The following is a 57,671-nucleotide window of genomic DNA, read 5'->3' on the forward strand; positions in this document are numbered from 1 at the left end:
CAGCTACCCGCACGAGTTCTCCGGCGGTATGCGCCAGCGCGCGATGATCGCGATGTCGCTGGTCAACAACCCCGAGCTGCTCATCGCGGACGAGCCGACCACCGCCCTGGACGTCACCGTCCAGGCGCAGATCCTCGACCTCATCCGGGACCTGCAGAAGGAGTTCGGCTCCGCGGTCATCGTCATCACCCACGACCTCGGCGTCGTCGCCGAACTCGCCGACGACATCCTGGTGATGTACGGCGGCCGGTGCGTCGAGCGCGGCCCGGCGGACAAGGTGTTCTACGAGCCCCGCCACCCCTACACCTGGGGTCTGCTCGGCTCGATGCCGCGCCTGGACCGCGAGCAGCAGGACCGGCTCATCCCGGTCAAGGGATCGCCGCCCTCCCTGATCAACGTCCCGTCCGGCTGCGCCTTCAACCCGCGCTGCCCGTACGCCGACGTCCCGAAGGACAACGTCACCCGCACGGTGCGCCCCGAGCTGACCGAGGTCGGCAGCCAGCACTGGGCCGCCTGCCACATGTCGCAGGAGCAGCGGGAGCGGATCTGGACCGAAGAGATTGCGCCGAAGCTGTGAGTGAGAACGCAGAGGACAAGGCAGTGAGCATCCCTGCCCAGAGCGACGGCGCCGAGGCCGAGGCGGCCGGCACGGCCACCCTCACCAAGGAGGTCGCGCCCGGCGAGGTCCTGCTGAAGGTCACCGGGCTGCAGAAGCACTTCCCGATCAAGAAGGGCCTGCTCCAGCGCCAGGTCGGCGCCGTGCGCGCCGTGGACGGCCTTGACTTCGAGGTGCGCTCCGGCGAGACCCTCGGCGTCGTGGGCGAGTCCGGCTGCGGCAAGTCGACGATGGGCCGGCTGATCACCCGGCTGCTCGAACCCACGGGCGGGCAGATCGAGTTCGAGGGCAAGGACATCACGCACCTCGGTGTGAGCGGCATGCGCCCCATGCGCCGCGATGTGCAGATGATCTTCCAGGACCCGTACTCGTCGCTGAACCCGCGCCACACCATCGGCACGATCGTCGGCGCTCCCTTCAAGCTCCAGGGCGTCGAGCCCGAGGGCGGCATCAAGAAGGAAGTGCAGCGGCTGCTGTCGGTGGTCGGCCTCAACCCCGAGCACTACAACCGCTATCCGCACGAGTTCTCCGGCGGCCAGCGCCAGCGCATCGGCATCGCGCGCGCGCTCGCGCTCAAGCCGAAGCTGGTGGTGGCGGACGAGCCGGTCTCGGCGCTGGACGTGTCGATCCAGGCGCAGGTCGTCAACCTGCTCGACGACCTCCAGCAGGAGCTGGGCCTGACGTACGTGATCATCGCGCACGACCTGTCGGTCGTCCGGCACGTCTCGGACCGGATCGCGGTGATGTACCTCGGCAAGATCGTCGAGCTGGCCGACCGGGACTCGCTGTACAAGGCGCCGATGCACCCGTACACCAAGGCGCTGATGTCGGCCGTCCCGATCCCGGACCCCAGGCGGAAGAACGCCAAGAGCGAGCGCATCCTGCTCAAGGGCGACGTTCCCTCGCCGATCTCCCCGCCGAGCGGCTGCCGCTTCCACACCCGGTGCTGGAAGGCGACGGAGATCTGCCGGACGACCGAGCCGGCGCTGAAGGAGCTGAGGCCGGGTCAGCGGGTGGCCTGCCACCACCCGGAGAACTTCGAGGACCAGGCGCCGCAGGACACGGTGCTGCTGACGGCCGCGAAGGAGGCGGCGGAGCTGGTCTCCGAGGAGGCCCTGGCCGAGTCGGCAGAGACCTCGGCGGCGGTCGCGGCGGCCGCCGGCGAGGTCGCGGAGGCGGAGTCGGAGGCCGGCACACCGTCCTCCGACGACACGGAGGAGCCTGCCGAGGCTTCGGCGGAGCCGGAGTCGGGCGCGGAGTCGGAGTCCGAGACGGCATCGGAGCCGGAGTCGGGCGCGGAGCCGGAGTCCGAGACGGCATCGGAGCCGGAGTCGGGCGCGGAGCCGGAGTCCGAGACGGGCTCGGAAGCGGAGGCGGACGCCGACGCCGAGACGGCCGCCCCCGAAGCATCGAGCAGCGCCAGTGACAGCAGTGGCGACAGCGACAACGACAGTCAGGAGTCAAGCGACGACTGACGCATGACGGCTTGGCAAAGTCATGCACATGACCAGACGGGAGAGTGCAGAGTCGTCCCTGTCCGTGCGATCCGCTGATCGACGCACGCGCGAAGGGATGACTCATGGCACTCTCCCGTTCGGCACGTCTGGCGGCCGTCACCACCGCGGCGGCCTCCTTCCTCGCCATCGCCGCCTCCTCGGCCCCCACCCACGGCGCCCCGGGCATCGGCGACTCCTACTTCCCGCAAGCGGGCAACGGCGGCTTCGACGCCCGCCACTACGCCCTCGACATCGCGTACGACCCGGACACCGACCGCCTCGACGGCCGTACCACGCTCACCGCCCGCGCCACCGAGAACCTGTCCTCCTTCGACCTGGACCTGCAGCAGCTCCAGGTCACCCGCGTCGAAGTCAACGGCAGACGCGCCGGGTTCACCCGGGACGGAGACGAGGTGCGCATCACCCCGCGCGGGGTCCTGCCCAGGAACCGCACCTTCACCGTCACCGTGACCTACGGCGGCGTACCCGAGCCGCTCGGCGGACCCATCGTCTTCGGCTCCGAGTACGGCTGGATGAAGACCCCGGACGGCGTCTTCGTCGCCTGTGAGCCCAACGCCGCCTCCACCTGGTTCCCCTCCAGCGACCACCCCTCCGACAAGGCCACCTACGACATCCGGATCAAGGCCCCCAAGGGCCTGACCGCCGTCTCCAACGGCCGGCTGGTGTCGACGTACGACCGGGGCGGCTCGACGTACACCCACTGGCGCGAGGACCGGCCCATGGCCACCTACCTCGCCACCGCCACCATCGGGAAGTTCGACGTGCGCACCGGGCGGACACCCTCTGGCATCCCGGTCTACGTCGCCATCGACCCGACGCTGAAGAACAGCAACAGCGTCGACGTCTACGCCGTCACGGCCGCCGCCACCGACTACTGGTCGCAGGTCTTCGGGCCGTACCCGTTCGAGGAGACCGGCGCGATCGTCGACGACATGCCCGAGGCCGGGTTCTCGCTGGAGGTGCAGTCCAAGCCCGCCTACTCGGCCGTCCGCAACGAGTCGACGATCGTGCACGAGCTGGCCCACCAGTGGTTCGGCGACTCGGTGTCGGTGGAGCGCTGGAAGGACATCTGGCTCAACGAGGGCTTCGCCACCTACGCCCAGTGGCTGTGGGCCGAGCACCAGGGCACCCGCTCGGCGCACGACTCGTTCCTGGCCGCCTACGACGCCCGCCCGGCCGACAGCTCCTTCTGGCAGGTCGAGGTCGCCGGCCCGCAGCGCGACACCATGTTCGCCTCCGCCGTCTACCAGCGCGGCGCCATGGCGCTCCAGGCGCTGCGCGAACGCATCGGCGACCGGGCCTTCTTCAGGCTGCTGCCCGCCTGGACGACGCTGCACCGCTACGGCAACGCGAAGACCGCCGACTTCGTCCGCCTCGCCGAGCAGGTCTCCGGGCAGCATCTGGACGATCTCTTCCAGAAGTGGCTCTACACGACCGGCAAACCCGCCCTGTAAGCCGGACCGTCCTTGCATTGCAAGGCCCGCACCGCGCCCTGAGTAAGAATGTGGGGTGCTTCAACAACTGTTCAGCCCCTCCGTCCAGCACACGGTCGACCTGGTCGGCATCTTCGTGTTCGCCATCTCCGGCGCGCTGCTGGCCGTCCGCAAGAACTTCGACGTGTTCGGCATCGGCGTGCTCGCCGAGGTCACCGCGCTGGGCGGGGGGCTGTTCCGCGATGTCATGATCGGGGCCGTGCCCCCGGCCGCCTTCACCGACCTCGGGTACTTCCTCACCCCGCTGCTCGCCACGGTCGTGGTCTTCTTCCTGCACCCGCACGTGGAGCGCATCCAGGCGGCGGTCCTGGTCTTCGACGCGGCCGGCCTCGGCCTGTTCTGCGTCTCCGGCACGACCAAGGCGTACGACTACGGGCTGGGCCTCACCGCGTCGGCGACCCTCGGCATGGCCACCGCCGTGGGCGGCGGAGTGCTGCGGGACGTGCTCGCCAACGAGGTGCCCTCGCTGCTGCGCTGGGACCGCGACCTCTACGCGGTCCCGGCGATCGTCGGCGCCACCATGGTGGTGCTGTGCATCCGCTACGACGCGCTGACCCCGCTCACCACCGGGCTGGCCGTCGTCACCGCCTTCGTGCTCCGCCTGCTCGCGATGCGGTACCACTGGCGAGCTCCGCGGGCCTGGAACCGGCGCTCGACGGTCCGGGAGGAGTAGCGGACTTCGCGGGGCCCTCGCCACGGTGCCGGCCCAGCTCCATGGTCAGCCAGCGGAACACCGTCGGCACCTGCGGCCGCCACAGCCCCATGGTGTGCCCGCCCGCGCTGCGCGGCAGGAAGACCACATGGACGGTGGTCGGGGGCTTCGCCACCTGCTCCAGGGCCACTCCGGCCTCGTAGCCGTCGCCGGCCTCGCCGGACATGTAGAGCGCGATCCGGGGCGGGGTGCGGTACTTGCGGAGCAGGACGTAGGGGTTGTTCGCCCGGCGCAGCTCGATGTTCTGCGCGGCCAGCGAGGCGCGCTCGCCGATCGGGTCGTTGTAGCCGGACAGGCTCACCGCGGCCCGGTAGCGGTCCGGGTGGGCGACGGCCAGCTTGGCCGCGCAGTGCGCGCCGGCCGAGTAGCCGGCGGCCGCCCAGCCGTCGGGCGCGGCCTCGGCGCGGAAGTGGTCCGTGATCATCTTCGGCACGTCGATGCTCAGCCAGCTGTCCGCGTTGACGGTGCCCGGTATGTTGGCGCAGCCCGTGTCCGTCTTGGCGATCAGGTTGGTGCGCGGGGACACCAGGATGAAGGGGGCGACCTGACCGCTCCTCATCAGCGGCTCCAGCTGCTCGTGCACCTTCATCGACCCGAACCAGGCCTTCGCGGAGCCCGGATAGCCGGACAGCAGCTCGACCACCGGGAACTTCCTGTTCCGGTAGGCGGGCTCGTCGTACTGCGGTGGCAGCCAGACGTAGACCTCGGCGTTCACCCCCGAGACCCGCCCCTTGAGCTGGGTGACCTTGACCCCGCCGGCCGCGTGCATCCCGGGTCCGTCGGCCTGGGTGAAGCTCTGGTGGACCTTGGGCAGCCTGCGGTAGGCGATGCCTCCGGTGCCGTCGGCGCCCAGGTCGGCGGCCTTCTGTACATGGTTGCCGGTGCCGAGCAGGTCCGCCCAGTTGTCGTACAGGTTGTTGGCGTTGTTCACCAGCACGAACACCAGGGTGACGGCGGTGGCCTGGGTGAACAGCAGCATCAGTGCGCGCAGCGCGGTGCGCAGCGCCCTGGGGCCCCTCAGCCGCGTCCACAGGACGAACGGCAGGACGAGGGCGACCACGGCCAGCGCGACGGTGGTGTACAGGAACGGAGTCCCGGTGAGGCTCATGTCCGGATAGAGGGGAATCCGGGGCCGCGCGTCACGGACGAGTGCGGACACTTACCAAGAAATTGCCGAAGACTCGCGCGAGGGCGCCGGGGACCGTCCGGCTCGACCAGGGAAAAGCTACCGCTTAGTAGTTTCCTGTTGTATCGTTCATGCATGCCAGAAGCAGCTTCCGCCCCGGCCGCGCGGGCCACGACCGGCGACAGCGAGTTCGACCGGGACACCGCGGTGACCCGCCGCGCCCCGGGCGTCTACGACATCGACCTCTCGGCCGGCTGGACCATCATCAACGCCGTCAACGGCGGCTATCTGCTGGCCGTCCTCGGCCGCGCGCTCGCGGACGCCCTGCCGCACCCGGACCCGTTCACCGTCTCGGCACACTATCTGACGGCCTCACAGCCCGGCCCCGCCGTCGTGCGCACGGACGTGGTCCGCACCGGCCGCACCCTGTCCACCGGCCAGGCCTCCCTCTTCCAGTACGACGCGGACGGCCGCGAGGTGGAGCGCATCCGCGTCCTGGCCTCCTACGGCGACCTGGGCGCCCTTCCCGACGACGTGCGCACCACGGCGAAGCCGCCCGCCATCCCGCCGATGGAGCAGTGCTTCGGGCCGCAGGACGGGCCGGCCCCGGTCCCCGGCAGCTCCGCCATCACCGACCGCCTGATGCTGAAGCTGGACCCGGCCACCCTCGGCTGGGCGCTCGGCTCGCCCTCCGGCAAGGGCGAGATGCGAGCCTGGTTCGGGCTCGCCGACGGCCGCGACGCCGACCCGCTCTCCCTCCTGCTGGCGGTGGACGCCCTCCCGCCCACCGCCTTCGAACTCGGCCTGAAGGGCTGGGTCCCCACGGTCGAGCTGACCGTGCACGTCCGCTGCCGCCCGGCGCCGGGCCCGCTGCGCGTCTCCATCACCACCCGCAACCTCGCCAGCGGCTTCCTGGAGGAGGACGCAGAGGTCTGGGACAGCGCCGACCGGCTGGTGGCGCAGTCCCGGCAACTGGCCCGCGTCAGGCTCGGCTGAGCGGCGTTCGGACCGGCGCGCGCTGTTCATCCTCGCCGCGCAGGGCGCGCACGCCGCGCTCGGGCCGGACGCGGCGCTCGGCTCTGCGCCGCGCAAGGTGATGGCGGCGCTGCCGGCCCCGCACCGGCCCGCCGCCGAGGTGACCAGCCGCCGGATCCTGGTGGACGCCACCCGCTGGAAGAGCGGCCCGCAGCAGGCCGTCGACCTGGACGTCCTCCAGGACGCGGTGTTCGCCGACCGGCGCCTGCGGCTGCGCTACCGGCACAGCGGCGAGCGCGAGCCGCGCACCTGCACCGTCGATCCCTACGGCCTGGTCTCCGAGGCGGGCGTCTGGTACCTGGTCGCCGACCGGCGGGGCAGGCCGCGGCTGTTCCGGGCCGACCGGGTGCGCTCCGCCCGGCTCCTGGACGATCCCGTACGGTGCCGGCCGGGCGTGGAACTCGCCGACGCCCGGGAGGTGCTGCGCCGCCAGGTGGAGGAGCGCCCGGCGGGATCGACGTCACCGTCCGGGTGCGCCGCGCACACCTGGACATGTTCCTGCGCCTGCACGGCTCCTCGCCGGCCGCCCTGCCCGAGACGACGGCGAGAGCGAACGGGTCACCGCCCGGATGTCGTACGGCGTCCTGTGCGCGGTGCGCCAACTGCTCGGGTTCTCCGACCGGGTGGAGGTGCTCCCGGCGCCCGAGGCGCGTGAGGTGCCGCGGGCCGCGGTCGCCGTAGTCGCGGAGCTCTACGAGGGAGGAACGGTCAGGCCGGCCAGTGCCGGCGGCCCACGCTGATCAGCCGCAGCTGCCGGGTGGCGAGCCGGGTGACGCGCTCGCGTTCCTCCGGTGGGGCGTCCAGTGCCTCCAGGAAGAGCGAGGCGGTGATCAGCATCTGGTCGACGTAGAGGTGGGCGAGCATGAGCAGGTCGTCCTCGCTCCAGCCCTCGGCCTGCGGGTCCTTGGCCAGCTCGTCCTTCACCTCGCGGGCGAACCGGACCAGTTGCTCCCGGATCGCCTCCCGCACCGGCTGCACGCCGCCGTGCCGCTCCCGGGCGACGAACCGGACATGAGCCGGATACTCCTCCACATGACGGGAGATCAGCTCGGTGGCCCGCGCGATGCGTTCCTCGCTGTCGTCCGCCGTGGACACCGTCGTACGGATCATCGGGTGCAGGCTGCCCAGGGCCTCCTCCACCAGGGCCACCCCGAGGTCCGCGGTGGAGCGGAAGTGCCGGTAGAAGGCGGTCGGGGCCACACCGACGGCGCGCGTGACCTCGCGCAGGCCCAGGCTGCTCAGGCTCTGCTCCTCCAGCAGGCCGAGCGCCGCGTCCAGGAGGGCCTGCCGGGTCTTCTGCTTCTGGGCCTGGCGGACGCCGAGAGTGTGACTCATGCCATGCAGTTAACAACTGTTCTCCGGAATGTCAAAGCGGTGGGACGCGCTAGACTCCATAGTCAGTGAACAACTGTTACTCATAAGCGTTCACGAGAGAACGCCGGAGGGGGATCCGATCCCATGCTGTTCCTCGTCGCCGCACTGCTGCTGCTCGGCGTGACCCTGGGCACCGTGGCCCACGCGCCGCTCGGCGTCACCGTGGCCGCCGCCGTCGTGATCGCCGCCTGGCTCGGCGTCTTCGCGCTCCGCGAGCGCCACGCCCGCCGTCGCGGCACGTCCCACTGACCCCGCGCCCACCCCATCCCTCGGGAGCCATCGCCATGCAACTCACCGCACCGGCCACGCGCCGCACCGCCCTGCGCGACGCCGACGGCATGGCCGTCGCGTCCTTCATCCTCGGCCTGCTCGGCCTCCTCGTCCTCAACCTCTTCCTCGGCCCCATCGCCGTCACCCTCGCGGCAGTGGCCCTCTGGCGCGGCACCACCCGCCGCGGCCGAGCCCTCCTCGGCCTCACCCTGGGCATCGCCGACCTGATCGTCCTCATCACCCTCATGCAGCTGGACCACACGGTGTCCTGGAGCTTCTGACCGCCGCATGCGGCCCGGCGCTGTGGGCGGTCGTTCCGCAAGGCGAAGGGGGCACCTCCCATGCCGTTCAGGCAATGGGGGAGGGTGGGCACAGCCGGCAAGCGACGGTGCCTGGCCAACTCGGTCCGGGTGGAGTCACGGCAAGCGTTCCCCAGGTCGCCGCACCTGATCCTCAGGCCCGCTGCGAGCGCCCGTAGAATCAAGCACACCATGGCTTACCTCGACCACGCCGCGACCACCCCCATGCTCCCGGAGGCGGCAGAGGCACTGACCGCCGCGCTGGGCGTCACCGGCAACGCCTCCTCCCTCCACGCATCCGGCCGCCGGGCCCGCCGCACGGTCGAGGAGTCCCGCGAAACCCTCGCCGAAGCCCTCGGCGCCCGCCCCAGCGAGGTCGTCTTCACCTCCGGCGGCACCGAGGCCGACAACCTCGCCGTGAAGGGCCTGTACTGGTCGCGCCGTGCCGCGGACCCGGCCCGCACCCGGGTCCTCGCCAGCCCCGTCGAGCACCACGCCGTCCTCGACGCCGTCCACTGGCTCGGCGAACACGAGGGCGCCACCGTCGAGTACCTCCCGGTCGACCCCTACGGCCGCGTCCACCCCGAGGCCCTGCGCGAGGCGATCGCCCGCAACCCCGACGACGTGGCCCTCGCCACCGTCATGTGGGCGAACAACGAGATCGGCACGGTGCTGCCGGTCCGGGAACTCGCCGAGACGGCCGCCGAGTTCGGCGTGCCGCTGCACTCCGACGCGGTGCAGGCCTTCGGCCAGGTCCCGGTCGACTTCGCCGCCTCCGGTCTCGCCGCGATGACCGTCTCCGGCCACAAGATCGGCGGGCCGTACGGCATCGGCGCCCTGATCCTCGGCCGCGAGCACAGCCCCGTACCCGTCCTGCACGGCGGCGGCCAGGAACGCCATGTCCGCTCCGGCACCCTCGACGTGCCCGCGATCGCCTCCTTCGCGGTGGCCGGCCGGCTCGCCGCCGAGCAGCGCGAGTGGTTCGCCCGCGAGATCGGCGACCTGCGGGACCAGCTGGTCACAGCCGTCCGCACGGCCGTCCCCGACGCGATCCTCGGCGGCGACCCCGCGCCCGAGGGGCGTCTTCCGGCCAACGCCCACTTCACCTTCCCCGGCTGCGAGGGCGACTCCCTGCTGCTCCTGCTGGACGCCCAGGGCATCGAGTGCTCGACCGGCTCGGCCTGCACGGCGGGCGTCGCCCAGCCCAGCCATGTGCTGCTGGCCACCGGTGTCGACCCGGACCTGGCCCGCGGCACCCTCCGCTTCTCCCTCGGCCACACCTCCACCGAGGCCGACGTCGAGGCGGTCGCCAAGGCCATCGGCCCGGCGGTGGAACGGGCCCGGGCGGCGGGTCTGACGTAGGGCATCTCGCCCGGATCACGTCGGCGCCCGGCGCACCAGCCGTATGTACCGGTCCCAGTCCCAGTGCGGTCCGGGGTCCGTGTGGTCGGTGCCCGGCACCCCGGCATGGCCGATGATGTGCTCGCGGTCGGCGGGTATGCCGTACCGCCCGCAGATCCGCGCCGTCAGCCGGGCCGAGGCGGCGTACATCGCGTCGGTGAAGGACGAGGCCCGCTCGACGAATCCCTCGTGCTCGATGCCGACGCTGCGCTCGTTGTAAGCCCGGTTGCCGGTGTGGAAGGCCACGTCCAGCTCGCGGATCATCTGGGTGACCTGCCCGTCCGCGCGGACGATGTAGTGCGCGGCGGCCTCGTGCCCCGGGTCCTGGAACGCCCTCACCGCACTCACGTAGCTGCCCTGGGTGACATGGACGACGACCCGGTCGATCGCGTAGTCGTCCGGGCGGTCCGCCCGCCGGTAGTTCGCCGGGGAGGCCGCCAGCCACCGCGCGCCCCCGAAGTCCACCGCCCCCGCCACCCGCGGCCGCTGCGCGCCCGGCAGCCCCCACCACAGGCGGGCCAGCCCCTCGCGCTCCACCGCAGCCCCGCCCGCGACCGCCGCCACGGCCCCGCCGAGGAGCAGCGCTCGCCGCCCCGGCCGCCGTTCCTTGTCACCGCTCCTCGCCCCCACGCGCTCTCCAACGGATATCCGGCGGCCCCGGTTCCCGCGCCCCCGTACCCTGAAGGGGCTATGACTGACACCCCGCAGCGCTCCCGCCCCCTCCGCGTCCTCGCCGCCATGTCGGGCGGGGTCGACTCCGCCGTCGCCGCCGCGCGCGCCGCGGAAGCCGGTCACGACGTCACCGGCGTCCACCTCGCGCTCTCCGCGAACCCGCAGTCCTTCCGCACGGGCGCGCGGGGCTGTTGCACCATCGAGGACTCGCGCGACGCCCGCCGCGCCGCCGACGTCATCGGTATCCCGTTCTACGTCTGGGACCTCGCCGACCGCTTCCGCGAGGACGTCGTCGAGGACTTCGTCGCCGAGTACGAGGCCGGCCGCACCCCCAACCCGTGCCTGCGCTGCAACGAGAAGATCAAGTTCGCCGCGCTCCTGGACAAGGCGCTGGCCCTCGGCTTCGACGCGGTATGCACCGGCCACTACGCGAAGGTGATCCTCCGCGAGGACGGCACCCGCGAGCTGCACCGCGCCTCCGACATGGCCAAGGACCAGTCGTACGTCCTCGGCGTGCTGGACGAGAAGCAGCTGGCGCACGCGATGTTCCCGCTCGGCGACACGGTCACCACCAAGGAGGAGATCCGCGCCGAGGCCGAGCGCCGGGGGCTCGCGGTCGCCAAGAAGCCCGACTCGCACGACATCTGCTTCATCGCCGACGGCGACACCCAGGGCTTCCTCGCCCAGCGGCTCGGCAGGACCGAGGGCGCCATCGTCGACGAGTCCGGCGCCAAGGTGGGCACGCACGAGGGCGCGTACGGCTTCACCATCGGCCAGCGCAAGGGCCTGCGCATCGGCACCCCGGCCCCCGACGGCAAGCCCCGCTACGTCCTGGACATCTCCCCGGTCACCAACACCGTGACGGTCGGCCCGGCCTCCGCGCTGGACGTCACCGGACTCACCGCGATCAGGCCCCGCTGGTGCGGCACCGCCCCCACCGGCCCCGGCACCTACACCGCCCAGCTGCGCGCCCACGGCGGCGAGACCGAGGTCACGGCCGAGCCGGTCGACGGCGAGCTGCGCGTGACCTTCACCGAGCCGGTCCGCGGCGTCGCCCCCGGCCAGGCGATCGTCCTCTACGACGGCACCCGTGTGGTCGGCTCGGCGACGATCGCCTCCACGGTGCGGGCGACGGCCGGAGTGGCGTGAGAGCCGACGGGGCCTGTACGCCGTAGAAGCTGCCGGAGCGGCGTGAGGGCCGGCGGTGCCTACGCGCCGTAGAACTCCGCCAGGACCGGTGCCAGGATCTCCGGTTCCACCGCGTGGGTCTGGCCCCTGAGCAGGCGGTAGGTGCCCTCGGGCGCGGCGAGCGCCACCTGGCGGGCCGCCTCGCGCATCCGGTCCGGGCTCGCGTCGCCCGCGACGGCCAGGACCGGGACGGTGATCGAGGCCAGCAGGTCGCGGGGGACCATTCCGTCGCCCAGCACGGCGTCGTCGTACGCCAGGGTGGGGGCGATGGCCTCCAGGCCCGGCCACATGGGGGACTGGCGCGCGCTCACGATCATCTGCTCGGCCAGACCGGTGACGCGCAGGAACAGCTCCACCGCGTCCCCGCGCCGGCCCTCCGCGAGCGCGCCGGCCAGATCGCCGGAGTAGGCGGCGCGCTCCCGCTCACGGCCCTCGCGCACCTCGAACGGCGGCTCGTACACGGCGACCCGGCTGACCGGCAGCCCGCTCGCCGCCGCCCGCAGCACCAGCGCGCCGCCCGAGGAGATGCCGTACAGCGCCGCGTCGCCGCCCACCGCGTCGAGCACGGCCGCGAGGTCCTCCACCTCGCGCTCCACCGCGTAGGGCGCCGTGTCCCCGCTCTCTCCGCGGCCCCGACGGTCGTACACGACGGTGCTGAAGCGGTCCGAGAGCACCATCGCCAGCGGTGCGACCGTGGCGCCCGTGGACATCGCCCCGCTGACGAGGACGACCACCGGCCCCTGTCCGGTGCGCTGGTAGGCGATCGGGGTGCCGTCACGCGAGATGGTCTTCTTGTCCATGCCTGTGAAGACTGCCACGAGAGACGGGACTCATCGGGTCACAACACTTCCACTTCGTAGAAGCAGAGGTGGTCCTTGATCTCGGCGACGTCCGGCTTCGGCTCGGGGTAGGACCACACCAGGTCCTCGGCGCCCTGCGCCGACCAGTACGACGCCGTGCCCTTGAAGGGGCAGTGGGTGTGCGTTTCGGACGGGGTCAGCAGGTCGAGGCGTACGTCGTCGGCGGGGATGTAGTAGCGCACGGGGCAGCCGGTCTCGCGCAGCAGCAGGGGCCGGTCGCTCTCCGCGAGGACCTGGCCGCCGTGCACGACGCGTACGTGCTGGGTGCCCTGCTCGATGGTGATCGTGTGTCCTTGGGTCATAACAGGACAGCGCTCCCGGGCCGCGGGTTCTTCCCGCGCATGGCGCACGCCCGGGGCCGCGTACGGTTGAGCGCATGAACATCTGCGTCTTCCTCTCCGCCGCCGACCTCGACGACCGCTACACCCGTCCCGCGCGGGACTTCGCCCGGCTGCTCGGCAAGGGCGGCCACAGCCTGGTGTGGGGCGGGTCCGACAGCGGACTGATGAAGGTCGTCGCGGACGGCGTGCAGGAGGCGGGCGGCCGGCTCATCGGCGTGTCGGTGGACTTCCTGGCGAACAAGGCGCGGCCCGGCGCCGACGAGATGGTCATCGCGGGGGACCTCGCCGAGCGCAAGAAGCTGCTCCTGGAGAAGGCCGACGCGGTGGTGATCATGGTGGGCGGCACCGGGACGCTCGACGAGGCCACCGAGATCCTGGAGCTGAAGAAGCACGGCCGCACCCACAAGCCCGTGGTGCTGCTGAACACGGCGGGTTTCTACGACGGCCTGCGCGAGCAGTTCCGCCGGATGGAGGACGAGGGGTTCCTGCCGCGGCCGCTGAGCGAGCTGGTGTTCTTCGCCGACGAGCCCGCGGGCGCGCTCGCGTACCTGGAGGAGTCGGTGGGCGGTCGCTGACTCTCGGGTGCGAGCATGGCGGGCATGGCTACTCATGTGATCACCGGGGCCGGCTCCGGCATCGGCGCGGCCGTCGCGCGCCGTCTGCACGCGCGCGGGGACGACCTCGTGCTGCACGCGCGTGACGCGGGCCGGGCCAAGGAGCTGGCGGCCACGTTCCCCGGGGCGAGGACCCTGGTCGGCGACCTGGCCGAACCGGACCGGCTGAGCTGGGCCTTCTCGCACCAGTCGCTGCCCGACCGGGTCGACTCCCTGCTGCACATCGCGGGCGTGGTCGACCTCGGTCCGGTCGGCGAGCTGACCCCGAAGACCTGGCGCCACCAGCTCGACGTCAACCTGATCGCCCCGGCGGAGCTGACCCGCCACTTCCTGCCCCAGCTGCGCGCCTCGCGCGGCCACGTGCTGTTCGTGAACTCGGGCGCGGGCCTGAACGCAGGCGCCGACTGGTCCGCGTACGCCGCCTCCAAGCACGGGCTGAAGGCGCTGGCCGACGCCCTGCGGCAGGAGGAGCACGCCAACGGAGTCCGGGTCACCACCGTCTACCCGGGCCGCACCGCCAGCCCCATGCAGGCCAAGGTCCACCAGCAGGAGGGCAAGGAGTACGACCCGTCCCGGTGGATCGACCCGGAGTCGGTCGCCACGACCATCGTGATGGCCCTCGACCTGCCGAGGGACGCGGAGGTCAACGACCTGACGGTGCGACCGGGGCGCTGACCCCGGCCGGGCTGTTCCGTAGGCTGCTCTGGTGAGCGAGAACAGCCAGTTCAGGTTCGGTGCCGCCACCGGGGTCGGGTCGATGCCCGGTGGGGACGCCCGTGAGGCCGCCAAGACCGTCACCGGCACCTTCGAGGACTTCCCCTTCCTGCCCGAGCTGCCCGCCCGGGGGCCCGGGGCCGACATGATCGGGCGGACGGCCGGGATGCTCGTCGAGCTGTACGCGCGCGTGGAGCCCAGCGGGTGGCGGATCGGCGACCGGCCCGGACGGGACACCAAGCGGGCCCGTTCCTGGCTGGGGGAGGACCTCGACGCCCTGGAGGAGTTCACCCAGGGGTACGAGGGGCCGCTGAAGGTGCAGGCCGTGGGGCCCTGGACGCTCGCCGCCAACCTCGAACTGAGGAACGGCGAGGCGGCCCTGTCCGACCCCGGCGCCTGCCGGGACCTGGCCGCCTCGCTCGCCGAGGGGCTGCGGCTGCACCTGGCCGAGACCGGGCGGCGGGTGCCCGGCGCCCAGCTCGTGCTCCAGCTCGACGAGCCGTCCCTGACCGCCGTGCTGCGCGGCCAGGTGCGCACCGCCAGCGGCTACCGCACCCACCGGGCCGTGGACCGGCAGATCGTCGAGGCCGCGCTGCGCGACACGGTCGGCGTGCACACCGGGGGGCCCGTGGTGGTCCACTCCTGCGCCCCCGACGTGCCCTTCGCCCTGCTGCGGCGGGCGGGCGCCGCGGCGGTCTCCTTCGACTTCTCGCTTCTCACCGAACGTGACGACGAGGCGATCGGGGAGGCCGTGGAGGCCGGCACCCGGCTCTTCGCCGGTGTCGTGCCGGCCACGGACGGCCCGTTGTCAGACCCTGCCGGTAGCGTCATGGGTGTCAGAACGCTGTGGCGCAGGCTGGGGCTGCGTCCGGGGCTTGTCCCGGACGCGGTCACGGTCACCCCGGCGTGCGGACTCGCGGGCGCTTCCCCCGCGTACGCGCGCCAGGCGCTCGCCCACTGCGTCCGGGCGGCGAGATCCCTCGCGGACAACCCTGAGTAACGGGAGGACAACACGGTGGCCGGCGACAAGCAGCAAGCGGAGACAGCGGTGCCCGCCGAGGCGCGGGAGCAGCACGCGCGGCTCGCGGACCAGGTCGAGGAGCACCGCTTCCGGTACTACGTCAAGGACGCTCCCGTCATCAGTGACGCCGAGTTCGACCAGCTCCTGCGCTCCCTGGAGGAGTTGGAGGAGCGCCACCCGGAACTGCGTACGCCCGACTCGCCGACCCAGAAGGTCGCCGGGTCGTACGAGACGGAGTTCACGGCGGTGGAGCACCGCCAGCGGATGCTCTCGCTCGACAACACCTTCAACGACGACGACCTCGCCGCCTGGACCGACCGCATCGCCAGGGAACTGGGCGAGCAGGAGTACCACTTCCTGTGCGAGCTCAAGGTCGACGGCCTGGCCGTCAACCTCACCTACGAGCACGGCCGTCTCACCCGCGCGGCCACCCGCGGCGACGGCCGCACCGGTGAGGACATCACCCCCAACGTCCGGACGATCGCGGAGATCCCGGACCGGCTGAAGGGTGACGGCGTCCCGGACCTCGTGGAGATCCGCGGCGAGGTCTACTTCCCGATGGAGAAGTTCGAGGAGCTCAACCGCCGTCTGGTCGAGGCCGGTGACAAGCCCTTCGCCAACCCGCGCAACGCGGCGGCGGGTTCGCTGCGCCAGAAGGACCCGCGCGTCACCGCCACCCGCCCCCTGCACATGGTCGTCCACGGCATCGGCGCCCTGGAGGGCTACAAGGGGCTCACCCGGCTCTCCCAGGCCTACGACCTGCTGAAGACGTGGGGCCTGCCCACCTCCCGGCACAACAAGGTGGTCGACGACCTCGCGGGGGTCCGCGAGTTCATCGCGTACTACGGCGAGAACCGGCACTCGGTGGAGCACGAGATCGACGGCGTGGTCGTCAAGCTCGACGAGATCCGCCTGCAGGGCCGGCTCGGCACCACCGCGCGCGCACCGCGCTGGGCGATCGCCTACAAGTACGCGCCGGAAGAGGTCAACACCAAGCTGGTCGACATCAAGGTCGGCGTCGGACGCACCGGCCGCGTCACTCCGTACGCGCAGGTGGAACCGGTCACCGTGGCCGGGTCCGAGGTCGAGTTCGCCACCCTGCACAACCAGGATGTCGTCAAGGCCAAGGGCGTGCTCATCGGCGACACCGTGGTGCTGCGCAAGGCCGGCGACGTCATCCCGGAGATCCTCGGCCCGGTCGTCGACCTGCGTGACGGCAGCGAACGGGAGTTCGTGATGCCGTCCGAGTGCCCCGAGTGCGGTACGCCGCTGCGGCCCATGAAGGAGGGCGACATCGACCTCCGCTGCCCCAACGCCCGTGCCTGCCCGGCCCAGTTGCGGGAGCGAGTCTCCTACCTCGCGGGCCGGGAGTGCCTGGACATCGAGCACTTCGGCGAGGTGGCCGCCGCCGCGCTCACCCGCCCGCTGGAGCCGGCCGACCCGCCGCTGGCCGACGAGGGCGACCTGTTCGACCTCACGGTGGAGAAGCTGCTGCCCATCAAGGCCTACGTCCTCGACCCGGACAGCGGTCTGCCCAAGCGGGACCCGAAGACGGGCGAGGAGAAGGTCGTCACGGTCTTCGCCAACCAGAAGGGCGAGCCGAAGAAGAACACCCTGGCGCTGCTGCGGAACATCGAGGCGGCCAAGGACCGCCCGCTGGCCCGGTTCCTGAACGGGCTGTCGATCCGTCACGTCGGACCGGTGGCGGCCCAGGCGCTGGCGCGCGAGTTCCGCTCCGTCGACCGCATCGAGCAGGCCGGCGAGGAGGAACTGGCGCGCACCGACGGGGTGGGCCCGATCATCGCCGCCGCCCTCAAGGAGTGGTTCGCCGAGGACTGGCACCGCGAGATCGTGCGCAAGTGGAAGGCCGCCGGAGTCCCGCTGGAGGAGCAGGGCACCGGCGAGGAGGAGGGCCCGCGCCCGCTGGAGGGCCTGACGGTCGTGGTCACCGGCACCCTGGAGCAGTTCACGCGGGACGGCGCGAAGGAGGCCCTGCAGAGCCGGGGCGCCAAGGTGACCGGCTCGGTGTCGAAGAAGACGTCCTTCGTCGTCGTGGGCGACAACCCCGGGTCGAAGTACGACAAAGCGATGCAGCTGAAGGTGCCGGTTCTGAACGAGGACGGTTTCGGCGTCCTGTTGGAGCAGGGACCGGACGCGGCGGCCGAAGTCGCCCTCCCGACCGGTGAGTAGCGGTTGAAGGCCACGCGTTTCGCGCATACCAGATGCATACGGGTGGCCGGGGCGCATTCGGGCAACCGTCGACGACCGCTGCCCGTGGAAGCCTTCTGCGGCCTACTGTTGAGGTGTGCGCCTGCCGTGCCCAGCTGCGGTCGGGGCATCCCCGTGCTCCTCGGCGAGTACGTGGAAGGGTTTTCCAGCGCGGTGCGGCCCGGGAGCGCCGGGCATCGGGCCGCGCGGCGCGGGCACCGCCGGCTGTGAGAGGGACGGGAATGGAACCGACCGAGAGCGCCGCCCCGCACTCACGGCTGCGCCGGATGACCGGCGCATGGCGCGGGAGCACCGGGCGGACGGGGGAGCGTTCGGGCGCCCGGAAGCATCCGGGGCGTGCGGGCCGGACCGCACGCGCGGCCGGACAGGATGCGGCGGCGACGATCCGCCTGCCCGGGCAGCCGGGAGGGCAACCGCCTTCCGTGCCGGGCGCGGTCTCCGTATGGCACCGGTTCCGGCCGGCCCTGCCCTCGGTGGTCGTGGCGGTGGCCGCGCTCGTCCTCGGCGCCGGCTTCTACGGGGCGTTCGCCGGCGGCCACGCGCTCTTCCCGTCCGGCACGACCGGCTGGTCCCTGGCCGTGCTCACCGGGATCATCGTCGGCCACCTGGTGATGCTCGGCCGCTCCCGCTGGTGGGGCGGCACCGGCTCCGGCACCGCCCTCACCCTGGCCGTGCTGCTGCTCTACGGCTGGGTGCCCGCCGGCCTGGTGAGCCTGGCCGTCGTCGTGCTGGTCGGCATAGCACGGCGCAACCGCTTCCGGCCCGGCGTGCTGAACGGCGCGGTGGACATCCTCGGCATCGCCATGGCCGCCCTCGTCCTGGGCGGCTTCGGCCGCGTCCCGACCGTCGAGCGGCCCTGGGACCCGGGCACCTGGACCGCGTACACCGTGCCCGAGGTGGTGCTGGCCGCCGCCGTCTACCTCGCGGTCACCCGCGTCCTGCTGTGGTATCTGCACGCCCCGCACGCCGACGGACTGCCCACGGTCGCCCGCACCGCCGTGGTCAGACAGGGTCTGGTCGCCGTCGCCCTGCTCGGCATCGCCCCGCTGGTCTGCGTCGTCGCCGTCGCCGAGCCCCTGCTGCTGCCGCTGTTCTCCACCCCGCTCATCGCCCTGGACGCCACCTTGTGGATAGCCCGCGCCCGGGCCGAGGAGCAGTTGCGCGACCGGCTGACCGGGCTGCCCAACCGGCAGTGGCTTCTGGAGCGCATCTGGACCGCCCTCGACGACGCCGAACGCATCGGCGCCCGGGCCGCCCTGATGCTGATCGACCTCGACCGCTTCCGTTCGGTCAATGACACGCTCGGTCATCTCGCCGGTGACCGGCTGCTGCTGCAGATAGCCGACCGGCTGCGGCAGGCGCTGCCGCGCGGGGCGGAGGCCGCGCGGCTCGGCGGGGACGAGTTCGCCGTCTTACTGCCCGTGGCCGACTCCACGACGTCCGCGACCCGCGTCGCGCGCGCACTGGTCACCACCCTCAGCTCGCCGCTCGACCTGGACGGGCTCACCCTCGTCCTGGAGGCCAGCGCCGGTGTCGCCGTCTTCCCGGACCACGCGCTGGACGCCGAGGGGATGCTGCGCCGCGCGGACGTGGCGATGTACCAGGCCAAGCGGGACCGCACGGGGGTGGAGGTCTACGAGTCCAAGCGGGACTCCAACACCCCCGACCGGCTCGGGCTGCTCGGCGATCTGCGCCGGGCCCTGGACGCCCACGAGGTCCAGCTGCACTACCAGCCCAAGGTCCGCTTCGACGGCCACGTCGCCGGCCTGGAGGCGCTGGTGCGCTGGGTGCACCCGGAGCGCGGCAGGGTCCCTCCGGACGAGTTCATAGCGATCGCCGAGTCCTCGGGGCTGATGCCCCATCTGACGGAGTACGTGCTGGAGACCGCCCTCGGGCAGGTCGCGAAGTGGCGCTCCGAGGGCCTGCTCGTGCCGGTCGCGGTCAACGTCTCCCCCCGGGACGTGCACACCCCCGGCTTCGCCGGCTCGGTCGCCGCCCGGCTCGCCCGGCACGGTGTCCCGGCGGGAGCGCTGCAGCTGGAGATCACCGAGCACGTGCTGCTGGAGGACCCCCAGCGGGCCGCCGACACACTGGCCGGTCTGACCGCGCACGGCGTGAAGATGTCGCTGGACGACTTCGGCACCGGCTACTCCTCGCTGGTGCACCTGCGCAGGCTGCCGGTGAGCGAGCTGAAGATCGACCGCTCCTTCGTGGCCCGGCTGGCGGTGGACGCCGAGGACGCGGAGATCGTGCGCTGCACGGTGGACCTGGCGCATTCACTCGGCCTGCTCGTCGTGGCCGAGGGCGTCGAGGACGACGAGACGTGGGAGCGGCTGCGGGACCTGGGCTGCGACGCCGTACAGGGCTGGCTGGTCGCGGCGGCGATGCCGCCCGAGGAGACCACGGCATGGCTGCGGGCGCGCGGCTCGCGCGGCTGGCAACGCCCGCGCGCCGCGCTGCCCGCGGCGGCGTCCGACGAGTGACCGGGCCGGCCGTCGCCCGCCCCTGAGCGCCGGCGGGCCGCCCGGCCCCCGTCGCCCCGGTACACCGGTACCGGGGCGACGGAATTTCCTCCCGAGGGCAGACGGAGTGGCTGCCGGACACGGTGTCGTTCCACCGCGTCCGGCAGCCACGTGATCACTGCGTCACTTCGAAGGGGTGCCCCTCCTTCTGCTCAGCGAACGGTACGCCCGGTAGGCCAGCCAGCAGGTGAAGCCGACCACCGCCCCCAGGGCCGCGGGCGCCCACACCGGGAGGCCGCGCCCGAACAGGACCCCGACAATCGTCATGGATGCGACGGAGCACACCATTCCGATATAGCCCTGGGGTCCGCTCTCCCCGGAGTCGGTCCGGTCGTCCCTCTGTCGTGGACTCATCGTCTGGCCAGTCCTCTCCAGCTCCGGCGGCGTGGGTCAGCGTTGCCAGCGGCGCTGCGCCATGGCGAAGCCGCAGCCTATGCCGAGCCCCCACCACGATCGGCGGCCGGCCTTGGTCACCCAGGAGACCAGTCCAGTCCCGACGCCACCGAAAAAGCAGGCTTGGACATAGGGGTTGTGGTAGTAGCGCCTGACGTAGCGGTTCCTGTGTATGCGGTGTCGGATGCGATGGTAGTAGTGCCTGGCACGGGCATAGCCGGGCACGTGCCAGCTGTAGTGGAAGGGCGACCAGTGGTCGCGGTGCCACGGCAGATGCCAGTGCCAGGGGAATTTGCCGTCGAGGTCGTAGCTGTTGAGCGGGTCGGCGGTCACGTAGTCGTAGGCGTTGGCGCTGCCCCCGGGGACCGGATCGGTCTGGAGGAAGCGGCCCGCAGTGGGGTCGTAGAGCCGGACGCCCATGAGAATGGCGCCCGTGGCGGTTTCGCTCGAGCGCTGTTTGCCGCCGAGCCAGCCGTAGCGGACGGCGTGATTTTCTCCCTCGGGGTTGCCGAATTCATCGTAGGCGAGCGCGGTGGGTGCTTGGCTGGTGTCGAGCGGTAGCTCGACGGTGACGTCGCCGTGGATGTCGGTCAGTTGCAGGGCGACGTCACTGGCTGCGCTGGTCGTGGCGTCGAGGTCGCCGCCGGGACCTTGGACGTTGCGGGTGATGATGCCGGTGGTGCCCTCCTTGATCCAGTCGGGGCTGTCACCGTCGGCCCCGTAGTGGTCGGTCTCGGTGCCGGCAAGGCTCCAGGTGGCTCCGCCGTCGGTACTCGTTTCGGTGGTCGAGGCGGCGAGGCGGCCGGCCGCGTCCAGGGTCCAGGTCTGCCGGCCGGTGCCGGAGGTCTGCTGGCGGACGAGGTCGTTGGCGTAGTAGCCGATGGTGGCGCCGGAGGCCTGGGTGGTGGTGCGGCCGAGGGCGTCGTAGACCGTGCCGGTGGTGACCAGCCGGTCGGCGCTGTCGTAGGTGTACGACGTGGTGGTGGCGCCGGTGGAGGTGCAGGCCGCTCCGTTGTCGCTGGTGGCGACGGCGAGGGCGGTGCGGTTGGTGTTGTTGTCGAAGGTGTAGTCGCGGCGGGCGCAGGCCCCGTCGGGGTCGGTGTCGTCGGCCCTCGTGAGGCGTCCGGCCGCGTCGTAGCCGTAGGAGCGGCTGCGGCTCTGGCCGGCCGTGTCGGCATCGTCCGCGACCTGGCCGTGGATGCTTTCGTCGACGCTGTCGGAGGCCACGACGGTGCCGTCACTGTCCCGGGAGTAGACCCGGGAGGTGGTCGCGCCGGTCTCGTCCTGGGTGACGGTGAGGGTGTGGCCGCCGGGCAGGGCCTGGGTGGCCAGGTCGCCGTCCGCGTCGTAGGCCGCGGCGAAGGTGCCGGCGACCGAGTCGGTGCGGGAGGTCTCCAGGCCGCGCGGGTCCTTGGACGTGTCGTAGGTGTAGGTGGTGGTGGACGGGGCGGAGTCGGTGGTCCTCACCGGCCGGCCGAGCGCGTCATAGCTCGTGGCGGCGGTGTTGCCCGCGCCGTCGTCGTAGGAGATCTCCCGCCCGAGAACGTCGTAGGTGTGGGTGATGGTCTGCCCGTTGGAGGTCACCGTGGCGACCTGGCCGGTGCCGGTGTCGTAGGCGGTGGTGGTGTCCGGCACGGCCGTGCCCACGCCGCCGCTGACCGACGTCGTCGTGATGCGTCCGGCGGTGTCGTAGGTGTTGGCGGTGGTGCGGGTGACGGAGTTCGCGGTCTCCGTCGTCTTGGCGGTGTTGCCCCACCGGTCGTACTCGGTGGTCTTGGTGGGCAGCTCGGTCGGGTTGGAACCGCCGCCGGTGATCGCACCCGCCGGGCCGGTGGAGCAGACCAGGTCGGCCCACTCCGGCCTGCCGTTGCAGGCGCCGGTGCCGGTGGCCGAGTAGTAGGTGGTCACCGTGGCGCCCACGTCCGTCCCGGAGGACTTGGGCAGGGTGGTCTTGGTGACCCGGCCCTGGGCGTCGTAAGCGGTGGTCTTCTTCAGCGCCAGACCGGACGGGTCGGTGACGGTGGCGGTGGGCAGGCCCTTGACCCAGTCGTACTGCGTGGTCGTGGTGCGCACATCGCCGTCGGACGGGTAGCCGTCCACGAAGGCGCCCACGCTGGTGGTGGTGACCTGGTTCGCGACGGTGGCCGTGCCGTCGGTCGGCCGTCCCTCGTCATAGGTGTTGGCGGTGTGCTGCCGCGCCGCCACCTGGGTGCCGGCCGGCAGGTCGGTGCCGCCGGTGCCCGCCTTCAGCGTCGAGCCGAGGGTCACCTGGTGCAGTGGGCCGTACTCGTCGGTCTTCCGCAGCCCGTCGGCGGAGTAGACCGAGCGGGTGGACAGCAGTTCGGCGCGGTCGGCGGCCGTCATCTGGTCGATGCTGAGTGCCACCTGCTCCGCCTGGCCGCTGCCGCTGGTGGCCAGGGCCAGTTCGCGGTTGGACGCGGTCAGTTCCCGGACGGTGTTGCCGAAGCGGTCGTACTCGGTGGTGGTGATGTGCCCACCGGGGGTGGCGGTGTTCACCTCGCGTCCGGAGTCGTCGGTGTAGGTGATCGTCGCCCGCTTGTAGTCCGTCGCGGCCAGATCCGAGCCGGTGTCGGACAGCGGCACCGAGTCCGCCGGGAAGACGGCCGTGGCGTCTGTGGCCACGTCCGACTGGCCCCAGGCCGCTACGTCCGAGGTGCCCATCGCGTTGGGCGCCTTGCTGCCCGTGAGCGGGACGTCGTAGACCACGCTGGTGACGGCGTTCGTGCCGTCGGTGGTGTTCTTGCTGCCCGCGGTCAGGTTCGGGCGGGAGGCCTTGAGCAGCATGCCGTCACCCGCGGTGGCCGTGTTGCCGGCCTGGCCGTAGGTGAACGTCCACGCCAGCTCGCCCGGACGGGTCAGGGTGGCGATCCGGCCGGCGCTGTCGTAGGTGTAGGCGGTCTTCAGCGCGGGGCTGATCCGCGGGTCCCACTCCTCGCGCAGGTGTCCGGAGTCGTCGTAGGCGTACTGCGCCACCACCGTGGCGGTCGCCGATGAGGCCCCCGGGTCGGTGGCCCACTCCTTGATCTGCGTGACCTGCCCGTTGTAGCCACCGAACGTGCCGGAGGCGGCGGTGGTGGAGGTGGCGTAGACGAACTCCAGCATCCGGCAGCCCTTGGTCGACGGCGTTGTCTCGCACGTCGAGGACGAGACCGCCGAGGTGGGGGCGATCACGTACTTCGGGCGGGCCAGCGTGTTGCTGCCGGAGGTGACCTTCTCCGAGACCACCTTGGTGGTGGAGTTGTCGGTCGGCAGGTAGGTGCTGGAGACCTGCCAGGTCATGGCCGCCGGGTCCACCTTGGCGAACGTGGTGGTGGTGCCCTGGTCGTCCTTCAGGGTGAAGGAGCCGGTCAGCGCCCCGGTCAGGGTGAGGTCCTCCGAGCCCGGCTCCGGCTTCCAGCCCCCGGAGGAGGTGGCGGTGAAGCCGGTCTCGTCACCGTCCACATCCACCAGCGCGACCGAGGTGGCCGACGTCTGGCGGACGTACGCCCAGTCGGAGCCGGTGATCTCGGCGGTGGTGCCGGAGGTCCACTGCGGACCGAAGATCGCCACCTGGCCCTGGGCGTCCGCGCCCGCGGCCGGCCGCCGGGAGGAGGCGGTACGCGACACCGACAGGTCGAAGCCGGAGGCGTCCGTGGCGGACAGGGTGTAGTCGCCGGTGAGGGTGTTCACCGATCCGGGGCCGACGTCCTGGCTCGGCGCGGTGCCGGCGTTGCGGTCCACGGTGATCGTGTGCGGCTGGGAGTACGCGGTGGTGGAGCCGTCGGTGAAGGCGGCCCGGACGTCGACCGGCCCGTCCTCCGAGAGAGAAGCGGTGATGTTCCAGGTGAGCGCCGCGGGCGAGCCGTTGGACACGGCCACCGGCCAGTCGGAGACCGCCGACCCGTCGGAGGACTTGGTGACGTCCACGACCGGTACATCGGTCCAGAAGTCGGTCTCACCACGCCGGTACTGGTACGTGACCCCCGTGTAGGTGGTCCTGCCGGTGGAGGTCAGGCTGACCCGGCGAGCCGGCCGGTCCCCGTCGCCCGGGGTGAGCAGACCTGCGCCGTCACCGACACCGAAGGCGTACGTGGTCGCCGTCGAGGAGATGTTTCCGCCGGAGTCGATGGTCTTGGCGTACAGCTTGTGCCAGTCCTCACCCGGCTTGATCGTGATCGTCAGCGGGTCGCCGCCCGAGCCGTCCGCGGTGTCGTAGACGCGGCCCGGCACCGAGGAGTCGTCCAGGCCCCAGTAGTAGCCCAGCCCGTCCGCGGACGAGGTGTCCAGGGTGCAGGTCGCCCCGCTGTCGGCCCTGGCCGTCCAGGTGTTCTCGCTGTACGGGGTGCACGAGATCGTCGGCGCGGCCGGCAGGCCGGTGTTCAGCACGAACGTCGTGTAACCCGACCACGCCCCGTAGTCCGTGCCGTCATAGCCGCGCACCCGGAACCGCAGGTGCTTGCCCGAGGGGAAGGCGGAGGCCGAGGGGATGGTCAGCTTCGCCGTCGACCCGGACGCCACCGAGGCCGACGTACCCGTGTAGGAGTAGGTGGTGTCCGCATACGCGGGGTCGGGGGTGACCTCGAACTGCGCCTGCGCCGTCGAGCCGTCGGCGTCGGTGACCTTCGCCGACAGCGTCGGCGTCAGCGAGGTCACGTACAGCTTGCCGTTGTACGGATTGGGGAAGTTCGGTGAGACGGCCGCCGAGGAGGTGGTGGCGTAGGAGTTGTAGCTGACCACCAGCTTGGGCGCGTAGCCGGAGGTGGTGTAGTTCGCCGAGCGGAAACGCCGCCAGTTCGTGGCATCCGTCTCACTGGAGCTGCGCAGCTGGATGCCGTTGTTCGCGGAGCCGTTGGCCCAGTCCTGGACCATCCCGGTCAGCGTCCAGTTCGACCAGTTCGCCGGGCAGGAGGAGTTGTAGCCCCAGTGGCCGCTGTTGGTGGCCATGTTGGTCGTCGTGGTCGACGGCTGCGCGCCCCAGGTGAGGGTCGTGGTGTCCAGGGCGGAGGTGACCCGCTTTGCCTGGGTGACCGACGAACTGGAGCAGCTGGAGGAGTAGTAGGAGTACAGCGACATGGTGGCGCTGAGGATGTGCTTGCCCGTGAACGCCGACGTGTTGAACTTCAGGTACGAGCGCGCCACATCGCTGCCGGAGTCGTACGTGCCCGACTTCAGCTCCTGCGAGGAGACCTGCGAGTCGGGGTAGTCGGGGTTCTGCACCCACGTGTCCGTGGTGACCGCCAGCGTGGACGTCGGATCCACCGTCACCGGATACGTCGCGGTGGCCAGGAACCCCTTGTCCGGCCTCAGCACCAGTGTCTGCGAGCCGTCCGAAGCGGTCTCGATCTTCGTGTCGACCCGCTGCTGGTGCGCGGACTCACCGGAGACGGCGTTCTTGGAGGCGTCCCACATCATCGGGGCCGGCGCCTCCGCCACCAGGTCTCCGTCGCTGTTCTTCAGCAGCAGGTGCCCGGAGCGTGCCCGGGACAGCTTCAGCCCGTCCAGGTGGAGCGGGATCCGGTAGGAGACCGTGCCGTGGTCGGGCTGCTGGGTGAGCTCGATGTTCTCCGAGAAGCCCTGCGCCAGCGCCGTCACCGACAGGGTCTGCCCGCTGCCCAGGTCGTAGGAGGCGGTGTTGTGCCTGACCGACGGCGCGGGCAGCCTGTCCTGCCAGCCCAGTCCGAAGGACTCCTTGCCCTTGGCCACCGACGCCAGCTTCGTGTCGCCGCCGTCGGAGACCGCGATGTTCGCGGCCGCCGCCGCGGGCGTCAGATCGGCCCCGGTGTCGGACAGCGAGGTGTCGATGTCCTTCCACACCCCGCCCCGCTTCACCCGGATCGGCCCCGCGTACGCCTCCGTCTCCAGCTCACCGCCGGGCAGCGCGTACGTCGTCGAGTCCGCCGTCCGGGCCGACAGCACCTCGATCCTCCGGTGCTGCAGACGGGCCATCAGCACCGCCGACGCCTCGTCCCGCGCCTGCGCAGGTCCATCGGCCTTGGTGGATGTCGCGGCCGAGGCGGACTTCGACGTCGCGGACGTCATGCCCTCGGCGAACACCACCCCGCTGTCCGCAGCGACCAGCGCGGTCTCCGCCGCCATCACCAGCACCACGCCGACGGCTGTCTGCCGAAGCCGACGCGACCGGTACGGGCGTCTTAAACGTGATCCCGCGAGGATCACATGAGGTCTGTGACGCATAATCAGCTCCCTTTCCTGACACTTCGCCATGCGAAGCCAACAGAAGTGAGCTGATCCTCACGGGGGGCACACACCGCGACCACATCGATCACCGGGGACGCTCGCAACAAACCCAAGGAAAAGCCAAGAAATACACAAGTCCATGCGCGGCATTCCCCTCCGGACATGCTCGCATTGTGCGCATTACCCGCATAATGTCGCCGCAACCGGTTGGCCACGGAATCGCAAAGAGTTCCCGAATCGCTTCAGCCTTTGCCGAGTGATGAAGGAAGAGATGGATCAATCATGCGCAACTCGGCAAGGCGGACCCTGAGCCTTGCGTCCGACCCTGCGCTATGGCACACCAAATATTATTGGTGAGTTCACTTGATATCCCTGGCGGTCCGAGTCGGAGATTCTCAGGCAGTACTGCGATTTCTTGTCCACGCAAGGCACCGGGGTCTTCTCCGGCGGGTCGGGGCAGAGGCCGTCCGCATCGCGGACCGTGCCGATGGACAACGGGGCCGGTCCGAGCGGCGCTCGGAGTCTCGGGCACGCCCGGGCCGTGCCGCGCCCCGGGTCCGTGTCCCGCGCCGTTCAGGCCGTGCCCGGCGGTACGACATGACCGATCAGCAGGGCGAAGCGGCGTTCGTGGGCCTCCTGAGGCAGCCGGCCGCCGCGCATCAGGGTCACCAGGCCGTGCGGCGTGGCCCAGTAGGTCTCCGTCAGCAGTCCGGGGTCGTCGCCCTCGGCCACGACCGGCTCGACGGCCCGGGCCGGTTCGCCGAACGCCTCCTGCAGCGGGGCGGGAGCCTCCGGCGCCGCGAACGGCAGGTCCACCGTGAGCGTGAACATCGCGTCGTAGAGCGCGGGCCGCCGCCGGGCGAAGGCGGTGCGGGCCTCGCCGACCGCCGCCATGATCGCGTCCTTGCTCTTGAAGTGGCTGTAGAGGACCGGCTGGCTGTACTCGATCGTGGCGGCCGGCCGTCGCGTGGTGACCGCGTCCCAGCCCTCCGCCTCCGCCGGTTCCCGCGCGGCCGTCACGATCAGCCGCCGGCGTTCCGCTCGTTCGCGCTCCCGGCGCGTCTGGATCGGCATGCAGCGAATTTCTAGCAACGCTAGCCGCTCTGTCAGTGCTCTGCTAGCTTTGCCCTTGTTCCTAGCGGTGCTAGCAGCCGAGCGGTTGCCGGCGCTCACTCATGGAAGATCGGGGAGATCCATGACCGTCACCGCGTACACCCTCGCCGTCCTGCTCGACCTGTTCTGCCTGTTCCTCGGCTACCGGTTCTGGTTCCAGCCGGGTCCCGCCGCGGCCGGCTACGGCGCCCCCGCCGACCCGCGTGGCGACGCCGGCGCCTACCTGTCGGTCAAGGGCCTCAGGGACGGCACCTTCGGGCTGCTCGGCCTCGCTCTGCTGGCCTTCGCGGGCGCCCGTGCCGAGGCGTGGTTCATGGTCTGCGTGGCACTCGTGCCGCTCGTCGACACCCTGATAGTCCTGCGTCATGGCGGGGCGAAGGCGGTCGCGTTCGGTATCCACTTCGCCACCGCGATCGTCGTACTCATCAGCGCCGGACTGCTCTTCGCGGTCTGACCACAACGCAAGGGAACGCATCATGTCGCTGTTCGTGCCCAAGTCCGACGACTCCGTGATCGTCCGTGGCGCCGAGGCCGAGGTGGTGGGCGGCGCCCCCGTCGGCGTGCAGCTGCTGGCCGACCGCAGTGCGGCCGGAGGGGCGCTGTCCACCGTGCGCGTGACCCTGGCGGAGGGCGCCGACGGTGCGCGGCCCCACCTGCACCACACCGCGGCCGAGATGTTCTACCTGCTCGACGGGACCGCCGAGATCCTCTCCGGCGACGACATCGTCACCGCGGAGCGTGGTGACCTCGTCATCGTCCCGCCGGACAAGCCGCACGCCTTCGCCGCCGTCCCGGACGCCACGGCGGACATCCTCATCGTCATCACCCCGGGCATCGAGCGCTTCGAGTACTTCCGCCACCTGCAGCGCATCCGCGTCGGCGAGGCCACCCCGGAGAGCATCCTCGAGGTGCAGGAGCGGTACGACAACCACTTCCTCAAGAGCGAGATCTGGGAGGGCCGCCGCGGCTGACGCGCGGGCGGCCGGGAAACCGTTTCACGGCGACCGCCCCCCGCCCCATAGGATTGGGACCTGTCGTCACATTCCCGCCCGCCCTTCGGGCGGACGACGGGAAGGTGACGACAGGCCCCGGCCCAAACCACACACACTCACCCCAGAGGAACGCTGCATGCCTGGCATCACGCGCGAGGAGGTCGCCCACCTCGCCCGGCTGGCGCGTCTGGAGCTGAAGCCCGAAGAGCTCGACCACTTCGCGGGACAGCTGGACGACATCATCGGCGCGGTGGCCCGCGTCAGTGAGGTCGCCGACCAAGACGTACCGCCGACCTCCCACCCGCTGCCGCTGACCAACGTCATGCGCGCGGACGAGGTCCGTCCGTCGCTCACCCCCGAGCAGGCGCTGTCCGGCGCCCCGGCCCAGGAGCAGCAGCGTTTCAAGGTGCCGCAGATCCTGGGTGAGGAGTGACAGCCATGACGGACATCAACAGCATCATCCGGCTCACCGCCGCCGAGACCGCCGAGAAGATCGCCTCCGGTGAGCTCACGGCCGTCGAGGTCACCGAGGCCCACCTGGCCCGGATCGAGGCCGTCGACGAGAAGGTGCACGCCTTCCTGCACGTCGACCGCGAGGGCGCCCTCGCCCAGGCCCGCGCCGTCGACGAGAAGCGGGCGCGCGGGGAGAAGCTCGGCCCGCTGGCCGGCGTCCCGCTCGCGCTCAAGGACATCTTCACCACCGAGGGCGTCCCGACGACCGTCGGTTCGAAGATCCTCGAGGGCTGGATCCCGCCGTACGACGCGACGCTCACCAAGCGCCTCAAGGCCGCCGACGTCGTCATCCTCGGCAAGACCAACATGGACGAGTTCGCCATGGGGTCCTCCACCGAGAACAGTGCCTTCGGCCCGACCGGCAACCCCTGGGACCTCACCAAGATCCCCGGCGGCTCCGGCGGTGGGTCGAGCGCGGCCCTCGCCTCCTTCCAGGCCCCCCTCGCCATCGGCACCGACACCGGCGGCTCCATCCGCCAGCCCGCCGCGGTCACCGGCACGGTCGGCGTGAAGCCGACGTACGGCGCGGTCTCCCGCTTCGGCATGGTGGCGTTCTCCTCCTCCCTGGACCAGGGCGGCCCCTGCGCCCGTACGGTTTTGGACGCGGCGCTGCTGCACGAGGTGATCGCCGGGCACGACCCGCTGGACTCCACCTCCATCGACGAGCCGGTCCCGCCGGTCGTCGAGGCCGCCCTGGGCGGCAGCGTCGAGGGCATGCGCGTCGGAGTGGTCAAGCAGTTCCGAGGCGAGGGCTACCAGGCCGGCGTCATCCAGCGGTTCGACGAGTCCGTCGAGCTGCTCAAGGAGCTGGGCGCCGAGATCGTCGAGCTGGACTGCCCGTCCTTCGACCTGGCGCTGTCGGCGTACTACCTGATCGCGCCCTCCGAGTGCTCCTCCAACCTGGCCCGCTTCGACGGTCTGCGCTACGGCCTGCGCACCGGCGACGACGGCGGCCACTCCGCCGAGGAGGTCACCTCCCTCACCCGCGAGGCGGGCTTCGGCCCCGAGGTCAAGCGCCGCATCATGCTCGGCACGTACGCGCTCAGCTCCGGCTACTACGACGCGTACTACGGCAGCGCCCAGAAGGTCCGCACCCTCATCAAGCGGGACTTCGACAAGGCGTTCGAGCAGGTCGACGTGATCGTCTCCCCGACGACCCCGACCACCGCCTTCGCGATCGGCGAGCGCGCCGACGACCCGATGGCGATGTACCTGGCCGACCTCTGCACCATCCCCACCAACCTGGCGGGCAACGCGGCCATGTCCCTGCCGTGCGGTCTCGCCCCGGAGGACAACCTCCCGGTGGGACTGCAGATCATCGCCCCGGTGATGAAGGACGACCGCCTCTACAAGGTGGGGGCCGCCGTCGAGGCCGCCTTCGTGGAAAAGTGGGGGCACCCGCTGCTGGAGGAGGCTCCGTCGCTGTGAGCAAGGCACTGTCCAAGGCCAAGGGCTTCAAGAAGTCCAAGTCCGGTACGTACCTGTCCATGGCCACCACCGCGTTCGGCGCGATCGGTGTCGCCAAGCAGATCAAGAAGGCCCGCGCCGAGAGCGACACGCTGAGGCTGATCGACGCCGTGGTGACCGCCGCCGGCGTCGTCACCGGCCTCACCATCCTCTACCGCGAGCTGAAGCGGCTGGGCGACGACGACGTCCTGCTGGGCTGAGAGGGAAGTTTCACCGTGACCACCATGACCGACCTGGTGTCGTACGAGGACGCGCTGGCGTCGTACGACCCCGTCATGGGCCTCGAGGTCCATGTCGAACTCGGCACCAAGACCAAGATGTTCTGCGGCTGTTCGACCGCGCTCGGCGCCGACCCGAACAGCCAGACCTGCCCCACCTGCCTCGGCCTGCCCGGCGGGCTCCCGGTCATGAACAGGACCGGCGTCGAGTCGGCGATCAAGATCGGCCTCGCGCTGAACTGCGAGATCGCCGAGTGGTGCCGCTTCGCCCGGAAGAACTACTTCTATCCGGACATGCCGAAGAACTTCCAGACCTCCCAGTACGACGAGCCGATCGCCTTCAACGGCTACCTCGACGTGCAGCTGGAGGACGGCGAGGTCTTCCGCGTGGAGATCGAGCGCGCCCACATGGAGGAGGACACCGGCAAGTCGACGCACGTCGGCGGCGCCACCGGCCGTATCCACGGCGCGCAGCACTCCCTCCTCGACTACAACCGCGCCGGCATCCCGCTCATCGAGATCGTCACCAAGCCGATCGTCGGCGCGGGCGACCGCGCTCCCGAGGTGGCCAAGGCCTACGTGCGTGAGCTGCGCGAGGTCATCCGTTCGCTCGGCGTCTCCCAGGCCCGCATGGAGATGGGCCAGATGCGCTGCGACGTGAACCTGTCGCTGATGCCGAAGGGCGCCGAGAAGTTCGGCACCCGCTCCGAGACGAAGAACGTCAACTCGCTGCGGTCCGTGGAGCGCGCGGTCCGCTTCGAGATCCAGCGGCACGCGGCCGTCCTCTCCGGCGGCGGCACCGTGGTCCAGGAGACCCGTCACTTCCACGAGGAGACGGGCTCCACGACCTCCGGCCGGGTCAAGGAGGAGGCCGAGGACTACCGGTACTTCCCCGAGCCCGACCTGGTGCCGGTGGCCCCCTCGCGCGAGTGGGTCGAGGAGATCCGCGCGGCACTGCCCGAGCTGCCGCTGGCCCGCCGTACCCGGCTGCTGGCGGACTGGGGCATCTCGGCCACCGACATGCAGGCCATCCTCAACGCCGGTGCGCTGGACCCGATCGTCGCCACCATCGACGCCGGTGCCGACGCCGCCTCCGCCCGCAAGTGGTGGATGGGCGAGCTGGCGCGCCACGCCAACGAGGCCGGCAAGGCCCTGGACGAGCTGGCGATCACTCCGCCGCAGGTCGCCCGGGTCACCGAGCTGGTCGCCAAGGGCGACCTGAACGACAAGCTGGCCCGCCAGGTCATCGAGGGCGTCCTCGCGGGCGAGGGCACCCCGGACGAGGTCGTCGACAAGCGCGGCCTGAAGGTCGTCTCCGACGAGGGCGCGCTGACCGCCGCCGTCGACGAGGCCATCGCCGGCAACCCGGGCGTCGCGGACAAGATCCGCGGCGGCAAGGTGGCCGCGGCCGGCGCCCTGGTCGGCGCGGTCATGAAGGCCACCCGCGGTCAGGCCGACGCCGCCCGTGTCAAGGAGCTGATCCTGGAGAAGCTGGGCGTCAGCGAGGGCTGAGCCAGGCTTTCGCAGCGTACGGCCGTACGGCCCCGGAAGACGTGTCCTCCGGGGCCGTACGCACGGACGCAGGGCCCCTCCGGCCGTACGCGCGAACGCGGGCCCTCTGGTGCGTATGCGCGAACGCGGGCCCTCCGGCGGTACGCGGAATGCGGCCCTTCGGGGTGTACGCGCGAGCGCGGGGCCCCGGGGCGTGCGGGTCCACGCGTGCCCGTCGTACGCCCCGAGGCGCCTCCTTCCGGGCCTCCGGGGCCGGGCCCGTACGTCTCAGCCGCGGCGCCCCACGACCCGGGCGAACCCCAGCAGACGGCCCCGGTCGGCGTTCAGCAGTTCCACCGAATCCCGCGCCATCCCCGCCATGAACTCGCTCGGGCTCTGCTCGGCGCACACCTCGCTCCACCGCAGCCAGTCGCGCCAGCCGTCCTCCAGCCAGTCGGCGGTCTCGACCGTCACGGCGCCGGTGCGCGTCCAGTTCCGGTGCCACCAGGCGGGGGAGTGGAACGCCCAGAATCCCGGGTCCCAGTGGGCCTTGAGGTGCTCCGGCGGCTCGGCACCGTCGATCTCCTCCCGTACCGAGGGCACCACGACCCCGATCCGCCCGCCGGGCTTCAGCAGCCGGGTCAGGGAGGGCAGGTAGAGGTCGTCGGCGCCGAAGTACTGGTAGGCGTCGACGGAGACGATCGCGTCGAACGACTCTTCGCCGAACGGCAGGTCGTGCGCCTCGGCGTGGACCGGCACCACCCGGTCGGCGACACCGGCCTCGGCGATCCGGCGGGCGTTGTCGTCGGGCTTGATCCACAGGTCGGCCGCGACGACCTGGAGGCCGTACTCCCGGGCCAGGAAGACGGAGGTCAGCGCGCGCCCGCAGCCCAGGTCCAGCACGCGGGAGCCGGCGGGCAGGGAGTCGAGCCGCAGGGCCGGTGCCAGCCACTCCAGCAGCCACAGCGGATGCGGCCCCATCTGGTGCTCGATGAGCCAGTGGGGGTCGTAGGCGTTGCTGCGCGGGTGGCGCGCGTGTGTGAGATCGACCATGGAGGACGTGGATAGCAGGGCGGACCGCGACCCCGCATCCGGTTTCCCGGGCCGGGGCGCTACGCTCGCCCGCCATGAGTGGACGCGCCGATTCCGAAACGCATCCCGAGATATCCGCGGTGGACGAGGTCTCGGCCGCCGCCGTACCGGACGGGGGCGAGGACGCCAGGGGCGCCGAGGGTGCCGCCGATGCCGAGGGCCACGGAGGCGACCCGCAGGACGGCGCCGAGGTCGCCCGCCGGGCCCGCTGGACGGCGGCCGGCACGGGAGTGCTGCTCACGCTCGCCGGGATCGCCGCGTGCCTGCTGCGGCTCCGCGACTCGGCCCCGGCCCTCGTCCCGGCCGCCTACGCAGCCGGCGCCGCCGTCTGCGCCGGGGCGGCCCTCCTCGGTCACCGGGGCCGCACCCGGCGGGCGCTGTGGCTGCTGATCGCCGGGGTGATGGTGATGGCACTCGGCGACCAGTCGGACTGAGGTGACAGAACCCGCCGGACTGTCCTGTGAATTCGGTCCCAGTCCTGTGAATAACGCCACGAAGGCGCTAAACGATCACAATCGCCTGCAAGAGTGTCCTGACATTGCTCATGCGTTCTTTGCGGGCTGTTCACTTCATGAACGACTGTTCCCGGTCAAAGATCCACAATCCGTACACCTGGGAGCACGTTCGTGGCAGCCCTTGCGCGCTGGTGTCTGCAGCACCGCCTCGCCGTCGTCCTGCTCTGGCTCCTCGCCCTCGGCGGGGTCACCGTCGCCTCCGCCGTCACCGGCCCGGCGTACTCCAACGACTACGAGGTCCCCGGCACCGAGTCGGGCCGCGCCACCCAGCTGCTGCGCGAGGGCTTCCCCGGCCTGGGCGGCGACAGCGACACCGTGGTGTGGCACACCACGCCCGGCAACGTGCGCGCCTCCGACGTCGAGCAGACGATGACCCGCACCCTGGACCGGATCGCGACCCTGCCCGGGGTGGCGTCCGTGACCAGCCCCTACAAGGGCCAGGGAGCGGACCGGATCAGCCGCGACGGGCACACCGCGTACGCCACGGTCACCTTCGACCACCCCGCCCAGGACATCCCCGCCTCCGAGGCGCAGGCCGTCGTCAGCGCCGCCAAGGCCGCCCAGACCGACGGGCTCCAGGTGGAGCTCGGCGGCAGCGCGATCGGCGGCACCCAGTCCTCCGGCGGGCACCTCGCCGAGGCCGCCGGCGTGGCCGTGGCCGCCGTGGTGCTCCTGCTCGCCTTCGGCTCGCTCGCCGCGTCCCTGCTGCCCATCGCCACCGCGCTGGTCAGCGTCGGTACCGCCTACGCGGCCATCGAGCTCCTCGGGCACGCCATGACGGTGGCCGCCTTCGCGCCCATGCTGGGCATGCTGATCGGGCTCGGCGTCGGCATCGACTACGCGCTGTTCATCGTCACCCGGCACCGACGCGGTCTCAAACGCGGGCTCGACGTCGAGCAGGCGGCCGCGAACGCCGTCGCCACCACCGGACGCGCCGTCGTGTTCGCGGGTGCCACCGTTTGCATCGCCCTGCTGGGCATGTTCATCCTGCGCCTCGGCTTCCTCGACGGGGTCGCGGTCGCCGCCGCCTCGACCGTCGTCCTCACCGTGGCCGCGTCGGTGACCCTGCTGCCGGCCCTGCTGTCCTTCATCGGCCCGCGCGCCCTCAGCCGGCGCGAGCGCCGCAGACTGGCCGAGCACGGCCCCGAACCCGAGCTGCCCACCGGCTTCGCCGCCCGATGGTCCGCCTTCGTCGAACGCCACCCCAAGCTGCTCGGCGCCCTCGCGCTGGCCGTCATCACCGTGCTCGCCCTGCCCACGCTCACCCTCCACCTGGGCACCTCCGACCAGGGCAACGACCCCGCGTCGTCGACCACCCGCAAGGCCTACGACCTCGTCGCCGAGGGCTTCGGCCCGGGCGTCAACGGGCCTCTCACGCTCGTGACGCGCGTAGACGGAGCGGACGACAAACTCGCCCTGGACAACCTCGACACCGCCCTGCGCTCCACCGAGGGCGTCGCCGCGGTCACCCCGGTCACCTACGACACCGGCGGCAGCACCGCCTACCTGACCGTGGTCCCCGACTCCGCGCCCCAGTCCCAGCGCACCAGCGACCTCGTCGACCGGCTGCGCACCGAGGTGCTCCCCCGCGCGGAGACCGGCACCGCCCTCGATGTGCAGGTCGGCGGCGTGACCGCCGGATACGACGACTTCGCCGGCGTCATCGTCGGCAGGCTGCCGCTGTTCGTCGGCGTGGTGGTCGGCCTCGGCTGCGTCCTGCTCCTGCTCGCCTTCCGGTCCGTCGGCATACCGCTGAAGGCCGCCGCCATGAACGTCGCCGCCGTGGCCGCCGCGTTCGGCGTCGTCGTCGCGATCTTCCAGTGGGGGTGGGGCAGCGAGTTCCTCGGCCTCGGCCGGGCCGGGCCCATCGAGCCCTTCCTGCCCGTGATCATGGTCTCGGTGCTCTTCGGCCTCTCCATGGACTATCAGGTCTTCCTGGTCAGCCGGATGTACGAGGAGTGGCTGGAGACCGGCGACAACCGCCGTGCCGTTCGCGTCGGCCTCGCCGAGACCAGCCGCGTGATCAACTCCGCCGCGGTCATCATGATCTCGGTCTTCCTCGCCTTCGTGCTCGGCGGCGACCGGGTGATCGCCATGTTCGGCATCGGGCTCGCCGCCGCCGTGGCCCTGGACGCCTTCGTGCTGCGCACCCTGCTGGTGCCCGCCCTGATGCATCTGCTGGGCCGCGCCAACTGGTGGCTGCCGCGCCGGCTGGACCGCGTACTGCCCCGGATCAGCATCGAGCCGCCCGAGTGCCGCGCCGCCCATGAGAGGCTCACCGACGTCGTGGAAGCACTGGCGAAGGAGCGGCCGCAGGATGTACGCGATACCTCTGGGTGACGACGGAGCCGAACTGCGGCCCCTGGAGCCCTGGCACGCCGGGGAGTTCCTCGCGCACCTCGACCGGGGGCGGGACTTCATCGGGCAGTACATCGCCTTCGGATCCCGGGAGACGGACGTCGACTCCGCGCGGGCCCTGCTCACCCGGTACGCGGAGAAGCGCACCGCCGACAGCGGCAGCCTGCACGGCATCTGGCTGGACGGGAAGCTGGTCGGCGGGGTGCTGTTCCGGACGTTCGACGCGGAACAGGGCACCTGCGAGGTCGGCTGCTGGCTGGAGCCGGCCGGGGCGGGGCGGGGACTGGTCACGCGCGCGATGCGCGTCCTGCTCGACTGGGCGTTCGACGCGCGCCGCATGCACCGCGTGGAGTGGCACGCGGCCTCCGCCAACCAGCCGAGCATCGACGTCGCCCGCCGCCTGGGCATGACCCGGGACGGAGTGCTCCGCGAGAGCCGCGCCCACCGGGGCGTACGGCACGACATCGAGATCTGGTCGGTGCTGGCACCGGAGTGGCGTGCGGCACGCGCGCGTGCCGCACGGGACGTTCGTTGACGATCATTAAGGGGCTTCTCAGACAGCGTCCGTACGGTGCGCCCCATGGCAACCAAGACTGCAGACGAGGCCGGGGCCGAGGCCACTGAGGCCACCGAGGCCGCCGAGGCCACCGAACCGCTGGACGACGAGGCAAGAGCGGAAGGCACGGACGGTGCGGAGAGCGCGGACGGCGCCGAGAGCGCGGACGGCGCGGAGGCGGCGGGCACCGAGGCCGGTACCGAGGACGTGAAGGAGGCGGGGCCCTCCGGCGTCGGGCAGGGCGCCGGTGCCGTCGTCTCCGCCGCGCTGGGCCTGGTCTCGCTGAGCGGCAGCTGGCTCGGCACCGTCGCGGGCGCCCGCGAGCAGCTGATCGGCCAGCTGCGGACCTCCACCTCTGCGAGCGTCGCCCAGCAGATCAAGGAGGTCTACGGCGACGCCTGGCACACCACCGCGCTGTGGGGCGGGCTGTTCGCGCTGCTCGCCCTGATCGCCGGCGTCGTGGTCCTCGCCCGGCCCGCGTTCGGCACCCAGGGCAGGCCGCAGGCGCCCTGGATCAAGTCGGTCGCCTGGGCGGGCGTCGCGCTCGGCGTCCTCGGCCTGCTGCTGGCCGTCCTGAAGTACACCGACGCCCTGCTCGCCCTGCCGTCCGCCTGAGCGTCACCGCGAGCAGAGCTCGGACATCGTCGCGGGTCGGACCCGGGTGTCACCGCAGGCCGGAGAGGGGCCTTAGGGCCGCCGTAGGTGCCTTACGGCGGTCCCTGAGGCCCCTCCTGCGTATCTAAGGCCCCGGGCGGCGCCGAAGATGCGGAACCCGCCCGATGCGGCCCGCCCCCCTGGGAGACGAAGGTGGTCATCGAGCACCGAAGCGGTGTTCGGACACCATCTCTCACCAGGGAGCCACCATGTACGGGTACGAACTCCACCGGATGCGTTCCGCCGAGCTGCGCCGCGAGGCCGACCGGGCGCGCCTGGTCCGCGAGGCGCTGCGCGTCCGCCGTGCCGCCCGGCGATCCGCCGCCCAGGACGCCCCCGAGGCGGAGGCGCATAGCAGCGGTCCGCGGCGGCACTGGTTCACCCCGGCCGCGTGAACACGGGACAGCGGGGGGCCACCGGCTCCACGGGGGGCGGCCGGGCCCTTCCGCCGGGCGCCGCCCGCATCGCCCAGCCGAAAAACGGTGCCGCGCTGTCAGACCCGCATGCGATGCTCGGGACCGTGGAGACCAGGTCCGTCAGTCCGGTGTTCGTGGGCCGCGCGAACGAGTTGGACACGCTGCACGACGCTCTCGCCCACGCGGCCGGGGGAGAGCCGCAGGCGCTGCTGCTCGGCGGCGAGGCCGGTGTCGGCAAGACCCGGCTGATCGAGGAGTTCGCCGCTGCCGCCGCCCGCCGGGGCGCCGTCGTCGCGGTCGGCGGCTGTGTGGAGATCGGCGCGGACGGACTGCCGTTCGCGCCCTTCTCCACCGCCCTGCGCGCCCTGCGCCGGGAGGTGCCCGACGAACTCGCCGCCGCGGCCGCCGGACAGGAGGAGGAGCTCGCCCGGCTGCTGCCCGAACTGGGCGAGCAGCCCGTCACGCGCGGCGCGGGCCGGCATGACGAGGACGGCATGGCCCGCCTGTTCGAACTCACCGCCCGCCTGCTGGAGCAGGTCGCCGCCGACCGCACCGTGGTCCTCGCCCTGGAGGACCTGCACTGGGCCGACGCCTCCACCCGTCACCTCCTGGCCTACCTCTTCCGCACCCTGCGCACCGGCCGCCTGGTCGTCCTGGCCAGCTACCGCTCCGACGACATCCACCGCCGTCACCCGCTGCGCCCCCTGCTCGCCGAACTCGACCGGCTGCGCACGGTCCGCCGCGTCGAACTCGCCCGCTTCACCCGCCAGGAGGTCGGCCGCCAGATCGCCGGCATCATCGCCGCCGAACCGGCCCCCGCCCAGGTCGACGACATCTTCGAACGCTCCGACGGCAACGCCTTCTTCGTCGAGGAGCTCGCCTGCTGCGCCGCCGAGGGCTGCGCCGCCCTCAGCGACTCCCTGCGCGACCTGCTCCTCGTGCGCGTCGAGGCACTGCCCGAGTCCGCCCAGCGGGTCGTCCGGATCGTCGCCGAGGGCGGCTCCACCGTCGAGTACCAGCTGCTGGCGGCCGTGGCCCGGCTCGCCGAGGACGACCTCATCGAGGCGCTGCGGGCCGCCGTCAACGTCAACATCCTCGTCGCCGCACGCACCGGCGACGGCTACCGCTTCCGGCACTCCCTGGTCCGCGAGGCCGTCAGCGACGACCTGCTGCCCGGCGAACGCTCCCGCCTCAACCGCCGCTACGCCGAGGCCCTGGAGGCCGATCCGACGCTCGTCCCCGCCGACCAGCGCGTCATGCGGCTGGCCAGCTACTGGTACCACGCCCACGACCCGGCCAAGGCCCTGCCCGCCGTCCTGGACGCCTCCGTCACGGCCCGCGCCCGGCACGCCTACAGCGAGCAACTCAGGCTGCTGGAGCGGGCGATGGAGCTGTGGGACGCCGCCCCGGAGGACGTGCGGTCCCGGCTGCGGCCGGTGGACTACACCGAGGTCTACCCTCCCTGTGGCTGCGACCCGGCGACCACACCCCTGCGCTACCTCGATCTGATGGCGGAAGCAGCCGTCGCCGGCCGCCTCTGCGGCGAGCGGGAACGCGCCCTGAAGATCACCAAGCGGGCGCTGCGCCTGCTGGACGAGGAGCACGACCCGCTCCGGGCCGCCTGGTTCTGGGTCCAGCGCTCCCGGCTGGTCCAGCTGAAGTCCCACGGCGACGGCTGGCGCGAACTGGCCACGGCCCAGGAGCTGGTGCGCGGGCTGCCGCCCTCGGAGGTGCACGCCGAGGTGCTGGCCCACGTCGCCAACTGGTCGATGGTCCACGTGCCCGGCCCCGAGGCCTTCTCGGCCGCCGAGCGCGCCGTGGAGTACGCGCGCATGGTCGGGGCCCGCGAGATCGAGATGACCGCGCGGCTCACCCTGGGCGGACTCATGGTGGACGCCGGGGACGTCGAGGCGGGGCTCGCCGAGATGTACGAGGTGAACCGGTGCACGGTGGAGGACGGGATCTCCGCCGTGGCCGGCCGCTCCTTCGTGAACCTGCCGTCCGAGCTGGAGGCCGTCGGGCGGTCCCGCGACGCGGTGCCGCTGCTGGAGCAGGGGCTCGCCTATACGCAGGGACATGGCCTGCTGGACCACGAGGCCTGGGTCTGGGGCAACCTCGCCGAATCCCTGTACAGCCTGGGCCGCTGGGACGAGGCGGCCGAGGCGGCGACCCGTTCGGAACGGGTCGGCCAGAGCGCCAAACCGAGTGCCTTCCACGCCAAGAACAGGGCCGAACTGGCCCTCGCCCGCGGTGACCTGCCCGAGGCGGCGCGTCAACTGGCCGCCGCCCGGGAGAATTTCGGCAAGTACGACCACGCTCCGCAGCACGCCCTGCCCCTGAGCCGCATCTCGATCGCCGTCGCGGCGGGCGAGGGCCGCCTGCTGGACGCCCGCGCCGAACTCGAAGGCGTCCTGGAGACCGGCTTCCCACCCGGAACCCAGCGCTACGGCTGGCCCCTGCTGCTCACCGCCGCCACCATGGAGGTCCGCGCGGTCGGGCTGTCCGCCGCCGACCCCGGCCGCCCCGCCGTCCTCGACCACATCCGGCAGGCCACCAGGACGCTGGCCGCCAAGGTGCCCGTCTGGCAGGCGTACGAACGCTGGGTGCGCGCCGAGCTGCTGCGGGCCGAGGGCCACGGCCGCACCGACGACTGGGCCGAGATCGTCGCCGCCTTCGAGACCCTGGAGCGCCCCTACGACCTCGCCCGGGTCCGCTTCCGACTGGCCGAGTCCCTGCTGCACTCCGGCGAGGACGAGCGGGAGCGCGCCGCGGAGCTGCTCCGCCTGGCCCACGCCGTCGCCGAGCACCTGCGTGCCCGCCCGCTGGCCGACTCCGTGGCCCTGCTCGCCCAGCGCGCCCGTCTGTCCCTGACCCATGCCCCGCAGCGGCGACTCGCCCCGGCCGACCCCGCCGAGTCCCTCGGCCTCACCAGCCGGGAGCGTGACGTGCTGCGCCTGGTCGCGCTGGGCCGCACCAACCGCCAGATAGCCGAGGAACTGTTCATCTCCCCCAAGACGGCGAGCGTCCACGTCTCGAACATCCTCGGCAAGCTCGGCGTCTCCGGCCGCGGCGAGGCGGCGGCCGTGGCGCACCGGATGGAGCTGTTTCCGCAGGACACGCTCACTGTCCCGACGGCGGGGTGAGCCGTACGGTGGACAGCAGGGAGGGGCCACCGTGTTCAACATCTTCGAGGAACTCTTCGCGCCCGGCCGTAAGCACACCCGGGACGAACAGAAACGGCTGGAACTGACCCGGGAGGACGTCGGGGACAACGATCCGGGGCGGGGACCCATCGATCTCGCCTCGGGGAAGGTCGTCGTACGGCCGCCCAGGACGGCCCGCGGCGAGGCCGAGCCCGACGACGAGTGAGTTCGGGGGGTAGGGCGTGTTTCGAAAGACCCTCCCCCGGCCTTCGGCCGGGAGGTGACCCCAGGCCCGCGACGCCTGGCACGGCACCTCGCCGCGTTGTCGGGGTCGTCCACGTACGCCCAGTACGCGGACGACCCTCCGCCTTGCGATGCTCCCCCACTGCCTCAACGGCGTGGGAGGTGCCCCCAGCACCAGACGCCGCGGGCCCCGCCCTTCGGGCGGACGACGCTGCTTTCGAAACACGCCCTACTTCACCTCCACCTCCAGGATCCTGTCGTCGCCCTTCTTCGGGTTGCCGCGGCCGTCCGTGTTGCTGGTGACCAGCCAGAGCTTGTCGCCCCCGGCCGCGGCCACCGTGCGCAGCCGGCCGTAGGTGTCCGTCAGGAACGCCTGGGGCGGCGCCGAGGCCTGTGTGCCCTTCAGAGGGATGCGCCACAGGCGCCGGCCCCTGAGCCCGGCCATCCAGATGGAGCCCTCGGCGTAGGCGACGCCGCTGGGGGAGGCCTGGTCCGTGTGCCACTGGGCGATCGGGTTGTGGTACTTCGGGTCGCTCGACCTGCCCTCCGCGTCCGGCCAGCCGTAGTTGTCGCCGGGCTTGATCGCGTTCAGCTCGTCCCAGGTGTCCTGGCCGAACTCGGAGGCGAACAGGCGCTGTTTGCCGTCCCAGGCCAGGCCCTGCACATTGCGGTGGCCGTAGGTGTAGACGGGGGAGCCGGGGAAGGGGTTGCCCGGCGCCGGCCGGCCCTCCGGGGTCAGCCGCAGGATCTTGCCGCCCAGGGACTTCTTGTCCTGGGCCAGGCCCCGCTCGCCGCTCTCGCCCGTGCCCGCGTAGAGCATGCCGTCGGGTCCGAAGGCGATCCGGCCGCCGTTGTGGATGACTCCCTTGGGGATGCCCTTGAAGATCGTGTCGGGTGCGCCGAGCTGTTCTCCGGCCGGCTTCTTCGGGTCGTACAGCATCCGGACGATGCGGTTGTCCGACGCCGAGGTGAAGTAGGCGTAGATCATGTGGTCCGAGGCGTAGCCGGGGGAGAGCGCGATCCCGAGGAGGCCGCCCTCGCCCTCCGGCGCCACCCCGGAGACCGTGCCCAGTTCGGTCTGCTTGCCCGTCCTGTCGTCGACCCGGGTGATCGTGGCCTTGTCGCGGGAGGAGACGAGGAGACCGCCGCCGGGCAGCGGCGCCAGCCCCCAGGGGCTGTCCAGGCCCTCCGTGACCGTGCGCAGCACCTTGACCGAGCCCTTGGCCGGTGGCGCGGTCTCCCCGGGTGCCTGCCCTGCGGGCGAGGACTGGGCGGCCGTCGTACGGCTGGGCGTCGCACCCTGCCCGGACGGCGTCCCTCCCGAGCCGCATCCCGCCGCCAACAGCAGCGTGGCGGCCAGCACACCCGTCACAGCTCGTCGTTGCACGATGAAGTCCCTTCGACGCGGCGGGTCCTACTTCTCATACACCGCCCGCGCCTCCAAGGTTCCCGACTCCGGGATTCCGACGCTCCCCGGGAGCGCCGTACGGGTCCCCACGAGGATCCCGGACCGGCCCGGTCTCTCAGGGGTCCTTGCACTATGCCCGCCCGGGTCGCGCGGCCTGGCACCGCACCTCGCCGCGTTGCCGAAACGCCCAGGTAGCTCCGCTACCAGGACGCTCCGGCGCCTTGCGATGCTCCCCCACTGCCCGAACGGCGTGGGAGGTACCCCCAGCGCCAGACCACGCGACCTGATCGGACGCTCATAGTGCAAGGACCCCTCAGTCCCACGACCCCTGTGCCGCCGGAAGACGCCCCAGCTCCGCCAGGTCCTCCGGCGTCAGGCGCAGGCCCGCCGCGCCGGCGTTCTCCACGACCCAGCGCTCGCGTTTGGCGCCCGGGACCGGGACCACGTGCGGCCCCTGGGCCAGCACCCAGGCCAGAGCGACCTGGCCCGCAGTGACGTCCTCGCCGTGCCGTGCGGCCACACGCCGCAGGCCGGCCACGATCGGCTGGTTGGCGGCCATCATCTCGGCGGTGAAGCGCGGGTGGCGGGCCCGCAGGTCGTCCGGCTCGAAGCCCTGGCCGGGCGTGAGCGTGCCGGTCAGGAAGCCGTTGCCGAGCGGCATCGCGGCCAGGAAGCCGATGCCGCGCGCCGCGCACCACGGGAGCAGGGACCGAAGCGCCTCCGGCGACCACACCGACAGCTCGGCCTGCACCGCGCCGACCGGGAACACCTGCTGCACCCGCTCCAGCTGCCGGATCGTTCCGTCGTACAGGCGCGCCCCGGACCGGCGTCCGCCGCGCGCCCCCACGGCGCACAGGCCCAGCGCCCGCACCTTCCCGGCCCGCACCAGCTCCGCCATCGCCCCCCAGGTCTCCTCGACGGGGACCTCCGGGTCCGCGCGGTGCAACTGGTACAGGTCGATCACGTCCGTCTGCAGCCGCCGCAGCGACGCGTCGCAGGCACGCCGCACATAGCCGGGGCGGCCGTTGGCCACGATGTGCTGCTCGCCGACCAGCAGACCCGCCTTCGTCGAGACGAAGGCGTCGGACCGTCGCTCCTTCAACACCCGCCCCACCAGCAACTCGTTGGTGAACGGGCCGTACATGTCGGCCGTGTCCAGGAGCGTCGCGCCCATGTCCAGTGCCCGGTGCACGGCCCTGAGCGACTCCTCCCCCCGCTGCCGCGAGGCGCTGTAGGCCCAGCTCATCGGCATGCATCCGAGTCCTACGGCCCCCACCGCGAGTGCCGCCGCGCCGATCGTCCTGCGCTCCACCTCGCCGTAACCCTCCCTCTGCTGCGGCTCACCAACCTAACGTCTGCCTCCTCACGCACCTGGCATAGCCTCCTGAGCATGACTGCTGACGTGTGGCTGCCCATCCCGCCCGACGAGATCGACGGGCTTCCCGAGGGGCTGAACTACCTGTTCTGGGACGGAGGCGACGACGGCGGCCAGGAGTTCCCCGCGGACCCGGCCGACTGCGTCTTCTACGTCGTGCCGTACATGAAGCCCGCCGGGCTCGGCACGCGGCCGATGCCCCGCATGCGCGCCGTGCGGGTCGTACAGACGCTGTCCGCCGGCACCGACCACGTGGAGGCCGGCCTGAAGGACCTCCCGGCGGGGGTACGGCTGTGCAACGCGCGCGGCGTGCACGAGGCGAGCACGGCCGAGCTCACCCTGGCGCTCGTCCTCGCCTCCCTGCGGGGCATCCCCGACTTCGTACGGGCCCAGGACCGGGGCGAGTGGCAGGGGGGTTTCCGCCCCGCGCTCGCCGACAAGACCGTCCTCATCGTCGGTTACGGATCCATCGGCGCCGCCATCGAGGACCGGCTCGCGCCCTTCGAGCTCGCGCGGGTGGCGCGCGTGGCGCGCTCCGGGCGCACCACAGCGCGCGGTCCGGTGCATCCGCTCACCGATCTGCCCTCTCTGCTTCCGGAAGCCGATGTCGTCGTCCTCTCCACGCCCTTGACAGAGGCCACCCGCGGCCTGGTGAACGCCGATTTCCTGGCCCGGATGAAGGACGGTGCCCTGCTCGTGAACGTCGCCCGCGGGGCCGTCGTCGACACGAAGGCCCTGCTGGCGGAGGTGGAGAGCGGCCGTCTCACCGCGGCTCTCGACGTCACCGACCCCGAGCCGCTGCCCCACGGCCACCCCTTGTGGCACGCGCCCGGTGTGCTGATCAGCCCGCACGTGGGCGGCCCGACATCGGCGTTCCTGCCGCGCGCGAAGCGGCTGCTGACGGGCCAGTTGCACCGCTTCGTGAACCAGGAGCCGCTCGCGAACGTGATTCTGACGACGGGTGCGTCGGGCGTGTGACACCGGGCGTATGACCCCTCCGGGTACGGACCGCGACCCTTCGGGTGCGGAGCGTACTCGCATACGCGCCGTTCGTCACGGAGCGTAGAGGAGCTATGTCCCTGAGTGACCGGTCTGGTGTATCGTCCGGGACAGGGGCTGCGCCGCGAACCGTTCGGCGCCGGGGACGGACATTTCAGACTGCGAGGGGGGCGACGGGCGATGCACGGCCTATGGACGAACGATCCGACGCGGCGGGGCCGCCACCAAAGGCCCTGGCACACGGCCGCGCGCAGACGCGGCCACCACGGCGGCCACCACACCCATCACAGCCATCTCAGCAGTCGTTCCAGCCGGCACTGCCCGCACAGTCACCACCAGCACCGCAGGCCGGGCGGACGCCGCAGGCACGCCCACACGGCGCACCTGGAGCCCCGGGACCCGGCGGCGCGGACCGGGAGGGACCGGTGAGCCCGCCCCCGCCCGCCCTGCCCACGCTGGGCGGAGCCCTGCGGCCCCAGTCCGCGCCGAGCGCGCTGCGGGCCCGCCCGCCGGCCGCCGCCGGCACCGCCCGGAGACTGGTGCCCCAGCTCCTCCTGGCGCTGTTGTGCGCGGGGTACGCCATCGGCTCCGCCTGCGACTGGGGCTCGCACGAGCTCGCGCTGATCATGGGTGACTTCGGGCTGGCCGCCGCGGCCGGCACCGCCGCCGTCTCCTGCGTCGCGTACGGCCGCGGGCGTCGCGTCCGCTTCCGCTCCGCGTGGCTGCTGTTCGGCCTCTCCTCGGCGATGGCGGCCCTGGGCAACGGGGTCTGGGGGTGGTACGAGGTCGTCCTCGGCGAGCCCATGCCCAGCCCCAGCTACGCCGACCTGTTCTTCCTCTGCTTCGCGCCCCCCGCGATCGTCGGCCTGCTGGTGCTCGCCAAGCGGCCGGTGAACAAGGCCGGCTGGGTGTGCCTGGCGCTGGACGCCTGGCTGATCGGAGGCTCGCTGCTCACGCTGTCCTGGAGTCTCGCACTGGCCCAGGCCGCGAAGTTCGACGGGCCGAGCGTCGCGCACACCGCACTCTCGCTGGCGTATCCGCTGCTGGACATCGCTCTGGTCAGCATGGTGCTCGCGCTGCACTTCCGGCGCTCGCCGGTCAACCGCACCGCCGTGAACACCGCGATCGGCGGACTCGCCCTGACCGTGCTGAGCGACGCCCTGTTCACCTCGCCGCTGCTGCACAACAGCTACCGCTCGGGGCAGCTGCTCGACGCGGGCTGGTTCGCCGGCTCGCTGCTCCTCGCATACGCCCCCTGGGTCGCGCCCCGGGGTCCCTCGGCAGCCGCCGAACAGCACGAGACGGACCACCGGCCGGGAACCGCCCGGCGCAAGTCCCCGGAGTCCTTGGGACACACCGCCGACGGGCACGAGGCCCACGCGCACGAGCCCCACGGGCGCGAGGCCGCCGGGCAGCGGACCGAGGACCTCACGGGCCACGCGCGCGTGGCCGACGGACAGGCCCCCGGGGCCGACACCGGTCCCGCTTCCGCCGCGGACGGACACACCCCCGCCGCCGACGGACACGCCCCGGCGGCCGACGCCCAGGCCGTCCCAGCCGACAGGCACGCGCGCGCGGCGGACGACGGGACGCCCGGACGGCGCCCGGCCCCGCGCGCCCGCTACCGCCGGGCGCCCGCGCCGGCCGGCGACGGCCTCCGGTATCCGGCCGCCCGGCCGATCACCGGCTCCCTCGCCGCCCTCACCCCGTACCTCGCCGCCGCCGTCTGCACGCTGGGGATCCTCTACAACGTGCTCAACGGCCACAGCGTCGACCGCGTGGTGCTGATCACCGCCGGTGCCGTCGTGCTCGCCCTCGTCGTGCGCCAGGGCATCATGCTGCTCGACAACATCACCCTCACCCAGGAACTGGCCCAGAAGGAGAACCACTTCCGCTCCCTGGTGCAGGGCTCCAGCGACGTCATCATGATCGCCGCACCCAACGGCGTCCTGAGGTACGTCTCCCCGGCCGCCGCCGGGGTGTACGGGCGGCCCGCGGAGGAACTGGTGGGCACCGAACTGGCCGGCCTCATCCACCCGGAGGACCTGGGCTGCGTCGTGCACGAGGTGCGCCGCTTCCTCGTCGCCGGCCCGCAGGAGGAACCCACCACGCGCATCGAGTGCCGTTTCCGCTCCGGCGACGGCGGCTGGCTGAACGTCGAGTCGACGATCAACCGCCACCACGGCGGCCTGATCTTCAACAGCCGGGACGTCACCGAGAGGGTCCGCCTCCAGGCGCAGCTGCAGCACAACGCCGAGCACGACCCGCTCACCGACCTGCCCAACCGCGCGCTGTTCACCAAGCGCGTGCAGCAGGCCCTGTCCGGCCGCCGCTCCACCGACCGCGGCACCGCCGTGCTCTTCATCGACCTGGACGGCTTCAAGGCCGTCAACGACACGATCGGGCACCAGGCCGGGGACGAGCTGCTCGTCCAGGCCGCCCGCAGGCTCCAGGAGGCGGTCCGGCACGGGGACACCGCCTCCCGGCTGGGCGGCGACGAGTTCGCGGCCCTCATCGTCGGGGACGGCACCCGCGACCGCACCGCCCGCGAAGGGCACATCCTGGAGCTCGCCGACCGCCTCAGGGTGACCCTGTCGCAGCCGTACCTCATCGACGGCAACGATGTCCGTGTCGCCGCCTCCATCGGGGTGGCCTTCGCGGAGCCGGGACTGGGCGCGGGGGAGTTGCTGCGCAACGCCGACCTGGCCATGTACCGGGCCAAGGCGGCCGGAAAGGGCCGCGTCGAGCTGTACAGGCCGCAGATGCAGCAGGACGTCGTCCGCAAGGCGGAGCTGGCCGGCCGGCTCAGGTCCGCCCTGCACGACGGCGAGTTCACGCTGCTGCACCAGCCGGTGGTCTGCCTGGAGACCGGCCGGATCACGTCGGTCGTGGCGCAGGCGCGCTGGCGCTCCTCCCAGGGGGTGCTCTTCACGCCCGCCGAGTTCCTGCGGGTCGCCGAGGACGGCGACAAGACGGCCGAACTGGGCCGCTGGATGCTGGAGGAGGCCGTGGAGCAGGCCGCCGAGCGCGCCCGGAGCGGTCTGGCCGTGTCCGTGGTGGTCCGGGTGGGCGCCCGCCGACTGGTGGACCGCTCGCTGCCGCCCGGCACCGTGGAGGCCCTGCTGACCCGGCACGGGCTGCCCTCAGGGGCCCTGGTGATCGAGCTGTCGGACACCGACCCGCGGGTCTCCCTGGACGAGCTGGAGCGGCGGCTGGCCGGCCTCAGACGGCTCGGTGTCCGGATCGCGCTGGACGGCTTCGGCAGCGGCCACGGGGCCATCACGGCCCTCAGAAGACTCCCCGTGGACGTGCTGAAGCTCGACCGCGGCCTGGTCGAGGGCGTCGTCGAGTCCGCCCGGCTGCACAAGATCACCGGCGGCCTGCTGCGCATCGCCGGAGACCTCGGGCTCCAGTCGCTGGCCGAGGGCGTGGACCTGCCCGAGCAGGTCGCCGTCCTGCGCGCGATGGGGTGCACTCAGGGACAGGGCATGGCGTTCTCCGGCCCGCTGGACGAGTACCGGTTGCGCCGGGCGCTCGCCTCCGGCCGCTACCCGGTGCCGCACGGCCCGGCCGAACCGGCCTTCGCCGGCGGCGTGCGCGGTGAGCGCGCCGTGGAAAGGGGCACCGGCATGTACACCGGCGGGATGACCGCCGTCCTCGGGGGCGGGACAACCCTTCGACCACATGATGAGACTCCCGTCCCACCCACTTGACACCGAGTGCGTGCTAGGGGGAGGGTCAGTGCCATGCGCACCCGAATTCTCGTACTTGGACAGCGCGTCGGCTGAGCTGGGAACCACCGGAGAGATGACCCGGAATCCCCAGCGACCCTCACCGGCGCGCTCCCCTCGCTTGCCTCACGGCACGAGGGGTTTTTTGTTGCACGGGCACCTGCCGCACAGCAGCCCTGAACCGTGCGAACCTGGCGAAAGCCGACACCCGAACCCTCGCAGAACCTCAGCATCGAGAAGAGAATGCCGATGACCGAGCAGGCCTCCGGGGCCCACCATCCGCAGCCGCGGCCCCGTTCCTCAGGACAGCAGTCCGCGCCCGTCGAGCACGTCACGGGTGCGCAGTCCCTCATCCGCTCTCTCGAGGAGGTCGGCGCCGACACCGTATTCGGCATTCCCGGCGGTGCGATCCTTCCCGCCTACGACCCGCTGATGGACTCGACGAGGGTGCGCCACGTCCTGGTCCGGCACGAGCAGGGCGCCGGCCACGCGGCCACCGGCTACGCGCAGGCCACCGGCAAGGTCGGCGTCTGCATGGCCACCTCGGGCCCCGGCGCCACCAACCTGGTCACGCCGATCGCCGACGCCCACATGGACTCCGTCCCGCTGGTCGCCATCACCGGCCAGGTGGCGTCCTCCTCGATCGGCACGGACGCCTTCCAGGAGGCGGACATCGTCGGCATCACCATGCCGATCACCAAGCACAACTTCCTGGTCACCAAGGCCGAGGACATCCCCCGGGTGATCGCCGAGGCGTTCCACATCGCTTCCACCGGCCGTCCCGGCCCGGTCCTCGTGGACATCGCCAAGGACGCCCTCCAGGCGAAGACCATCTTCTCCTGGCCGCCCGTCATGGACCTGCCCGGCTACCGGCCCGTCACCAAGCCGCACGCCAAGCAGATCCGCGAGGCCGCCAAGCTCATCACCGCCGCCAGGCGCCCCGTCCTCTACGTCGGCGGCGGCGTCCTGAAGGCCAAGGCCACCGCCGAGCTGAAGGTGCTGGCCGAACTCACCGGAGCGCCCGTCACCACCACCCTGATGGGGCTCGGCGCGTTCCCCGACAGCCACCCGCTGCACGTGGGAATGCCGGGCATGCACGGTGCGGTCACCGCCGTCACCGCGCTGCAGAAGGCCGACCTGATCGTCGCCCTCGGAGCCCGCTTCGACGACCGCGTCACCGGCAAGCTGGACAGCTTCGCCCCGTACGCCAAGATCGTCCACGCCGACATCGACCCCGCCGAGATCGGCAAGAACCGCGCCGCCGACGTGCCGATCGTCGGCGACGCCCGCGAGGTCATCGCCGACCTGATCCAGGCCGTCCAGAAGGAGCACAGCGAGGGCCACAAGGGCGACTACAGCGCCTGGTGGAAGGACCTCGGCCGCTGGCGCGACACCTACCCGCTCGGCTACGACCAGCCCGAGGACGGCTCGCTGTCCCCGCAGGCGGTCATCGAGCGCATCGGACAGCTCGCCCCCGAGGGCACGATCTTCGCGGCGGGCGTCGGCCAGCACCAGATGTGGGCCGCGCACTTCATCCAGTACGACAAGCCCGCCACCTGGCTGAACTCCGGCGGCGCCGGAACCATGGGCTACGCCGTGCCGGCCGCCATGGGCGCCAAGGCCGGACAGCCCGGGCAGACCGTCTGGGCGATCGACGGCGACGGCTGCTTCCAGATGACCAACCAGGAGCTCACCACCTGCGCCCTGAACAACATCCCGATCAAGGTCGCCGTCATCAACAACGGCGCCCTCGGAATGGTCCGCCAGTGGCAGACCCTGTTCTACAACCAGCGGTACTCCAACACGGTCCTGCACTCCGGACCGGAGGACGTCAACCCCGAGGCCAGGGGCACCCGGGTCCCCGACTTCGTGAAGCTGTCGGAGGCCATGGGCTGCTACGCGATCCGCTGCGAGCGGCCCGAGGACCTGGACAAGGTCATCGAGGAGGCCAACTCCGTCAACGACCGCCCGGTCGTCGTCGACTTCATCGTCCACGAGGACGCGATGGTCTGGCCGATGGTCGCCGCCGGCACCTCCAACGACGAGATCATGGCCGCCCGTGACGTCCGCCCCGACTTCGGCGACAACGAGGACGACTGAGAGCCACCGAGGACTTCAGGAAGGTACGACCGTCATGTCCACCAAGCACACGCTCTCGGTCCTGGTCGAGAACACCCCCGGCATCCTCGCCCGGATCGCCGCCCTGTTCTCCCGCCGCGGCTTCAACATCGACTCGCTCGCGGTCGGCGTCACCGAACACCCGGACATCTCCCGCATCACCATCGTGGTGAGCGTCGAGGACCTGCCGCTGGAACAGGTGACCAAGCAGCTCAACAAGCTCGTCAACGTGCTCAAGATCGTCGAGCTGGAGCCGTCCCAGGCGGTGCAGCGCGAACTCGTCCTGGTGAAGGTGCGCGCCGACAACGAGACGCGCTCCCAGATCGTCGAGATCGTCCAGCTGTTCCGCGCCAAGACCGTCGACGTCTCCCCGGACGCGGTGACCGTCGAGGCCACCGGGTCCAGCGACAAGCTGTCGGCCATGCTGAAGATGCTGGAGCCGTTCGGCATCAAGGAGCTGGTCCAGTCCGGCACGATCGCGATCGGCCGCGGCGCCCGCTCGATCACGGACCGGTCGCTGCGCGCCCTCGACCGGTCGGCTTAGCGGCGTATTCGGGCGGTCGGGGGACACCGGCCGCCCGTATACCGAGACCCCGGAACTTCCCGTCCCCTCACCGGCATACGGTGGGACGCACAACCTGCATACCAAGGAGAGAACCCAAAGTGGCCGAGCTGTTCTACGACGCTGACGCCGACCTGTCCATCATCCAGGGCCGCAAGGTCGCGGTCATCGGCTATGGCAGCCAGGGCCACGCCCACGCCCTGTCGCTGCGCGACTCCGGTGTCGACGTCCGGGTCGGTCTGCACGAGGGCTCGAAGTCCAAGGCCAAGGCCGAGGAGCAGGGCCTGCGCGTGGTCACCCCGGCGGAGGCCGCCGCCGAGGCCGACGTCATCATGATCCTGGTCCCGGACCCGATCCAGGCCCAGGTCTACGAGGAGTCCATCGCCCCGAACCTGAAGGACGGCGACGCGCTGTTCTTCGGCCACGGCCTGAACATCCGCTACGGCTTCATCAAGCCCCCGGCCGGCGTGGACGTCTGCATGGTCGCGCCGAAGGGCCCGGGCCACCTGGTGCGCCGTCAGTACGAGGAGGGCCGCGGCGTTCCGTGCATCGTGGCCGTCGAGCAGGACGCCTCCGGGGGCGCCTTCGCGCTGGCCCTGTCCTACGCCAAGGGCATCGGCGGCACCCGCGCCGGCGTCATCAAGACCACCTTCACCGAGGAGACCGAGACCGACCTGTTCGGTGAGCAGGCCGTGCTGTGCGGTGGCACCGCCGCCCTGGTGAAGGCCGGCTTCGAGACCCTGGTCGAGGCGGGCTACCAGCCGGAGATCGCCTACTTCGAGTGCCTGCACGAGCTGAAGCTGATCGTCGACCTCATGTACGAGGGCGGCCTGGAGAAGATGCGCTGGTCGATCTCCGAGACCGCCGAGTGGGGCGACTACGTCACCGGCCCGCGCATCATCACCGACGCCACCAAGGCCGAGATGAAGAAGGTCCTGGCGGAGATCCAGGACGGCTCGTTCGCCCGGAACTGGATGGACGAGTACCACGGCGGCCTGAAGAAGTACAACGAGTACAAGAAGCAGGACTCCGAGCACCTGCTGGAGACCACCGGCAAGGAGCTGCGCAAGCTCATGAGCTGGGTGAACGAGGAGGCGTAAGCCTCGTGGCGGAGGGGTCGGAGCGGACGCTCCGGCCCCTTTTGCCGAACCCGGAGTAACGTCGTGAGTCACTGGTGGACTCGCGGCGTTGTCCACCCCGTCCAGCCACGGACGGGTGATCCTTCCGCAGCGGCGTAATGCGACGCACGCGGCGCCACTACACTGCTGCACAACAACGCGTCAGGCCCACAGCGTCGTGCGTCTTCCACGCGGCTAGCACCCCTCCTCCGCCTGCGGCCGTCGGGACGGCCGTCCGCATGCATTGGACTTGTGAGGACTCACGTGAGCTCGAAACCTGTCGTACTCATCGCTGAAGAGCTGTCGCCCGCCACCGTCGACGCGCTCGGCCCGGACTTCGAGATCCGGCACTGCAACGGCGCCGACCGGGCCGAACTGCTCCCCGCCATCGCCGACGTGGACGCGATCCTGATCCGCTCGGCCACCAAGGTCGACGCGGAGGCGATCGCCGCGGCGAACAAGCTCAAGGTCGTCGCCCGCGCCGGCGTCGGCCTGGACAACGTCGACGTCTCCGCCGCCACGAAGGCCGGCGTGATGGTCGTCAACGCCCCGACCTCCAACATCGTGACCGCCGCCGAGCTGGCCTGCGGCCTCATCCTCGCCACCGCCCGCAACATCCCGCAGGCCAACGCCGCGCTGAAGAACGGCGAGTGGAAGCGCAGCAAGTACACGGGTGTGGAGCTGGCCGAGAAGACCCTCGGTGTCGTCGGCCTCGGCCGCATCGGTGCCCTGGTCGCCCAGCGCATGTCCGCCTTCGGCATGAAGGTCGTCGCCTACGACCCCTACGTGCAGCCGGCGCGGGCCGCGCAGATGGGCGTCAAGGTGCTGACCCTGGACGAGTTGCTGGAGGTCTCCGACTTCATCACCGTCCACCTCCCGAAGACCCCCGAGACCCTCGGCCTGATCGGCGACGAGGCGCTGCGCAAGGTCAAGCCGAGCGTGCGCATCGTCAACGCCGCGCGCGGCGGGATCGTCGACGAGGAGGCGCTGTACTCGGCGCTCAAGGAGGGCCGGGTCGCGGGCGCGGGCCTGGACGTGTACGCCAAGGAGCCGTGCACGGACTCCCCGCTGTTCGAGTTCGACCAGGTGGTCTGCACCCCGCACCTGGGTGCCTCCACCGACGAGGCCCAGGAGAAGGCGGGCATCGCGGTCGCCAAGTCCGTGCGCCTCGCGCTGGCCGGTGAGCTCGTGCCGGACGCGGTGAACGTCCAGGGCGGTGTCATCGCCGAGGACGTCAAGCCGGGCCTGCCGCTCGCCGAGCACCTCGGCCGCATCTTCACCGCCCTCGCGGGCGAGGTCGCGGTCCGCCTCGACGTCGAGGTCTACGGCGAGATCACCCAGCACGACGTGAAGGTGCTGGAGCTCTCCGCGCTCAAGGGCGTCTTCGAGGACGTCGTCGACGAGACGGTCTCCTATGTCAACGCGCCGCTGTTCGCACAGGAGCGCGGTGTCGAAGTCCGCCTGACCACCAGCTCGGAGTCGGCCGACCACCGCAACGTCGTCACCGTGCGCGGCACCCTCGCCGACGGCGAGGAGGTCTCGGTCTCCGGCACGCTGGCCGGCCCGAAGCACGTGCAGAAGATCGTCGCGGTCGGCGACTACGACGTGGACCTGGCGCTCGCCGACCACATGGTCGTCCTGCGCTACGAGGACCGCCCCGGTGTCGTCGGCACGGTCGGCCGCGTCATCGGCGAGGCCGGCATCAACATCGCCGGCATGCAGGTCGCCCGCTCGACGGCGGGCGGCGAGGCGCTGGCGGTGCTCACCGTGGACGACACGGTGCCGTCCAACGTTCTCGCGGAGGTCGCCGCTGAGATCGGGGCGACGTCGGCCCGTTCGGTGAACCTCGTCTAGGTTGCCGTACACGGAACGCCGGGCGGGCTACGTGATGTAGCCCGCCCGGCGTTCCGCGTGCCAGCAGTGGCCGTCAGGCCACCGACTCCACCGCCGCCCCGGTCCCGGCCGCCTCCAGCTCCGCCACCTGCGCGGTCTCGCGCACGTGGACCCGGCGCAAGGTCGCCGCCGCCGCGATCGCCGCGACGACCAGCACCGCCGCGGCCGCGATCGCCGCGCCCCGCATCCCGTCGGTGAACGCCGCCCGTGCCGCCGTCACCAGGGCCTCGCCCGCACGTCCCGGGAGCCGTCCGGCGGCGGCGAGCGCACCACCGAGGGTCTCGTGGGCCGGGGCCGGGGCGGCGGACGGGATCTCGTGGCGGTAGATCGCCGTACCGATGGAGCCGAGCACCGCCATGCCGAGCGCGCCGCCGAACTCCTGGCCGGTCTCCAGCAGGGACGAGGCCGCACCCGCCCGCTCCACCGGGGCCGCGCCCAGCGCCAGGTCGGTCATCTGGGACATCACCATCACGATGCCGCAGGCCAGGACGCCGCACGCGACCAGCACCAGCACCAGCGAGTCCGTGCCGGCCAGGGCGAGCATCGCGTAGCCGGTCGCGGCGATCACGAAGCCCGCGGCGACGACGTACGCCCGGTTGACGCCCTTCTGCACCAGCCGCGTCGCCGCCGGGGCCGCCATTCCGATCGGGACCGAGGGCAGCAGCGCCCACAGGGCCGCCTCCAGCGCGCTCTTGCCGAGCACCGACTGCAGGTACTGCGTGGTGAAGAAGGCCGAGCCCATCATCGCGAACGCGGAGACGAGGTTCAGGACGATCGCGGGGGCGAAGCCGCGGCCGCGGAACAGGGCCGGGGAGATCATCGGGGCGGCCGCCGTGCGCTGGCGGTGGACGAAGAGGGCCGCGAAGAGCAGGCCGACGGCGATCGAGACGACGTAGAGCGGGTGCACTCCCTCGGACGGGATCTCCTTCAGACCGTAGATCACCGGGAGCACCGCCGCCATCGACAGCGGCACGCTGAGCAGGTCGAAACGGCCGGGCTCGGGGTTCTTCGACTCGGGCAGCAGGACCGGGCCCAGCACCAGCAGCAGCGCCATCGCGGGCAGGTTGACCAGGAAGACCGAGCCCCACCAGAAGTACTGCACCAGGACGCCGCTCAGCACCGAGCCGAGCGCGATGCCGCCGGTCATCACACCGGACCAGATGCCGATGGCCTTCGCCCGCTGGGCGGGGTCGGTGAACATCGTTCGGACCAGCGCCATCGTCGAGGGCATCAGGGTGGCGCCGCCGATGCCGAGGACCGCGCGGGCGGCGATCAGGGTCTCGGCGCTGTTCGCGTACGCGGCCGTCAGCGAGGCGGCGCCGAAGGCGGCGGCCCCGATCAGCAGCAGCCGGCGGCGGCCGACGCGGTCGCCGAGCGAGCCCATCGTCATCAGCAGACCGGCCAGGACGAACGCGTAGATGTCGAAGATCCACAGCTGCTGGGTGCCGCTCGGCTCCAGGTCCGCGCTGATCGCGGGGATCGCGAAGTAGAGGACCGAGACGTCCATCGAGACCAGCAGCAGCGGCAGCATCAGCACGCCGAGGGCGGTCCATTCACGGCGGCCGGCGCGAGGGACCGCGGTGGTGGTGGTGCTCGTCGAGTTCGTCATGCCAAGGAATGTACACACGTCTTATACGATCGTCTAGGACTAATGTATAAGTCACTCGTCTAGGACGATTGTATGGATCGCGGGTAGGCTGATCGCATGGGACATCGTGAGGATCTGCTGGAAGGCGCGAAGCGCTGCCTGCTGGAGAAGGGCTTCCTGCGCACGACCGCGCGGGACGTCGTCAAGGCGTCGGGGACCAACCTCGCGTCCATCGGCTACCACTACGGCTCGAAGGACGCGCTGCTGGCACAGGCGTACGTGTCGTTGATCGAGGGCGTGGGAGAGACCATGGCTTCAGGCCCCGGCTGGGGCGCGGGCGGCGAGACGACGGCGCCCTCCGGGTCGCTGGAGCGCTTCCGGGACGTGTGGGCGAGCGTCATCCGCTCGGTACCCGAGTCGCGGGCCATCTGGCTGCTGAGCTTCGAACTCATCTTCCAGGGCGACCGGATGCCGGAGGTGCGCCGACTGCTGGGCGAGGCCCAGCAGGAGGGGCGTTCCGGACTGGTCTCGATGTTCACCGGCGTCCCGGAGAGGGAGCTCGACAAGGAGACCGTCGACACGGAGGGCCGCTTCTACCAGACCCTGCTCAACGGACTCATGGTGCAGTGGCTCTTCGACCCGGACTCGGCGACCGACGCCGACCGGCTCACCGAGGGGCTGCGCCGGGTGATCGCGGGAGCCGAGCGGGCCCGGAAGGAGGCGGCGGAGTCCGCCGGGAAGAGCTGACTACAGCCGGCCCGCCTTGAGGGCCATGTGCAGCAGCAGCCGGTCCTCGCCGTCGTCCAGGTCCAGGCCGGTCAGCTGTTCCACCCGGGACAGCCGGTAGTAGAGCGTCTGGCGGTGGATGCCCAGCTCGGCGGCGGCCCGGCCGGCCTGGCCCGCGCAGTCCAGGAAGATCTCGGCGGTGCGGGCCAGCTCCTGGTGGGCGGGGGAGAGCAGAGCGCGTACGGCGGGGTCCTGCGCGACCTCCGGCGGCAATGCGGTGAGCAGGCGGAACGGGCCGATCGACGCCCACTCGGCGACCGGACCCAGACGCGGCTCCGCCAGCGCGGCCCGCGCGGCGGCCGACGCCTCCGCCCAGGCGCTGCCCAGCTCGGCCAGCCCCGTCCGGCCGGCGGCGATCCCACCGGCCACCGCGCCCCCGCCCGCCCGTTCCAGCAGCCGCGTCGCCGCCGACACCGCGGGGGTCAGCGTGTCGGCCGAGCGCAGCCGCACCAGCAGTGCCAGGCACCGGGCCGTGGTGCCCCAGGGCACCGCGCACAGCGCCGTCGCGCCCGGCAGGGTGCGCACCGAGGGAGCGTCGTCGGGGTCCGCCGAGGGCCAGGGCGCCACGCAGACCACCGTGTGCGGGCCGTCCGCACGCACACCCAGGGCCGTGCGCAGCTCCGCCACCGCTGCATCCCGCGGCCAGCCCCGCTCCGCGGTCAGCACGGCGCGCAGCTCCCGGGTGAGGTCGGCGCCGTGCTGCGCCTCGTCCGCGAGCAGCGCGCCG

General features: G+C 71.8%; 47 protein-coding genes and 1 pseudogene (2 of these 48 cut by a window edge). 35 read left to right on the forward strand and 13 right to left on the reverse strand.

The features are described from left to right. The 4 genes from R2S09_RS13435 to R2S09_RS13450 all read left to right on the forward strand — a co-directional run. A protein-coding gene (locus R2S09_RS13435) for an ABC transporter ATP-binding protein (protein ID WP_316741151.1) crosses the window boundary here: on the forward strand, positions 1–577 show its 3' portion. It extends 521 nt beyond the left edge of the window; only the last 577 of its 1,098 coding nucleotides appear in the window; its start codon lies beyond the left edge, outside the window; its stop codon occupies positions 575–577. Positions 578–600: 23 nt separating this feature from the next. Then, positions 601–2,091, forward strand: a complete 1,491-nt coding sequence (locus R2S09_RS13440; protein WP_316741153.1) for a dipeptide ABC transporter ATP-binding protein — start codon at positions 601–603, stop codon at positions 2,089–2,091. A gap of 104 nt (positions 2,092–2,195) precedes the next feature. Further along, a complete protein-coding gene (locus tag R2S09_RS13445; protein ID WP_316741155.1) occupies positions 2,196–3,587 on the forward strand; it encodes a M1 family metallopeptidase in 1,392 nt (463 codons plus the stop codon). Between the two features lie 55 nt (positions 3,588–3,642). After that, entirely contained in the window at positions 3,643–4,299 is a 657-nt protein-coding gene (locus R2S09_RS13450) for a trimeric intracellular cation channel family protein (RefSeq protein ID WP_316741157.1), read from the forward strand. Here R2S09_RS13450 and R2S09_RS13455 read toward each other — a convergent pair. Next, positions 4,208–5,446, reverse strand: a complete 1,239-nt coding sequence (locus R2S09_RS13455) for an alpha/beta hydrolase-fold protein (RefSeq protein WP_316741158.1) — start codon at positions 5,444–5,446, stop codon at positions 4,208–4,210. The two genes, R2S09_RS13450 and R2S09_RS13455, sit on opposite strands and share 92 nt — an antisense overlap. A gap of 153 nt (positions 5,447–5,599) precedes the next feature. Here R2S09_RS13455 and R2S09_RS13460 point away from each other — a divergent pair, with 153 nt between their 5' ends. Both R2S09_RS13460 and R2S09_RS13465 read left to right on the forward strand, forming a co-directional pair. Further along, positions 5,600–6,460, forward strand: coding sequence for a thioesterase family protein (locus tag R2S09_RS13460; RefSeq protein WP_316741159.1), 861 nt, complete (start codon positions 5,600–5,602; stop codon positions 6,458–6,460). Positions 6,461–6,470: 10 nt separating this feature from the next. Then, positions 6,471–7,239: pseudogene (locus R2S09_RS13465) on the forward strand (helix-turn-helix transcriptional regulator); the annotation flags it as partial. Here R2S09_RS13465 and R2S09_RS13470 read toward each other — a convergent pair. After that, positions 7,208–7,834, reverse strand: coding sequence for a TetR family transcriptional regulator (locus R2S09_RS13470; RefSeq protein WP_316741161.1), 627 nt, complete (start codon positions 7,832–7,834; stop codon positions 7,208–7,210). The pseudogene R2S09_RS13465 and the gene R2S09_RS13470 sit on opposite strands and share 32 nt — an antisense overlap. Before the next feature lie 123 nt (positions 7,835–7,957). Here R2S09_RS13470 and R2S09_RS13475 point away from each other — a divergent pair, with 123 nt between their 5' ends. From R2S09_RS13475 to R2S09_RS13485, 3 genes are all read left to right on the forward strand, one after another. Beyond that, positions 7,958–8,122 carry a hypothetical protein gene (locus R2S09_RS13475; RefSeq protein WP_316741163.1) on the forward strand — a complete coding sequence of 55 codons (165 nt, stop codon included), beginning with the start codon at positions 7,958–7,960 and terminating at the stop codon, positions 8,120–8,122. 35 nt (positions 8,123–8,157) lie between these two features. After that, on the forward strand, positions 8,158–8,424 hold the full coding sequence (locus tag R2S09_RS13480) for a DUF4190 domain-containing protein (RefSeq protein WP_306188169.1): 267 nt from the start codon (positions 8,158–8,160) through the stop codon (positions 8,422–8,424). A gap of 210 nt (positions 8,425–8,634) precedes the next feature. Then, positions 8,635–9,804, forward strand: coding sequence for a cysteine desulfurase family protein (locus R2S09_RS13485; RefSeq protein ID WP_306188171.1), 1,170 nt, complete (start codon positions 8,635–8,637; stop codon positions 9,802–9,804). Between the two features lie 15 nt (positions 9,805–9,819). Here R2S09_RS13485 and R2S09_RS13490 read toward each other — a convergent pair whose 3' ends face one another. Then, a complete protein-coding gene (locus tag R2S09_RS13490; protein ID WP_316741164.1) occupies positions 9,820–10,473 on the reverse strand; it encodes an N-acetylmuramoyl-L-alanine amidase in 654 nt (217 codons plus the stop codon). Positions 10,474–10,533: 60 nt separating this feature from the next. On the opposite strand from R2S09_RS13490, the gene mnmA reads away from it, so the two are divergent. Then, positions 10,534–11,664 (forward strand): tRNA 2-thiouridine(34) synthase MnmA, encoded by a 1,131-nt coding sequence (gene mnmA, locus R2S09_RS13495; RefSeq protein WP_316741165.1) that lies wholly within the window; start codon positions 10,534–10,536, stop codon positions 11,662–11,664. A gap of 59 nt (positions 11,665–11,723) precedes the next feature. On the opposite strand, the gene R2S09_RS13500 is transcribed toward mnmA, so the two are convergent. Then, positions 11,724–12,503, reverse strand: coding sequence for an alpha/beta fold hydrolase (locus R2S09_RS13500; RefSeq protein WP_306188346.1), 780 nt, complete (start codon positions 12,501–12,503; stop codon positions 11,724–11,726). A gap of 38 nt (positions 12,504–12,541) precedes the next feature. Continuing rightward, positions 12,542–12,865 carry a DUF427 domain-containing protein gene (locus tag R2S09_RS13505; protein ID WP_316741166.1) on the reverse strand — a complete coding sequence of 108 codons (324 nt, stop codon included), beginning with the start codon at positions 12,863–12,865 and terminating at the stop codon, positions 12,542–12,544. A gap of 74 nt (positions 12,866–12,939) precedes the next feature. On the opposite strand from R2S09_RS13505, the gene R2S09_RS13510 reads away from it, so the two are divergent. The 5 genes from R2S09_RS13510 to R2S09_RS13530 all read left to right on the forward strand — a co-directional run bounded on the left by R2S09_RS13510 (position 12,940) and on the right by R2S09_RS13530 (position 19,965). Beyond that, positions 12,940–13,479: a TIGR00730 family Rossman fold protein gene (locus R2S09_RS13510; RefSeq protein WP_306188177.1), complete on the forward strand. Its 540-nt coding sequence runs from the start codon at positions 12,940–12,942 to the stop codon at positions 13,477–13,479. 15 nt (positions 13,480–13,494) lie between these two features. Further along, a complete protein-coding gene (locus R2S09_RS13515; protein WP_316741167.1) occupies positions 13,495–14,193 on the forward strand; it encodes an SDR family oxidoreductase in 699 nt (232 codons plus the stop codon). A gap of 31 nt (positions 14,194–14,224) precedes the next feature. Beyond that, positions 14,225–15,232, forward strand: coding sequence for a methionine synthase (locus tag R2S09_RS13520; RefSeq protein ID WP_316741168.1), 1,008 nt, complete (start codon positions 14,225–14,227; stop codon positions 15,230–15,232). Positions 15,233–15,247: 15 nt separating this feature from the next. Beyond that, positions 15,248–17,443 carry an NAD-dependent DNA ligase LigA gene (gene ligA / locus R2S09_RS13525; protein WP_316741170.1) on the forward strand — a complete coding sequence of 732 codons (2,196 nt, stop codon included), beginning with the start codon at positions 15,248–15,250 and terminating at the stop codon, positions 17,441–17,443. A 260-nt stretch (positions 17,444–17,703) separates the two neighbouring features. Then, positions 17,704–19,965: a bifunctional diguanylate cyclase/phosphodiesterase gene (locus tag R2S09_RS13530; RefSeq protein WP_316741171.1), complete on the forward strand. Its 2,262-nt coding sequence runs from the start codon at positions 17,704–17,706 to the stop codon at positions 19,963–19,965. A gap of 162 nt (positions 19,966–20,127) precedes the next feature. Here R2S09_RS13530 and R2S09_RS13535 read toward each other — a convergent pair whose 3' ends face one another. From R2S09_RS13535 to R2S09_RS13545, 3 genes are all read right to left on the reverse strand, one after another. After that, the gene (locus R2S09_RS13535; protein ID WP_306188183.1) at positions 20,128–20,271 is read right to left on the reverse strand and encodes a hypothetical protein; all 144 of its coding nucleotides are present in this window, start codon (positions 20,269–20,271) and stop codon (positions 20,128–20,130) included. 123 nt (positions 20,272–20,394) lie between these two features. Further along, a complete protein-coding gene (locus R2S09_RS13540; RefSeq protein WP_316741172.1) occupies positions 20,395–26,493 on the reverse strand; it encodes a DNRLRE domain-containing protein in 6,099 nt (2,032 codons plus the stop codon). Positions 26,494–27,168: 675 nt separating this feature from the next. Further along, positions 27,169–27,669 (reverse strand): TetR/AcrR family transcriptional regulator, encoded by a 501-nt coding sequence (locus R2S09_RS13545; protein WP_316741174.1) that lies wholly within the window; start codon positions 27,667–27,669, stop codon positions 27,169–27,171. Between the two features lie 121 nt (positions 27,670–27,790). On the opposite strand from R2S09_RS13545, the gene R2S09_RS13550 reads away from it, so the two are divergent. The 6 genes from R2S09_RS13550 to gatB all read left to right on the forward strand — a co-directional run bounded on the left by R2S09_RS13550 (position 27,791) and on the right by gatB (position 32,410). Continuing rightward, positions 27,791–28,162, forward strand: coding sequence for a DUF4267 domain-containing protein (locus R2S09_RS13550; protein ID WP_306188188.1), 372 nt, complete (start codon positions 27,791–27,793; stop codon positions 28,160–28,162). Positions 28,163–28,184: 22 nt separating this feature from the next. Continuing rightward, positions 28,185–28,679, forward strand: coding sequence for a cupin domain-containing protein (locus R2S09_RS13555; RefSeq protein ID WP_316741177.1), 495 nt, complete (start codon positions 28,185–28,187; stop codon positions 28,677–28,679). Positions 28,680–28,836: 157 nt separating this feature from the next. Further along, complete coding sequence (gene gatC, locus R2S09_RS13560) at positions 28,837–29,133, forward strand: Asp-tRNA(Asn)/Glu-tRNA(Gln) amidotransferase subunit GatC (RefSeq protein WP_006130840.1); 297 nt, start codon at positions 28,837–28,839, stop codon at positions 29,131–29,133. Positions 29,134–29,138: 5 nt separating this feature from the next. Beyond that, entirely contained in the window at positions 29,139–30,641 is a 1,503-nt protein-coding gene (gene gatA / locus R2S09_RS13565; protein ID WP_306188196.1) for an Asp-tRNA(Asn)/Glu-tRNA(Gln) amidotransferase subunit GatA, read from the forward strand. Further along, complete coding sequence (locus R2S09_RS13570; RefSeq protein WP_316741184.1) at positions 30,638–30,880, forward strand: hypothetical protein; 243 nt, start codon at positions 30,638–30,640, stop codon at positions 30,878–30,880. Before gatA ends, R2S09_RS13570 begins: the two co-directional genes overlap by 4 nt. A gap of 15 nt (positions 30,881–30,895) precedes the next feature. Continuing rightward, positions 30,896–32,410, forward strand: coding sequence for an Asp-tRNA(Asn)/Glu-tRNA(Gln) amidotransferase subunit GatB (gatB, locus tag R2S09_RS13575; protein WP_316741185.1), 1,515 nt, complete (start codon positions 30,896–30,898; stop codon positions 32,408–32,410). Between the two features lie 267 nt (positions 32,411–32,677). Here the strand turns inward: gatB and R2S09_RS13580 are convergent, their stop codons facing one another. Further along, positions 32,678–33,442 carry a methyltransferase domain-containing protein gene (locus R2S09_RS13580; protein WP_316741187.1) on the reverse strand — a complete coding sequence of 255 codons (765 nt, stop codon included), beginning with the start codon at positions 33,440–33,442 and terminating at the stop codon, positions 32,678–32,680. Between the two features lie 74 nt (positions 33,443–33,516). Here R2S09_RS13580 and R2S09_RS13585 point away from each other — a divergent pair, with 74 nt between their 5' ends. The 7 genes from R2S09_RS13585 to R2S09_RS13615 all read left to right on the forward strand — a co-directional run bounded on the left by R2S09_RS13585 (position 33,517) and on the right by R2S09_RS13615 (position 41,349). Then, positions 33,517–33,915 carry a hypothetical protein gene (locus R2S09_RS13585; RefSeq protein WP_316741188.1) on the forward strand — a complete coding sequence of 133 codons (399 nt, stop codon included), beginning with the start codon at positions 33,517–33,519 and terminating at the stop codon, positions 33,913–33,915. 192 nt (positions 33,916–34,107) lie between these two features. After that, positions 34,108–36,336 carry an MMPL family transporter gene (locus R2S09_RS13590; RefSeq protein WP_316741190.1) on the forward strand — a complete coding sequence of 743 codons (2,229 nt, stop codon included), beginning with the start codon at positions 34,108–34,110 and terminating at the stop codon, positions 36,334–36,336. Beyond that, positions 36,314–36,889 (forward strand): GNAT family N-acetyltransferase, encoded by a 576-nt coding sequence (locus R2S09_RS13595; protein WP_306188206.1) that lies wholly within the window; start codon positions 36,314–36,316, stop codon positions 36,887–36,889. Before R2S09_RS13590 ends, R2S09_RS13595 begins: the two co-directional genes overlap by 23 nt. A 45-nt stretch (positions 36,890–36,934) precedes the next feature. Beyond that, positions 36,935–37,525 (forward strand): hypothetical protein, encoded by a 591-nt coding sequence (locus R2S09_RS13600; protein ID WP_316741192.1) that lies wholly within the window; start codon positions 36,935–36,937, stop codon positions 37,523–37,525. A 248-nt stretch (positions 37,526–37,773) separates the two neighbouring features. After that, the gene (locus tag R2S09_RS13605; protein WP_316741193.1) at positions 37,774–37,959 is read left to right on the forward strand and encodes a hypothetical protein; all 186 of its coding nucleotides are present in this window, start codon (positions 37,774–37,776) and stop codon (positions 37,957–37,959) included. A 113-nt stretch (positions 37,960–38,072) separates the two neighbouring features. Continuing rightward, complete coding sequence (locus R2S09_RS13610; protein ID WP_316741326.1) at positions 38,073–41,123, forward strand: AAA family ATPase; 3,051 nt, start codon at positions 38,073–38,075, stop codon at positions 41,121–41,123. Positions 41,124–41,154: 31 nt separating this feature from the next. After that, on the forward strand, positions 41,155–41,349 hold the full coding sequence (locus tag R2S09_RS13615; RefSeq protein ID WP_316741195.1) for a DUF6191 domain-containing protein: 195 nt from the start codon (positions 41,155–41,157) through the stop codon (positions 41,347–41,349). 246 nt (positions 41,350–41,595) lie between these two features. Here R2S09_RS13615 and R2S09_RS13620 read toward each other — a convergent pair whose 3' ends face one another. Both R2S09_RS13620 and R2S09_RS13625 read right to left on the reverse strand, forming a co-directional pair. Beyond that, positions 41,596–42,753 (reverse strand): sorbosone dehydrogenase family protein, encoded by a 1,158-nt coding sequence (locus tag R2S09_RS13620; RefSeq protein WP_306188214.1) that lies wholly within the window; start codon positions 42,751–42,753, stop codon positions 41,596–41,598. A 334-nt stretch (positions 42,754–43,087) separates the two neighbouring features. Continuing rightward, positions 43,088–44,086, reverse strand: coding sequence for an aldo/keto reductase (locus R2S09_RS13625; RefSeq protein ID WP_316741197.1), 999 nt, complete (start codon positions 44,084–44,086; stop codon positions 43,088–43,090). 78 nt (positions 44,087–44,164) lie between these two features. Between R2S09_RS13625 and R2S09_RS13630 the strand changes: the two genes are divergently transcribed. The 6 genes from R2S09_RS13630 (at position 44,165) to serA (ending at position 54,531) form a co-directional block, all read left to right on the forward strand. Continuing rightward, positions 44,165–45,127 (forward strand): 2-hydroxyacid dehydrogenase, encoded by a 963-nt coding sequence (locus R2S09_RS13630; protein ID WP_306188218.1) that lies wholly within the window; start codon positions 44,165–44,167, stop codon positions 45,125–45,127. Between the two features lie 446 nt (positions 45,128–45,573). Then, complete coding sequence (locus R2S09_RS13635; RefSeq protein WP_316741198.1) at positions 45,574–48,861, forward strand: EAL domain-containing protein; 3,288 nt, start codon at positions 45,574–45,576, stop codon at positions 48,859–48,861. A 267-nt stretch (positions 48,862–49,128) separates the two neighbouring features. Beyond that, positions 49,129–50,979, forward strand: a complete 1,851-nt coding sequence (locus tag R2S09_RS13640) for an acetolactate synthase large subunit (RefSeq protein ID WP_306188221.1) — start codon at positions 49,129–49,131, stop codon at positions 50,977–50,979. Between the two features lie 34 nt (positions 50,980–51,013). Then, positions 51,014–51,541, forward strand: coding sequence for an acetolactate synthase small subunit (ilvN, locus tag R2S09_RS13645; RefSeq protein ID WP_030179423.1), 528 nt, complete (start codon positions 51,014–51,016; stop codon positions 51,539–51,541). Between the two features lie 119 nt (positions 51,542–51,660). Further along, positions 51,661–52,659, forward strand: coding sequence for a ketol-acid reductoisomerase (gene ilvC, locus R2S09_RS13650; protein ID WP_306188224.1), 999 nt, complete (start codon positions 51,661–51,663; stop codon positions 52,657–52,659). Positions 52,660–52,941: 282 nt separating this feature from the next. Continuing rightward, positions 52,942–54,531 carry a phosphoglycerate dehydrogenase gene (gene serA, locus R2S09_RS13655; protein ID WP_306188226.1) on the forward strand — a complete coding sequence of 530 codons (1,590 nt, stop codon included), beginning with the start codon at positions 52,942–52,944 and terminating at the stop codon, positions 54,529–54,531. A 73-nt stretch (positions 54,532–54,604) separates the two neighbouring features. Here serA and R2S09_RS13660 read toward each other — a convergent pair whose 3' ends face one another. Next, positions 54,605–56,179: an MFS transporter gene (locus R2S09_RS13660; protein WP_316741199.1), complete on the reverse strand. Its 1,575-nt coding sequence runs from the start codon at positions 56,177–56,179 to the stop codon at positions 54,605–54,607. Positions 56,180–56,275: 96 nt separating this feature from the next. Between R2S09_RS13660 and R2S09_RS13665 the strand changes: the two genes are divergently transcribed. Further along, positions 56,276–56,905 carry a TetR/AcrR family transcriptional regulator gene (locus R2S09_RS13665; RefSeq protein ID WP_306188230.1) on the forward strand — a complete coding sequence of 210 codons (630 nt, stop codon included), beginning with the start codon at positions 56,276–56,278 and terminating at the stop codon, positions 56,903–56,905. On the opposite strand, the gene R2S09_RS13670 is transcribed toward R2S09_RS13665, so the two are convergent. Further along, on the reverse strand, positions 56,906–57,671 hold the 3' portion of the coding sequence (locus R2S09_RS13670; RefSeq protein WP_306188232.1) for a CdaR family transcriptional regulator. The gene runs 425 nt beyond the window's last position; 766 of the gene's 1,191 nt are visible here — the last part of the coding sequence; its start codon lies off the right edge, out of view — the gene reads right to left on this strand; the stop codon is at positions 56,906–56,908. It abuts the gene before it with no gap.

The sequence above is a fragment of the Streptomyces sp. MK7 genome (assembly GCF_032658145.1).
GTDB classification, from domain to species: Bacteria; Actinomycetota; Actinomycetes; order Streptomycetales; family Streptomycetaceae; genus Streptomyces; species Streptomyces spiralis.

Excerpts from the sequence above, each read along its gene's own strand:
- R2S09_RS13445 (WP_316741155.1), top strand. The coding sequence starts at position 2,196 with ATGGCACTCTCCCGTTCGGCACGTCTGGCGGCCGTCACCACCGCGGCG.
- R2S09_RS13455 (WP_316741158.1), bottom strand. The coding sequence starts at position 5,446 with ATGAGCCTCACCGGGACTCCGTTCCTGTACACCACCGTCGCGCTGGCC.
- R2S09_RS13460 (WP_316741159.1), top strand. The coding sequence starts at position 5,600 with ATGCCAGAAGCAGCTTCCGCCCCGGCCGCGCGGGCCACGACCGGCGAC.
- R2S09_RS13470 (WP_316741161.1), bottom strand. The coding sequence starts at position 7,834 with ATGAGTCACACTCTCGGCGTCCGCCAGGCCCAGAAGCAGAAGACCCGG.
- R2S09_RS13475 (WP_316741163.1), top strand. The coding sequence starts at position 7,958 with ATGCTGTTCCTCGTCGCCGCACTGCTGCTGCTCGGCGTGACCCTGGGC.
- R2S09_RS13480 (WP_306188169.1), top strand. The coding sequence starts at position 8,158 with ATGCAACTCACCGCACCGGCCACGCGCCGCACCGCCCTGCGCGACGCC.
- R2S09_RS13485 (WP_306188171.1), top strand. The coding sequence starts at position 8,635 with ATGGCTTACCTCGACCACGCCGCGACCACCCCCATGCTCCCGGAGGCG.
- mnmA (WP_316741165.1), top strand. The coding sequence starts at position 10,534 with ATGACTGACACCCCGCAGCGCTCCCGCCCCCTCCGCGTCCTCGCCGCC.
- R2S09_RS13500 (WP_306188346.1), bottom strand. The coding sequence starts at position 12,503 with ATGGACAAGAAGACCATCTCGCGTGACGGCACCCCGATCGCCTACCAG.
- R2S09_RS13505 (WP_316741166.1), bottom strand. The coding sequence starts at position 12,865 with ATGACCCAAGGACACACGATCACCATCGAGCAGGGCACCCAGCACGTA.
- R2S09_RS13510 (WP_306188177.1), top strand. The coding sequence starts at position 12,940 with ATGAACATCTGCGTCTTCCTCTCCGCCGCCGACCTCGACGACCGCTAC.
- R2S09_RS13515 (WP_316741167.1), top strand. The coding sequence starts at position 13,495 with ATGGCGGGCATGGCTACTCATGTGATCACCGGGGCCGGCTCCGGCATC.
- R2S09_RS13530 (WP_316741171.1), top strand. The coding sequence starts at position 17,704 with ATGGAACCGACCGAGAGCGCCGCCCCGCACTCACGGCTGCGCCGGATG.
- R2S09_RS13535 (WP_306188183.1), bottom strand. The coding sequence starts at position 20,271 with ATGACGATTGTCGGGGTCCTGTTCGGGCGCGGCCTCCCGGTGTGGGCG.
- R2S09_RS13540 (WP_316741172.1), bottom strand. The coding sequence starts at position 26,493 with ATGGCGGCGGAGACCGCGCTGGTCGCTGCGGACAGCGGGGTGGTGTTC.
- R2S09_RS13545 (WP_316741174.1), bottom strand. The coding sequence starts at position 27,669 with ATGCCGATCCAGACGCGCCGGGAGCGCGAACGAGCGGAACGCCGGCGG.
- R2S09_RS13550 (WP_306188188.1), top strand. The coding sequence starts at position 27,791 with ATGACCGTCACCGCGTACACCCTCGCCGTCCTGCTCGACCTGTTCTGC.
- R2S09_RS13555 (WP_316741177.1), top strand. The coding sequence starts at position 28,185 with ATGTCGCTGTTCGTGCCCAAGTCCGACGACTCCGTGATCGTCCGTGGC.
- gatC (WP_006130840.1), top strand. The coding sequence starts at position 28,837 with ATGCCTGGCATCACGCGCGAGGAGGTCGCCCACCTCGCCCGGCTGGCG.
- gatA (WP_306188196.1), top strand. The coding sequence starts at position 29,139 with ATGACGGACATCAACAGCATCATCCGGCTCACCGCCGCCGAGACCGCC.
- R2S09_RS13580 (WP_316741187.1), bottom strand. The coding sequence starts at position 33,442 with ATGGTCGATCTCACACACGCGCGCCACCCGCGCAGCAACGCCTACGAC.
- R2S09_RS13585 (WP_316741188.1), top strand. The coding sequence starts at position 33,517 with ATGAGTGGACGCGCCGATTCCGAAACGCATCCCGAGATATCCGCGGTG.
- R2S09_RS13595 (WP_306188206.1), top strand. The coding sequence starts at position 36,314 with ATGTACGCGATACCTCTGGGTGACGACGGAGCCGAACTGCGGCCCCTG.
- R2S09_RS13600 (WP_316741192.1), top strand. The coding sequence starts at position 36,935 with ATGGCAACCAAGACTGCAGACGAGGCCGGGGCCGAGGCCACTGAGGCC.
- R2S09_RS13605 (WP_316741193.1), top strand. The coding sequence starts at position 37,774 with ATGTACGGGTACGAACTCCACCGGATGCGTTCCGCCGAGCTGCGCCGC.
- R2S09_RS13610 (WP_316741326.1), top strand. The coding sequence starts at position 38,073 with ATGCTCGGGACCGTGGAGACCAGGTCCGTCAGTCCGGTGTTCGTGGGC.
- R2S09_RS13630 (WP_306188218.1), top strand. The coding sequence starts at position 44,165 with ATGACTGCTGACGTGTGGCTGCCCATCCCGCCCGACGAGATCGACGGG.
- R2S09_RS13640 (WP_306188221.1), top strand. The coding sequence starts at position 49,129 with ATGACCGAGCAGGCCTCCGGGGCCCACCATCCGCAGCCGCGGCCCCGT.
- ilvN (WP_030179423.1), top strand. The coding sequence starts at position 51,014 with ATGTCCACCAAGCACACGCTCTCGGTCCTGGTCGAGAACACCCCCGGC.
- R2S09_RS13660 (WP_316741199.1), bottom strand. The coding sequence starts at position 56,179 with ATGACGAACTCGACGAGCACCACCACCACCGCGGTCCCTCGCGCCGGC.
- R2S09_RS13665 (WP_306188230.1), top strand. The coding sequence starts at position 56,276 with ATGGGACATCGTGAGGATCTGCTGGAAGGCGCGAAGCGCTGCCTGCTG.